At 74.6% G+C, this 53,218-nt stretch carries 62 protein-coding genes and 1 pseudogene (1 of these 63 cut by a window edge); 32 read left to right on the top strand and 31 right to left on the bottom strand.

Annotation, left to right across the window (positions count from 1 at the left end):
- The 3 genes from ACIA79_RS13875 to ACIA79_RS13865 form a co-directional block, all read right to left on the bottom strand.
- Positions 1-276, bottom strand: partial view of an MBL fold metallo-hydrolase gene (locus tag ACIA79_RS13875; protein WP_399428446.1) — the start only. 840 nt of this gene lie to the left of the window's left edge; 276 of the gene's 1,116 nt are visible here — the first part of the coding sequence; it begins with the start codon at positions 274-276; its stop codon lies beyond the left edge, outside the window.
- Between the two features lie 13 nt (positions 277-289).
- Entirely contained in the window at positions 290-1,504 is a 1,215-nt protein-coding gene (locus tag ACIA79_RS13870; protein ID WP_399428636.1) for an aminotransferase class I/II-fold pyridoxal phosphate-dependent enzyme, read from the bottom strand.
- A 513-nt stretch (positions 1,505-2,017) separates the two neighbouring features.
- The gene (locus tag ACIA79_RS13865; protein WP_399428445.1) at positions 2,018-2,758 is read right to left on the bottom strand and encodes an ANTAR domain-containing response regulator; all 741 of its coding nucleotides are present in this window, start codon (positions 2,756-2,758) and stop codon (positions 2,018-2,020) included.
- 90 nt (positions 2,759-2,848) lie between these two features.
- Here ACIA79_RS13865 and ACIA79_RS13860 point away from each other — a divergent pair, with 90 nt between their 5' ends.
- Positions 2,849-3,958, top strand: a complete 1,110-nt coding sequence (locus tag ACIA79_RS13860) for a PAS domain-containing protein (protein ID WP_399428443.1) — start codon at positions 2,849-2,851, stop codon at positions 3,956-3,958.
- Between the two features lie 84 nt (positions 3,959-4,042).
- Here the strand turns inward: ACIA79_RS13860 and ACIA79_RS13855 are convergent, their stop codons facing one another.
- The gene (locus ACIA79_RS13855) at positions 4,043-4,837 is read right to left on the bottom strand and encodes an RNA polymerase sigma factor SigF (protein ID WP_399428442.1); all 795 of its coding nucleotides are present in this window, start codon (positions 4,835-4,837) and stop codon (positions 4,043-4,045) included.
- 353 nt (positions 4,838-5,190) lie between these two features.
- On the bottom strand, positions 5,191-5,643 hold the full coding sequence (locus ACIA79_RS13850; protein ID WP_399428440.1) for a hypothetical protein: 453 nt from the start codon (positions 5,641-5,643) through the stop codon (positions 5,191-5,193).
- A 243-nt stretch (positions 5,644-5,886) separates the two neighbouring features.
- On the opposite strand from ACIA79_RS13850, the gene ACIA79_RS13845 reads away from it, so the two are divergent.
- The 5 genes from ACIA79_RS13845 to ACIA79_RS13825 all read left to right on the top strand — a co-directional run bounded on the left by ACIA79_RS13845 (position 5,887) and on the right by ACIA79_RS13825 (position 9,786).
- Positions 5,887-6,249: a DUF2795 domain-containing protein gene (locus tag ACIA79_RS13845; RefSeq protein WP_399428439.1), complete on the top strand. Its 363-nt coding sequence runs from the start codon at positions 5,887-5,889 to the stop codon at positions 6,247-6,249.
- Positions 6,250-6,344: 95 nt separating this feature from the next.
- On the top strand, positions 6,345-6,773 hold the full coding sequence (locus tag ACIA79_RS13840) for a CBS domain-containing protein (RefSeq protein WP_399428438.1): 429 nt from the start codon (positions 6,345-6,347) through the stop codon (positions 6,771-6,773).
- Between the two features lie 49 nt (positions 6,774-6,822).
- Complete coding sequence (locus ACIA79_RS13835; protein WP_399428437.1) at positions 6,823-7,368, top strand: type 1 glutamine amidotransferase domain-containing protein; 546 nt, start codon at positions 6,823-6,825, stop codon at positions 7,366-7,368.
- A gap of 136 nt (positions 7,369-7,504) precedes the next feature.
- Entirely contained in the window at positions 7,505-8,077 is a 573-nt protein-coding gene (locus tag ACIA79_RS13830) for a TIGR03086 family metal-binding protein (RefSeq protein ID WP_399428436.1), read from the top strand.
- A gap of 203 nt (positions 8,078-8,280) precedes the next feature.
- Positions 8,281-9,786 carry a bifunctional phosphatase PAP2/diacylglycerol kinase family protein gene (locus tag ACIA79_RS13825; RefSeq protein WP_399428435.1) on the top strand — a complete coding sequence of 502 codons (1,506 nt, stop codon included), beginning with the start codon at positions 8,281-8,283 and terminating at the stop codon, positions 9,784-9,786.
- 94 nt (positions 9,787-9,880) lie between these two features.
- On the opposite strand, the gene ACIA79_RS13820 is transcribed toward ACIA79_RS13825, so the two are convergent.
- The 11 genes and pseudogenes from ACIA79_RS13820 to ACIA79_RS13770 all read right to left on the bottom strand — a co-directional run.
- Positions 9,881-10,363, bottom strand: coding sequence for a DUF4232 domain-containing protein (locus tag ACIA79_RS13820; RefSeq protein WP_399428434.1), 483 nt, complete (start codon positions 10,361-10,363; stop codon positions 9,881-9,883).
- 191 nt (positions 10,364-10,554) lie between these two features.
- Positions 10,555-11,361: a hypothetical protein gene (locus tag ACIA79_RS13815; RefSeq protein ID WP_399428433.1), complete on the bottom strand. Its 807-nt coding sequence runs from the start codon at positions 11,359-11,361 to the stop codon at positions 10,555-10,557.
- Between the two features lie 220 nt (positions 11,362-11,581).
- Entirely contained in the window at positions 11,582-11,902 is a 321-nt protein-coding gene (locus ACIA79_RS13810) for a gas vesicle protein K (protein ID WP_399428635.1), read from the bottom strand.
- Between the two features lie 146 nt (positions 11,903-12,048).
- The gene (locus ACIA79_RS13805) at positions 12,049-12,246 is read right to left on the bottom strand and encodes a gas vesicle protein (RefSeq protein ID WP_399428432.1); all 198 of its coding nucleotides are present in this window, start codon (positions 12,244-12,246) and stop codon (positions 12,049-12,051) included.
- Positions 12,243-13,037, bottom strand: a complete 795-nt coding sequence (locus tag ACIA79_RS13800; protein WP_399428431.1) for a GvpL/GvpF family gas vesicle protein — start codon at positions 13,035-13,037, stop codon at positions 12,243-12,245. The genes ACIA79_RS13805 and ACIA79_RS13800 overlap by 4 nt, the downstream gene beginning before the upstream one ends.
- A complete protein-coding gene (locus ACIA79_RS13795; RefSeq protein WP_399428430.1) occupies positions 13,034-13,360 on the bottom strand; it encodes a gas vesicle protein in 327 nt (108 codons plus the stop codon). Before ACIA79_RS13795 ends, ACIA79_RS13800 begins: the two co-directional genes overlap by 4 nt.
- Positions 13,357-13,593, bottom strand: coding sequence for a gas vesicle protein GvpG (locus ACIA79_RS13790; protein WP_031074034.1), 237 nt, complete (start codon positions 13,591-13,593; stop codon positions 13,357-13,359). Before ACIA79_RS13790 ends, ACIA79_RS13795 begins: the two co-directional genes overlap by 4 nt.
- 18 nt (positions 13,594-13,611) lie before the next feature.
- Positions 13,612-14,328: a GvpL/GvpF family gas vesicle protein gene (locus tag ACIA79_RS13785; RefSeq protein ID WP_399428429.1), complete on the bottom strand. Its 717-nt coding sequence runs from the start codon at positions 14,326-14,328 to the stop codon at positions 13,612-13,614.
- On the bottom strand, positions 14,325-14,729 hold the full coding sequence (locus ACIA79_RS13780) for a gas vesicle structural protein GvpA (RefSeq protein WP_399428428.1): 405 nt from the start codon (positions 14,727-14,729) through the stop codon (positions 14,325-14,327). The genes ACIA79_RS13785 and ACIA79_RS13780 overlap by 4 nt, the downstream gene beginning before the upstream one ends.
- A gap of 80 nt (positions 14,730-14,809) precedes the next feature.
- The gene (locus tag ACIA79_RS13775) at positions 14,810-15,136 is read right to left on the bottom strand and encodes a gas vesicle protein (protein WP_399428427.1); all 327 of its coding nucleotides are present in this window, start codon (positions 15,134-15,136) and stop codon (positions 14,810-14,812) included.
- A 7-nt stretch (positions 15,137-15,143) separates the two neighbouring features.
- Positions 15,144-15,430, bottom strand: a pseudogene (locus ACIA79_RS13770) (ATP-dependent DNA ligase); the annotation flags it as partial.
- Between the two features lie 47 nt (positions 15,431-15,477).
- On the opposite strand from ACIA79_RS13770, the gene ACIA79_RS13765 reads away from it, so the two are divergent.
- Positions 15,478-16,008 carry a GNAT family N-acetyltransferase gene (locus tag ACIA79_RS13765; protein WP_399428426.1) on the top strand — a complete coding sequence of 177 codons (531 nt, stop codon included), beginning with the start codon at positions 15,478-15,480 and terminating at the stop codon, positions 16,006-16,008.
- A 30-nt stretch (positions 16,009-16,038) separates the two neighbouring features.
- Here ACIA79_RS13765 and ACIA79_RS13760 read toward each other — a convergent pair whose 3' ends face one another.
- Genes ACIA79_RS13760 through ACIA79_RS13750 form a run of 3 tightly spaced genes read right to left on the bottom strand, consistent with a single transcriptional unit; the run spans position 16,039 to position 20,531 of the window.
- Positions 16,039-17,889 carry a transketolase gene (locus tag ACIA79_RS13760; protein ID WP_399428425.1) on the bottom strand — a complete coding sequence of 617 codons (1,851 nt, stop codon included), beginning with the start codon at positions 17,887-17,889 and terminating at the stop codon, positions 16,039-16,041.
- Between the two features lies 1 nt (position 17,890).
- Positions 17,891-19,327: an NAD(P)/FAD-dependent oxidoreductase gene (locus ACIA79_RS13755; protein ID WP_399428424.1), complete on the bottom strand. Its 1,437-nt coding sequence runs from the start codon at positions 19,325-19,327 to the stop codon at positions 17,891-17,893.
- A gap of 13 nt (positions 19,328-19,340) precedes the next feature.
- A complete protein-coding gene (locus ACIA79_RS13750; protein WP_399428423.1) occupies positions 19,341-20,531 on the bottom strand; it encodes an SDR family oxidoreductase in 1,191 nt (396 codons plus the stop codon).
- Between the two features lie 287 nt (positions 20,532-20,818).
- Here ACIA79_RS13750 and ACIA79_RS13745 point away from each other — a divergent pair, with 287 nt between their 5' ends.
- The 14 genes from ACIA79_RS13745 (at position 20,819) to ACIA79_RS13680 (ending at position 28,851) form a co-directional block, all read left to right on the top strand.
- On the top strand, positions 20,819-21,079 hold the full coding sequence (locus ACIA79_RS13745) for a hypothetical protein (protein ID WP_399428422.1): 261 nt from the start codon (positions 20,819-20,821) through the stop codon (positions 21,077-21,079).
- Positions 21,076-21,882, top strand: coding sequence for a methyltransferase domain-containing protein (locus tag ACIA79_RS13740; RefSeq protein ID WP_399428421.1), 807 nt, complete (start codon positions 21,076-21,078; stop codon positions 21,880-21,882). The genes ACIA79_RS13745 and ACIA79_RS13740 overlap by 4 nt, the downstream gene beginning before the upstream one ends.
- A 58-nt stretch (positions 21,883-21,940) precedes the next feature.
- Positions 21,941-22,300 carry a VOC family protein gene (locus tag ACIA79_RS13735; protein ID WP_399428420.1) on the top strand — a complete coding sequence of 120 codons (360 nt, stop codon included), beginning with the start codon at positions 21,941-21,943 and terminating at the stop codon, positions 22,298-22,300.
- Positions 22,301-22,492: 192 nt separating this feature from the next.
- Positions 22,493-22,858: a gas vesicle protein gene (locus ACIA79_RS13730; RefSeq protein ID WP_399428419.1), complete on the top strand. Its 366-nt coding sequence runs from the start codon at positions 22,493-22,495 to the stop codon at positions 22,856-22,858.
- A 69-nt stretch (positions 22,859-22,927) separates the two neighbouring features.
- The gene (gene gvpJ / locus ACIA79_RS13725; RefSeq protein WP_399428418.1) at positions 22,928-23,383 is read left to right on the top strand and encodes a gas vesicle protein GvpJ; all 456 of its coding nucleotides are present in this window, start codon (positions 22,928-22,930) and stop codon (positions 23,381-23,383) included.
- Between the two features lie 6 nt (positions 23,384-23,389).
- Positions 23,390-24,109 carry a GvpL/GvpF family gas vesicle protein gene (locus ACIA79_RS13720; RefSeq protein WP_399428417.1) on the top strand — a complete coding sequence of 240 codons (720 nt, stop codon included), beginning with the start codon at positions 23,390-23,392 and terminating at the stop codon, positions 24,107-24,109.
- A 23-nt stretch (positions 24,110-24,132) separates the two neighbouring features.
- Positions 24,133-24,384 (top strand): gas vesicle protein GvpG, encoded by a 252-nt coding sequence (locus tag ACIA79_RS13715; protein WP_031073987.1) that lies wholly within the window; start codon positions 24,133-24,135, stop codon positions 24,382-24,384.
- A 22-nt stretch (positions 24,385-24,406) separates the two neighbouring features.
- Entirely contained in the window at positions 24,407-25,093 is a 687-nt protein-coding gene (locus ACIA79_RS13710) for a hypothetical protein (protein ID WP_399428416.1), read from the top strand.
- Entirely contained in the window at positions 25,090-26,304 is a 1,215-nt protein-coding gene (locus tag ACIA79_RS13705) for an SRPBCC family protein (RefSeq protein ID WP_399428415.1), read from the top strand. The genes ACIA79_RS13710 and ACIA79_RS13705 overlap by 4 nt, the downstream gene beginning before the upstream one ends.
- A 64-nt stretch (positions 26,305-26,368) precedes the next feature.
- Positions 26,369-26,992 (top strand): gas vesicle protein, encoded by a 624-nt coding sequence (locus tag ACIA79_RS13700; RefSeq protein ID WP_399428413.1) that lies wholly within the window; start codon positions 26,369-26,371, stop codon positions 26,990-26,992.
- Positions 26,989-27,891: a GvpL/GvpF family gas vesicle protein gene (locus tag ACIA79_RS13695; protein ID WP_399428412.1), complete on the top strand. Its 903-nt coding sequence runs from the start codon at positions 26,989-26,991 to the stop codon at positions 27,889-27,891. Before ACIA79_RS13700 ends, ACIA79_RS13695 begins: the two co-directional genes overlap by 4 nt.
- The gene (locus tag ACIA79_RS13690; RefSeq protein WP_399428411.1) at positions 27,888-28,175 is read left to right on the top strand and encodes a gas vesicle protein; all 288 of its coding nucleotides are present in this window, start codon (positions 27,888-27,890) and stop codon (positions 28,173-28,175) included. The genes ACIA79_RS13695 and ACIA79_RS13690 overlap by 4 nt, the downstream gene beginning before the upstream one ends.
- Positions 28,165-28,599, top strand: coding sequence for a gas vesicle protein K (locus tag ACIA79_RS13685; RefSeq protein WP_399428410.1), 435 nt, complete (start codon positions 28,165-28,167; stop codon positions 28,597-28,599). Before ACIA79_RS13690 ends, ACIA79_RS13685 begins: the two co-directional genes overlap by 11 nt.
- A gap of 78 nt (positions 28,600-28,677) precedes the next feature.
- Positions 28,678-28,851 (top strand): CsbD family protein, encoded by a 174-nt coding sequence (locus ACIA79_RS13680; RefSeq protein WP_399428409.1) that lies wholly within the window; start codon positions 28,678-28,680, stop codon positions 28,849-28,851.
- Between the two features lie 118 nt (positions 28,852-28,969).
- Here the strand turns inward: ACIA79_RS13680 and ACIA79_RS13675 are convergent, their stop codons facing one another.
- From ACIA79_RS13675 to ACIA79_RS13665, 3 genes are all read right to left on the bottom strand, one after another.
- Positions 28,970-29,554 (bottom strand): GNAT family N-acetyltransferase, encoded by a 585-nt coding sequence (locus tag ACIA79_RS13675; RefSeq protein ID WP_399428407.1) that lies wholly within the window; start codon positions 29,552-29,554, stop codon positions 28,970-28,972.
- A gap of 21 nt (positions 29,555-29,575) precedes the next feature.
- Entirely contained in the window at positions 29,576-29,911 is a 336-nt protein-coding gene (locus ACIA79_RS13670; RefSeq protein ID WP_399428405.1) for a hypothetical protein, read from the bottom strand.
- A gap of 138 nt (positions 29,912-30,049) precedes the next feature.
- On the bottom strand, positions 30,050-31,513 hold the full coding sequence (locus ACIA79_RS13665; protein ID WP_399428404.1) for an MFS transporter: 1,464 nt from the start codon (positions 31,511-31,513) through the stop codon (positions 30,050-30,052).
- A gap of 226 nt (positions 31,514-31,739) precedes the next feature.
- On the opposite strand from ACIA79_RS13665, the gene ACIA79_RS13660 reads away from it, so the two are divergent.
- Together ACIA79_RS13660 and ACIA79_RS13655 are read left to right on the top strand one after the other, a co-directional pair.
- Positions 31,740-32,537 (top strand): GntR family transcriptional regulator, encoded by a 798-nt coding sequence (locus ACIA79_RS13660; RefSeq protein ID WP_399428403.1) that lies wholly within the window; start codon positions 31,740-31,742, stop codon positions 32,535-32,537.
- Between the two features lie 55 nt (positions 32,538-32,592).
- Positions 32,593-33,687 (top strand): adenosine deaminase, encoded by a 1,095-nt coding sequence (locus ACIA79_RS13655; protein WP_399428402.1) that lies wholly within the window; start codon positions 32,593-32,595, stop codon positions 33,685-33,687.
- A 63-nt stretch (positions 33,688-33,750) separates the two neighbouring features.
- On the opposite strand, the gene ACIA79_RS13650 is transcribed toward ACIA79_RS13655, so the two are convergent.
- From ACIA79_RS13650 to ACIA79_RS13630, 5 genes are all read right to left on the bottom strand, one after another.
- The gene (locus ACIA79_RS13650; RefSeq protein WP_399428401.1) at positions 33,751-34,062 is read right to left on the bottom strand and encodes a hypothetical protein; all 312 of its coding nucleotides are present in this window, start codon (positions 34,060-34,062) and stop codon (positions 33,751-33,753) included.
- 74 nt (positions 34,063-34,136) lie between these two features.
- Entirely contained in the window at positions 34,137-35,066 is a 930-nt protein-coding gene (locus ACIA79_RS13645) for an LD-carboxypeptidase (protein ID WP_399428400.1), read from the bottom strand.
- Positions 35,063-37,045 (bottom strand): prolyl oligopeptidase family serine peptidase, encoded by a 1,983-nt coding sequence (locus tag ACIA79_RS13640; protein ID WP_399428399.1) that lies wholly within the window; start codon positions 37,043-37,045, stop codon positions 35,063-35,065. The genes ACIA79_RS13645 and ACIA79_RS13640 overlap by 4 nt, the downstream gene beginning before the upstream one ends.
- Positions 37,046-37,078: 33 nt before the next feature.
- A complete protein-coding gene (locus ACIA79_RS13635; RefSeq protein ID WP_399428398.1) occupies positions 37,079-38,440 on the bottom strand; it encodes a M20/M25/M40 family metallo-hydrolase in 1,362 nt (453 codons plus the stop codon).
- On the bottom strand, positions 38,433-39,266 hold the full coding sequence (locus tag ACIA79_RS13630) for a M55 family metallopeptidase (RefSeq protein WP_399428396.1): 834 nt from the start codon (positions 39,264-39,266) through the stop codon (positions 38,433-38,435). Before ACIA79_RS13630 ends, ACIA79_RS13635 begins: the two co-directional genes overlap by 8 nt.
- A 164-nt stretch (positions 39,267-39,430) precedes the next feature.
- Between ACIA79_RS13630 and ACIA79_RS13625 the strand changes: the two genes are divergently transcribed.
- Positions 39,431-40,093, top strand: a complete 663-nt coding sequence (locus ACIA79_RS13625; protein WP_399428395.1) for a dienelactone hydrolase family protein — start codon at positions 39,431-39,433, stop codon at positions 40,091-40,093.
- A gap of 6 nt (positions 40,094-40,099) precedes the next feature.
- On the top strand, positions 40,100-40,753 hold the full coding sequence (locus tag ACIA79_RS13620; RefSeq protein WP_399428394.1) for a phosphoribosyltransferase: 654 nt from the start codon (positions 40,100-40,102) through the stop codon (positions 40,751-40,753).
- A gap of 26 nt (positions 40,754-40,779) precedes the next feature.
- Here the strand turns inward: ACIA79_RS13620 and ACIA79_RS13615 are convergent, their stop codons facing one another.
- Positions 40,780-41,319: a hypothetical protein gene (locus ACIA79_RS13615; RefSeq protein WP_399428393.1), complete on the bottom strand. Its 540-nt coding sequence runs from the start codon at positions 41,317-41,319 to the stop codon at positions 40,780-40,782.
- A gap of 119 nt (positions 41,320-41,438) precedes the next feature.
- Here ACIA79_RS13615 and ACIA79_RS13610 point away from each other — a divergent pair, with 119 nt between their 5' ends.
- Positions 41,439-42,002, top strand: a complete 564-nt coding sequence (locus ACIA79_RS13610) for a hemerythrin domain-containing protein (RefSeq protein WP_399428392.1) — start codon at positions 41,439-41,441, stop codon at positions 42,000-42,002.
- Positions 42,003-42,069: 67 nt separating this feature from the next.
- Here ACIA79_RS13610 and ACIA79_RS13605 read toward each other — a convergent pair whose 3' ends face one another.
- Positions 42,070-44,436, bottom strand: a complete 2,367-nt coding sequence (locus tag ACIA79_RS13605; protein WP_399428391.1) for an MFS transporter — start codon at positions 44,434-44,436, stop codon at positions 42,070-42,072.
- Between the two features lie 220 nt (positions 44,437-44,656).
- Complete coding sequence (locus ACIA79_RS13600; protein ID WP_399428390.1) at positions 44,657-45,100, bottom strand: SRPBCC family protein; 444 nt, start codon at positions 45,098-45,100, stop codon at positions 44,657-44,659.
- Between the two features lie 133 nt (positions 45,101-45,233).
- Between ACIA79_RS13600 and ACIA79_RS13595 the strand changes: the two genes are divergently transcribed.
- From ACIA79_RS13595 to ACIA79_RS13585, 3 genes are all read left to right on the top strand, one after another.
- Positions 45,234-46,265 (top strand): Rv2578c family radical SAM protein, encoded by a 1,032-nt coding sequence (locus tag ACIA79_RS13595; RefSeq protein ID WP_399428389.1) that lies wholly within the window; start codon positions 45,234-45,236, stop codon positions 46,263-46,265.
- 111 nt (positions 46,266-46,376) lie between these two features.
- Positions 46,377-47,924 (top strand): alpha/beta hydrolase, encoded by a 1,548-nt coding sequence (locus tag ACIA79_RS13590; protein ID WP_399428388.1) that lies wholly within the window; start codon positions 46,377-46,379, stop codon positions 47,922-47,924.
- Positions 47,925-48,059: 135 nt separating this feature from the next.
- Positions 48,060-48,560 (top strand): GNAT family N-acetyltransferase, encoded by a 501-nt coding sequence (locus ACIA79_RS13585; RefSeq protein WP_399428634.1) that lies wholly within the window; start codon positions 48,060-48,062, stop codon positions 48,558-48,560.
- A gap of 7 nt (positions 48,561-48,567) precedes the next feature.
- On the opposite strand, the gene ACIA79_RS13580 is transcribed toward ACIA79_RS13585, so the two are convergent.
- A complete protein-coding gene (locus ACIA79_RS13580; protein WP_399428633.1) occupies positions 48,568-49,149 on the bottom strand; it encodes an adenylosuccinate lyase in 582 nt (193 codons plus the stop codon).
- A gap of 337 nt (positions 49,150-49,486) precedes the next feature.
- Between ACIA79_RS13580 and ACIA79_RS13575 the strand changes: the two genes are divergently transcribed.
- From ACIA79_RS13575 to ACIA79_RS13565, 3 genes are all read left to right on the top strand, one after another.
- Complete coding sequence (locus ACIA79_RS13575) at positions 49,487-51,268, top strand: 3-hydroxyacyl-CoA dehydrogenase family protein (RefSeq protein ID WP_399428387.1); 1,782 nt, start codon at positions 49,487-49,489, stop codon at positions 51,266-51,268.
- 103 nt (positions 51,269-51,371) lie between these two features.
- Positions 51,372-52,205, top strand: a complete 834-nt coding sequence (locus ACIA79_RS13570; RefSeq protein WP_399428386.1) for a TetR family transcriptional regulator — start codon at positions 51,372-51,374, stop codon at positions 52,203-52,205.
- A 408-nt stretch (positions 52,206-52,613) separates the two neighbouring features.
- Positions 52,614-53,218, top strand: a 605-nt coding sequence (locus tag ACIA79_RS13565; RefSeq protein WP_399428385.1) for an alcohol dehydrogenase catalytic domain-containing protein, incomplete at its 3' end; no start/stop codon positions are given.

Raw genomic sequence — 53,218 nt, 5'->3', positions numbered from 1 at the left:
GCGGACGGCTCCCTCGCGGGCGAAGCGGGCGAAGGCCCGGACGCCGGGCAGCGGCGCCGTCAGCCGGTCGGCGAAGGATCTGGGCCAGACGCGCTCCTCACCGAGGGGGCGCGGGGCGCCGCCGGCCGGGCCCGCGGAGCCGGGGGGCGCCGTGGTCGCGGTGGCGCCCGCGGGGGCGGTGGAGGTCCGCGGGCTCCCCGAGGGGGAGGTCCGCGCGGCGGCGGTCCGCCGGGAGGAGGGGGCCGTCCACCCGGCGGGTGACGTCTGTTCCGTCATCTGCGCACTCCGTTCACCGTGGTTCTTGGAGTTCCTGAAAAGCGGATCCGAACGCCTGCAACGCCCGCGCGACGTGCGGGAGTTCCAGAGGGTGCTCCGCGGTGAGCGACTCCGCGCGCTCGTCGGGGCCGGCGCCGAGCAGGGGTCCGGTCGCGAGCCGTACGCGCAGGGCGCCGAGTTCGTCGCCGAACCGGTGCCCGCCGGGCGCGGGCGCGCCGAGCCGGGTGGAGAGGTACTCCTCCAGTTCCATCGAGTCGGTGACGCCCCGCTCGGCGAGGGGACCGCGCAGGGGGCCGAGGTCGGCGTAGAGGTGGCGTCCGGCCGCGGGCGGCAGGGCGAGGGCGCCGGCGGCCAGGACGGCACGGTGCGCGGCGGCGGCCACGCGCGCGTGGAGGGCGGCAGCGGCGGCGGCGCGGGCGGTGACCGGCTCCGGCTCGCCGAGCGCGTGGGCGGCGGCCACCGCGACGGGCCCGGCCACGTGGGCCCCGAGCGCGGTGAGCAGGTCCAGGGCGCGGGCGCGGCGGGCGGCGCCGGCGGGGGTGGACGGGAAGCGGGCGACGGCGGCGGGCCAGGCCGGCGGGAGGAGGGAGCCGGCGAGGTCGCACAGGACGGTGACGTCGTCGGGGCACATCTCGGCGGGGCTGACGAGCACGGTGTCGTGCGGCTGGTGCAGCGTGTCGCGCCAGGTCTCGTCGCTGACGATGTGCAGGCCCTCGGCGACGGCCGCCTCGCACGTCTCGCGCACGAGTTCGGGCGGCGGGACCGTGGCCGTCGGGTCGTCGGCGACGGAGAGCAGCAGCAGGGCCGGGTGGCCGCCTTCGGCGCGGACCCGCCGTACGGTCTCCAGCAGGGCGAACGGATCGGGCAGGCCACCGCATTCGGCGGGGGTCGGCACGTGGTAGGCGGGCCGGCCCAGCAGTCGCGCCTGCGGGGCCCATCCGGCGGGGCAGGGCCGGGGCATCAGGACGTCGCCGCCGTGCGCGGCGATCACCGCGGCGAGGAGCGAGGGGGCGCCGGGGGCGGCGGCCAGGTCCTCGGGGTGGCAGCGCAGCCCGCGCCGCCACCAGTAGCCGCAGGCCGCGTCCCGCAGGACGGGGCCGCCCCCGGGCGGCTCGGGCCCGGCGCGGCGGGCGGCGTCCGCGAGGACGGCGGCGAGCTCGGGCAGCACCGGCAGCCCCGCCTCGGGCGCACCCGGCGCGTACCGCACGGGCCCGCGTCCTTCGGGCAGCTCGTGGTCCCGGTGGCCGGGGTGGCCTGCGAGGCCGGAGTGGTCGGCGTGAATTGCGTGGATTGCGTGGCCCGCGCGGCTTGCGTGGCCCGGGTGACCGGGGCGGTGCGGGTGGCCGCCATGGCCCGGGGGGTCGGGGCGGTCCGAGGGGCCAGGATGAACCGAGGGGCCAGGGCGGTCCGAAGGACCGGGGCGATCCGAGGAGCCAGGACGATCCGAAGGCGAGGGGCCAGGGCGGTCCGAAGGACCGGGGCGGTCCGAGGGCGAGGGGCCAGGACGGTCCGAGGGGCCGGGGCGGTCCGAAGGGCCGGGGCGGTCCGAAGGGCCGGGGCGGTCCGAGGGGCCGGGGCGGTCCGAAGGGCCGGGGCGGTCCGAAGGGCCGGGGCGGTCCGAAGGGCCGGGGCCGTCGGGGTGGTCCTGGCGGTGGGACGGAGTCGGTTCGTGCATGCCGTCACCTCCGCCGCTCGTGCGTCAGGGGACCCTGCCCGTCCCCACAGCCCTTTATACGGAGGTTCACGTCGTGTCGCCGCTTCGTGCCGGCGGCCGCGGGCCGGACGCCGCCAGCCGGGCCAGCTCCTGCTCCAGGCCCCGCCCCCGGGTGTGCACCACACCGCTCGCCACGTCCGCCAGCCTGCGGTTGGTGAGCTGCGAGATGCGGCGCAGCACCCCGTGCGCCTCGTCGGCGCCGCAGCCGAGGACGTGCATCACGATGCCGCCCGCCTGGTCGATGACCGGGCGGGAGCGCAGGGCGGTGGACAGCTGGCCTACCTCGGTGAGGGCCGCGCGGTAGCGGCGGTCGCGGGCGAGGCCCGCGGTGATCTCCTCGCCGAGGACGGCGGCCGGGCCGTGCGCGGCGTCCTCCAGCGAGCCGGGCCGGAAGCCGTACAGGTTGAGGGTGATGTCGATGCCCGCCCGGTGGAAAGGGAGGGTGACGCTGGCGCGCACGCCGGAGCCGAGGGCCATCGCGCGGTAGTCGGGCCAGCGCTCGTCGGTGAGGAGGTCCGCGGCGTCGACGGGCCGCCCGGTGTCGAGGGCCGTGGGGATCGGGCCGTCACCGGAGTCGAGCTGGACGGACACGAGGGCCGCCAGGTCCGGATGGGTGGCGCTGGCGCGGCGTTCGGCCTCGCCGCCGCTGAGGGTGGCGACCGCGCCGCAGCACGCGGGGAGGGAGCGTACGCACTGTTCGGTGAGCCTCTGCAACCTGCGGACGGTCGAAGCCGGTTCGGGCCCTTCGTACTCGTGCTCGGGAAGCATCGGCAACTCTCCTTCCGCCGTCCGATTGCCCCGCGGCCACGGCCCGAAACGACCGCACGTCCCGGCCCGCCGTGCGGTTACGGTGCTCCTATGACGGAGACCGACGCGTTCGGCGAGGACCTCGCGGACTTTGTGCGCCGGGTCGGTGAGCTCCGCACCGCGCGGGCTCTGCCGGCCGAGGAGCAGCAGGGCGTCCTGGACGCCGCCCTCTTCGAACTCCAGCATGCCGCGGAGTCGCTGTGGCCGCGCTACGAGCGGCTGGCGTCGCGCGCACCGGACGGCGCCCCGGCGGACCGGCAGGAGCGGCAGCTGCTGAAGACGCTGTTCCAGCGGCTGCCGCTGCCGGTGGTGCTGGTCGACCGGGACACGGTGGTGCGCCGGATGAACTTCGCCGCGACCGGCCTGACCGGTGTGCGGGCGGGGTACGCCACGGGGCGGCCGCTCGCCGGGCTGCTCGTCTCCGGCGACCGGGCGCCGTTCCGTTCCCAGGCCGCGGCCACCGCGCGCGGGGAGGGCGGCCGCTCTCTGAGCCTGCGGCTCCAGCAGCGGCCGCACGAGCCGGTGCGGGCGACGCTGGTCTCGCTGCCCCTGCCGGGTGAACCGCAGCCGACGGTCGTGGTGGTGCTCCAGCCGGGCGTGGCGGGGACGGCCTCCCCGTCCTCCGGGGTGCGCACGGGCGCCGTGGGGCGCCGGCTGGTGCCGCCGGACCTGGCGGAGACCTCGCAGCGCGCCGAGACGGTGGACCTGGTCGACGCCATGGCGAGCGCCCTGCTGGGCTGTCCCGCGGGGGACCGCGACGCGGTCGCCGAGGCGGCCGGGCGGGTCCTGCACGGCCGGTTCGCCGACTGGGTCGTCCTCGACACCGCCGACGCGGACGACGAGGTGCACACCGGGGTGCCGCCGCTGCGCCGCGCGGTCGTCCTGGGCCCCGAGGAGGAGGACGCCGACAGCGGCGCGAACGGCGGGGAGCCGCTGTCGAAGGCGGTGCGGGAGCAGGACCCGGCGGGCTGCCCGCTGGTGGTGGAGGTGGTCCGCGGAGGGTCGTCGTCGCTGCAGGTGCGCCCGGAGGCATCCTCGCCTTCGGCGAGGACTCGTCGGGTGCGGCCGTCCTGGCCCGCGCCGGGGTCAGTTCACTGCTGTGCCTGCCGCTGCCGCCGCTGCCGTCCGGTGGAGGCGGCAGCAGGGCGCTGGGCGTGCTGACGCTGTTCCGTACGGGGGCCAGGCGCGCCTTCTCCATGGCCGAGGCGCAGGCGGCGGACATGATGGCCCGCCATGTCGCGCTGGCTATGCGGCGACGTCCCGCATGATGTCCTCCCGCAGCCGGGTGCAGCACCGGCTGATCAGCCGGGACACGTGCATCTGGGAGATGCCGAGGTCCTCGGCGATCCGGCTCTGCGTCATGTCGCGGAAGAACCGCATGTAGAGGATCTTCTGCTCGCGCTCGGGGAGCGTGCGCAGCCGCGGCTTGACCGACTCGCGGTCGACGACGACGTCGAGCGCGGGGTCGGGGCCGCCGAGGGCGTCCACCAGCGTGTAGCCGTCCTCCGTACCGGGCAGCTCGGCGTCGAGGGAGAGGGCGGTGAAGCTGTCCAGGGCCTCCAGACCGGCCATCGCCTCCTCCTCCGTCATCCCGGCCTTCTCGGCGATCTCGGCGACGGTGGGGGCGCGGCCCCCCACCGAGTGCGAGAGCTCCTGGTAGGCGGCGCGGACGCGGCCCCGCAGGTCCTGCACGCGGCGTGGCACGTGAAGGGTCCACATGTGGTCCCGGAAGTGGCGCTTGATCTCGCCGGTGATGGTGGGCACCGCGAAACTCTCGAACGCGGCGCCGCGCGAGGGGTCGTACCGGTCGACGGCCTTGACCAGGCCGAGGGCGGCGACCTGCTTGAGGTCCTCCAGCGATTCTCCGCGGTTGCGGAAGCGGCCGGCGAGCCGGTCTGCCATGGGCAGCCAGGCGCGGACGATCTCCTGCCGGACGGCTTCCCTTTCCTCCCCGTCGGGGAGGGACGCCAAGCGGCGGAACGCCTCAGCGGTGTCCGGGGCGTCGTCGTGCGGATGCTTCGAGTGGGCGAGGGTAGGCATGATGCGTTTCAGCTCCCTGAACGGCGCTGACGGTTGGTGTCACCCCGAGGGAGAGCTCCCTGTCCCTTCTCCGGGCACGGGCACGCCCGGAGCGGGGGGCCGCTCCCACGGACGTGCCTCCGGTCCGAAGCACGAGGTGCGCATGCCCGGGGCCTGCCCCGGCAAACGCGTGGTTGCACTGATTCCACTGTCCTCGCGTCCGGGCGGATCGGCACCCGGGGGCGGGACCTTCCGCACCCCGCGCGAGTGGGGGCACGACCCGGGACCGCGGCGCCGGGCGCAGGGGGACGCGTTCGGCCGTACGGGTGATGGCGCCTGCCGGCGTGGAGGCGGGGGGTGTCACCCGCCGGACGTCACCGTGCGGCGGCGGGAGCGGTACGGCGGTGCGCGGGCCGGCCGGTGCGGCGGTGCCGGGCGCGGGCGTGCCGCGGCCCGGCCGCGTGCGCGGGCGCCGGAACCGGGGCAGCGACCGGGTGGGAAGGGGCGGCCTCAGGTACGGCAGCGGCCCCGGGTGCGGCAGCGGCCGGGTGAGCGACCGCGGCCTCGGGTACGGCGTGGACGGCGGGAGCCGGCGGAGCGGGGGCCGACGGGGCGGGCGCCGAGGCCGCGCGGCCCGCGGGGCCGGTTCCGGCAGGGCTGCCCGGGGCATGGGCCTCCGGTGCGGCGGCCGCGAGGGCGTCCGGGTCCCCGGCGGGACCGGTCCCGGGCGGCGGCAGGAGCACCTCCTCGTACCGGCCCAGGGCCAGCACGGCGCCGAGCAGCGCGGGAGGCGTCAGCAGGGGGACCAGTACGGCCAGCACTCCCATCGCCCCGCTCTCCCTTCCGCGCCGCGGAGCGGGACGGTCCTCGGGCGCGGACCGCCGCCCGCGCCCGAAGATCCCGTCCACCCCATGCACCCCGTGGCCGCTCGGCCGCCGCAGCGAGTCCCCCGCGCCCCCGTTCCCAAACCCCCCGCCCCGACGGACGGGGGATTCGCCGGGTTTGCGTCCGCCCCGTCGGGTACCCGCCGGGCGACCGACGTGCAGATCGTGCAGAGCGTGGAGGGTTCCATGGAGCGAGGGAGCGGCCGGCTCAGCCGTCGCAGGGACGACGAGATGAAGCACCAGCTGCAGGGGCTGCTCCGGTCCGGTCACCCCACCAGGACGGAGGAGTGGCACGACCCGGAGCCGCAGGCCGACGACGACCCCGAGGTGCCGTCGAGCCTGGTCACCTCCGACCGGTTCGAGGCGCTGCGTCTGGAACTCGGCAGGCATCTCGCCCGCACGCCCTTCCCGGCTCACCGCGGCGACCTGATCCGGGTGCTGCGCGAACGGCACGCCCCGGATCCGCTGACGGAGCTGGTGTCCGGGCTGCCGGGCGACCGTACGTACCACAGCGTCCAGGACGTGGCCGTGGCCGTGCACCGGCCGTGACCGGGGCGGCGCCGGAAGGCATGGCCCTCGGCCGCCCGGGTACTCCGGGCGGGTCACCCCACGAGGACCGAGGGCAGGGAAGGCGGACGGACACGATGGCACAGCTGGTGAGAGAAGTGATGACGCCGGGCGTCGCCGCGGTGCGGCCGGGCGCGTCCCTCGTCGAGGCCGCGCAGCTGATGCGGTCCCAGGACATCGGCGACGTGATCGTCGCGGACGGGGACCGGATCCTCGGCATGGTCACGGACCGCGACATCGCGGTCCGTGCGGTGGCCGACGGCGTCGACCCGCTGACCGTCGACGCCCAGTCCGTCTGTACGCCCGACCCGGTGTGCGTCACCCCGGACGACGAGGTGGCGGCCGCCGTGGAACTGATGCGCCGCCATGCGATCCGGCGGCTGCCGGTCGTGGAGGACGGGCGGCCGCTCGGCATGGTCAGCATCGGGGACGTGGCGGTGGCGCTGGACCCCGGCTCCGTCCTCGCCGACATCAGCGCGGCGGAGCCGAACACCGAACCGGCCTGACGGGCGGCGACCCCGCGCCGGGCCGGACTGGAGAAAGGAACGGAACATCGTGCAGATCGCATTTCTCGTGGCGCCGGAAGGCGTCGAGCAGGTGGAGCTGACCGATCCGTGGCAGGCGGTCGCGGACGCCGGTGACACCCCACGGCTGCTGTCGACCCGGTCCGGCAGGGTCCAGGCGTTCAACCACCTGGACAAGGCGGACACGTTCCCGGTCGACGACACCGTCGCCGACGCGTCGCTGGCCGACTACGGCGCGCTCGTTTTGCCGGGCGGGGTCGCCAATCCGGACTTCCTGCGGATGGACGAGCAGGCGGTCGCCTTCGTCCGCGCGTTCTTCGACGCGGGCAAGCCGGTCGCATCGATCTGCCACGGACCGTGGACGCTGGTGGAGGCCGACGTCGTGCGCGGCCGGACCCTCACCTCGTGGCCCAGCCTGCGGACCGACATCCGCAACGCCGGCGGCGAGTGGGTGGACGAGCAGGTCAAGGTGTGCGAGGCGGCACCCAGCACGCTGATCACCAGCCGCAAGCCGGACGACCTCAAGGCGTTCTGCGAGGCGTTCACCGAGGTGTTCGCCAAGGTCGCGCGGGGCTGACGCCCCCGCGCCGGCAGCCGGCTCCTCGTCCAGCGCGGCGGACGAGGAGCCTTTCCGGGGGCCGTCCCGCCGACGGGACGGCATCCGCAACCGCGACGCACGAGCTACGTCCCCGAGGAGGCGGAGGTGACGACGCATGGCCGGCACACTGCTCGCACGGCACGCCGAGGCGGTCGAGTTCTTCGGCCGCCGCGTGCACGCCGTCCGGGACGACCAGTGGGACGACCCGACACCGTGCACCGAGTGGTCCGTACGCGATCTCGTCAACCACCTCACCGGTGAACAGCTGTGGGTGGTGCCGCTGGTACGGGACGGCCTGCGGATCGAGGACGTCGGCGACCGCTTCGACGGGGACGTCCTCGGTGACGACCCGGTCGCCGTGTGGGACCGGGCGGCCGCGGGCGCCGTCGAGGCGTTCCGCGAGGACGGTGCGCTGGGGCGCACCGTGCACCTCTCCTACGGCGACACGCCCGCCGAGGACTACTGCCGCCAGATGGTGGACGACGCCGTCATCCACGCGTGGGACCTGTCGCGGGCCATCGGCGCAGACGAGCGGCTGCCCGCGGCCCTGGTCGACATCGCCACCCGCGACATCGCCCCGCAGGCGGCCGGCCTGTCGCGCAGCGGCCTGTTCGCGCCGCCGGTCGCACCGCCGGCCGACGCCGACCCGCAGACCAAGCTGCTGGCCCTGGTGGGCCGCGCGGCGTGAGGGGTCACCCCCCGAGTACCGGCCCGGCCGGGCGGGACTCGCCGACGCGTCGCGCCCGCGTTCCCCGTACGGCCTGGGGCCGGCCCGGCGGCGCCCCGAGGCCGCCCACGGGCCGGCCCGCCCCGCACCGCGCCCTCGTCCGGGCCGCCGCGGCCGGGGCGGGGCGCGCGCGTGCCGGGCGGCGGAGCGGGTAGGCGCCTGCCATGTCCGACGTCTACTGGGAGCAGCCCGCCGACACCGTCCGTGCCCGGGTCACGGCACTGCTCAGCGCCTGGGACCGCGATGTCTTCCACCGCGTGGCGACCCGGCACTGGCCGGGCGCCGAACCGCTGCTCCCCCGCCTGAGCCACAGCGCGAACCACGGGCTGCTCTGGTTCGGTACGGCCGCCGGGATCGCGGCGCTCGGGCGCGGGGCCCGCTCGCGCAGGGCCGCGGTCCGCGGGGTGGCCTCGCTGGCACTGGCGTCCGCCACGATCAACACCGTCGCCAAGCGGTCGGTGCGGCGCGCGCGCCCCGTGCTCGACGCGGTGCCGGTGGTGCGGCGGCTGAAGAAGCAGCCGTTCACCACGTCGTTCCCGTCCGGGCACTCCGCGTCGGCGGCGGCGTTCGCGACGGGCGTGCTGCTGGAGTCGCGCGGCTGGGGAGCGGCCGTGGCACCGGTCGCCGCCGCCGTCGCGCTCTCACGCGTGTACACGGGGGCGCACTACCCGAGCGACGTGCTGGTGGGCGCGGCGCTGGGGGTGGGCGCCGCCTTCGCCGTACGGGGCCTGGTGCCCACCCGCTCGCAACTGCCGGCGCCGGGACGGCCGCACGCCGACGCCCCGGCGCTGCCGGGCGGCACGGACGTCGTCGTGGTCGTCAACCTCGCATCGGGCTCCTCGACGGACATGGCCGCCCTCGTGCGGGACGCGCTGCCCGCGGCCGAGGTGGTGGAGTGCCCGCCGGAGGTGGTCGAGGAGGAGCTGGAGCGGGCGGCGGGGCGGTGCCGGGCGCTCGGTGTCGTGGGCGGCGACGGTACGGTCAACCGGGCGGCCGCCGCGGCGGCCCGGCACGGGGTGCCGCTGGCGGTCTTCCCGGGCGGCACCCTCAACCACTTCGCGTACGACCTGGGTGTCGAGTCGGTGCACGACACGTGCCGCGCGCTGGCGGAGGGCGACGCCGTACGGGTCGATCTCGGGCGGTTCACGCCCGGTCCCGACGGCGCGGACCACGGGTACTTCGTCAACACGTTCAGCCTGGGCGTGTACCCCGAGCTGGTGCGGTTGCGCGAGCGCTGGTCGCCGCGGATCGGCGGTGTGCCCGCCGGGGTGCTGGGCGCGCTGAAGGTGCTGCGCGGCGAGCACCCGCTGGAGGCGGAACTGCACGGCCGGCGGCGCCCGCTGTGGCTGCTCTTCGCCGGGAACTGCATGTACCGGCGGATGGGCCCGACCCCGGGCCGCCGCGCCGACCTGGCCGACGGCCTGCTGGACGTGCGGGTGGTGCACGGCGGGCGGCTGCCCGGGCTGCGCCTGCTGGCCGCGGTCCTGGCCGGGCCGCTCAGCCGTTCGCCGGTGCACGCGGCGGTGAAGCTGCGGCGGCTGCGGATCGAGGGGCTGTCCCCGGGCACGGTGCTGGCGTACGACGGCGAAGTGACGCAGGCGCCGTCGGAGCTGCTCGTCGACAAGCAGGACGAGGCGCTCACCGTGTACCGGCCGCAGGTCCGCGCCTGACGTACGGGAGGCGTGACGGCGCCGTCCCGCTTCCGCTCCCCCGCTGGTTCGCGCCCGAGGGACGGCGGGGCACCGGACACCGCCGTGGCTCTCTCTAAGGCACCACGGGGCTCACCTGGTTGCCGGGGTGGGTGCCGCCGGCCGGCCGGGCCACGGGGCCCCAGGGCCAGGGCAGCTCCTTGACCGCCGAAGTGCCGGGCAGGGTGATGGAGGCGCGCGCGGGATCGATCCCGCCCGGCCCGTCCTGCCGGGCCGCGACGAACGTGAGCACCAGCCGCGCGGTGGAGCCGCGCCCCAGGGACACCGTCACCGGCGCGACCGCGACCTGGTCGAAGAGCGTTTCCGCGGCGTCTCCCCGCCCGAGCCTCACCAGGGGATACCCGCGCAGCGTGCACTCCTCCGCGCCGTTGTTGCGCACCTCCACGACGGCGGTCCGCCGTGCGCCCGGCTCGCCTCCCCCGGGTGCCGCCGTGCCGCCGGGGGCCCAGGACAGGGCGAGCGCGGCGCCGCGGCAGGGGGCGGGCACCGCGGCGGCCGGGCCGGCGGCGGGGAGCAGCGCGGAGGCCGACGCCGTCATGAGGACAAGACAGGTACGCACGCGCGGGGCACGGGAGGGCCGGGTCATGGGCCACCTCCACGGCGTGGGAACGGGGGGCGTGTCCATTATCGGGCGCATTGCCGCCATGTTCATGTCGGCGGCGCCCGGGAGCCGGGTGCCGGGAACCACCGGCGCGGAGGCGCCGGCGGGCGACCACCGCCGGGGAGACGTCAGCGCTTCAGCGCTGCCGCGTCCCCCATGACGATGACCGGCTCCTTGGCCGGGTCGAGGGCGAGCAGCAGCTCCCGCATCCGCTCCAGCGGCAGGGAGATGCAGGCCCGGGTGGGGCCGCCGTGGTCGACGTGGATCCAGACGCCCCCGCCCATCTCGCTGCCGAGCGGCCGCGTCTTGTCGAGGGGCGAGACACCGCGGGTGCGGTTGTAGTCGATGGCCACGACGTGGTCGAAGGAGCCTTCGAGCGGTTCGCCGAGGAATCCGGTGCCGGACATGTTGAATTCCTCGTCCTGGTCGTAGGGGAGCCGTGTGCCCGGGTCCGGCAGACGTCCCCCGGCGTCACCCAGCCGGAATACGCCGACAGGGGTGCGCAGGTCGCCCGCGCGGTGGTCGTCGGTCCAGCCGCGCAGGGCGTTGTGGGCTTGCCACGGGCCGGTGACGGCGTGCCAGCCGAGCGCCGGGTGGTGCTCGTACAGGACGGCGGTGGAGCGCGGCACGTCGCGGCCCTCGCCGGTGACGACGAGCGCCTGGCGCGTGCGCGCCGGGATCCGCGACCGGGTGAGCGGGCCGAGGCCCGGCAGGTCACCGGCGCGGGCGCTGGGCGCCAGGGCGGGCGGGCCGGGGGCCGGTGACGACGCGTCCGGCGAGGGCGAGGAGGGCGGCGGCGCGGTCTTCGCCGCCGCGCCCCGGGCGGCGGGAGCGGAGGACGGCTGGGCGCATCCGGTGAGCAGGAGTCCGGCACACAGCGCGGTGAGCAGCACGGTGGCGCCGGAGACGAGGGGACTGTCCGATCGTGTGGCCATGAAACCAGATGATCTGCCGCTTGCTCGGGTCCCGCACGGCGAGGACAGCCTGACGGCACGAAGTTCGCCCGGTCCACCTAAGCCCCGCGGAGGCGGTTGTCCGCACACCGTGTCCGGCGTCCTCGTCCGCGCGTGCACCGTGCCGTACGGACGCGTCCGGCCGGTCCGGGGCGCCGGGCCGCCACGGCGGAGTTCCGGACCGGACGGGCCGGGGGCGGGCTCAGAGCAGGGATCCGAGCGGCCCCAGGTCGATGTTCAGGTCCTCCGGCTCCAATCCGAACCGCGTCCGGAGGATGTCCATGCGGTCCTCCAGCAGCATCAGGGTCGTCCCGATGCGCTCCTCCTGCTCCTCGGTCAGGTCGCCGCCCTCGACGCGGCGCAGCGCCTGCCGCTCCATGAGCTGGCGCAGCAGCTCGATGACGGTCAGCACCAGGCGGGCCAGGTCGCGCTCGACGGAGTCGGGATCGAGTTCCACCCGGCGCCGCGGACGGCAGTCGGTGTCCCCGCCGGGATCCGTCCCGCCGGTGACGGCGGCGCTCACGGACGCCGCGCCGGTCGGCGCGGCGTCCGGGCCGGCCGGGTCCGGGGCGGCGCCGCCCGGCAGCCTTCCGCCCAGGAACGTCCCGTCCGGAAGCGTCTCGTCCGGGTGCGACACGTCCGGGTGCGTCGCGCCGCGGTAGGGGGCGCTCATGCGCCTTCCACCTCCCCGAGGCCCCACGGCGAGGGCACGTTCGCGTTCACCGAGCTGATGAGCGCCTTCAGGTCGACCCGTACGAGGTCGACGTCGGCGATGCTGAGCGTGAGGTCCCCGCTGATGACGACGCCGCCCGCCAGCAGCCGGTCCAGCAGGTCGACCAGAGCGACCCGGCGGTGCTCGACGGTCATGCGCCTCCTTCCGCGCCCCCGGCGAAGGAGTACGGTGCCCACGGCCCGGTGAGTTCGACGCGGACGCCCTCCTGCTCCCCGGAGAGGCTGCCGACGAGTTCGACGAAGCCCTCGCTGCGCTCCCGGTCCACCAGGTAGGCGGCGTTGAGGACGTTGACGCCGGCGGCCCCGGAGAGCCGGGCGTCCTGCGGCGGGTGCACCGTGCCGGCCTCGGCGTACCCGGCGAGCGCGCCGTGGAGCCTGCGGCAGACGTCCTCCGCGCGCCGGAGCCCGTCCTCGCGGCCGCGGCGCTCCTGGAGCCGGCGGCGCAGGTAGTCGCGGCCGCCGCCTGGGGCGGAGGCCCCGGCGGTGGCGCCCGCGGGCTCCCGGGCCCGCTGCGGCTCGGGCTCGGCGTACACCTTCACCCCCCACTCCACCCGGCCGCCCAGCCGCTCCAGCGCCTGGACGAACCGGTCGTGGCCCTCCTCCAGCAGCCGTCGCACCCCGCTGTCGTCCCGGCAGACGGTGGCCAGCCGCAGCGGCAGCGGGCAGGTGACCGTGGTGAGCGCCGCGATCACGGCGTCATGGGCGCGGGCGGTGCCGGCCAGCCAGTCGAGGTCCTCCAGACGGGCCCGCAGCGGGGCCTCGTCGAACTCCCCGGCGGGGACGGCGCCGACGACGGCGACGAGGTCGCCGTGGCGCAGCATCCGCGGCGGTTCGCCACCGATGCCGTGCACGCCCTCCGGCAGGAGCCCGTCGAAGGGCCGGCACACGGCGTACACGTACCGCAGCTGCGGTGTACGGATGGTCATGTCGTCCGCTCCTCCAGTTCGGCGATACGGCGCTGCAGTTCCTCGTTCTCACGGGCCAGCTGGCCCTGGCGGGCGCGCGAGGAGAGGGCCGGGTCGCTCTCCCACCAGTCGATGCCCATCTCCTTGGCGCGGTCCACGGACGCGACGACGAGCCGCAGCTTGATGGTCAGCAGCTCGATGTCGAGCAGGTTGATCTTGATGTCGCCGGCGATGACGACACCCTTGTCCAGGACGCGCTCCAGGATGTCCGCGAGGTTGGCGCTGCTCCCCTCGGACGCGTACGGGGAGGGCATACGGCCGGAGCCGGGGGCGGGGATGGTCATGTCTGTCTCGTGCCCTTCTCCAGGCGGGCGAGGAGCTCGTCCTCCTGGCGGTCGAATTCCGCCTCGTCGATCTCGCCCGCCTCGAGACGTTCGGCGAGGCGGGCGAGTTCGCGCTGTACGGCGGCCGGGTCGTAGTACTGCCGCTCGGCCTCCTGCACCACCTGGCGCAGCACCCATGCGGTGCCGCGCAGGGGGGCGGCGGGAAGCAGGAGCAGTTCTCCCAGCAGGCCCATGGGCTACTCCACCGTTCCTTACTCCACGAAGCTGTAGGGCGGCAGCGGGCCGTTGACCTGGAGGACGAGGTGGCGGTGCTCCTTGCCGAGCCTGTCGACGGCGGCGACGAAGGCGTCGGCGTCGTCCCGGTCGACCAGGAAGGAGATGTTCGCCAGCCAGCCGCTGTTCTCCGGGCCGGGGCGGACGTCCGCGGCCGCGCCCTCCAGCGCCTGCTGCACCGTCACGGCGTCGCGGGCCTCGCGCTGCTTGACCGCCGCGACGACGCGTTCGCCGAGCGCCAGCTTCTGCTCGTACGAGCCGCCGCCGGCGGCCCGGTTGGCCTCGCTGAGCGCCCGCAGGTCGGGGTCGTCGGCGAGCACCTGGTGCAGGACGGCCTCTTCGTCGTGGGTGGCCTTGACGTTGTACTCGACCTTGTTGTCGAGGGCCTTGAGCCGCTCCAGGTAGTGGTCCTCGCGTTCGCGCAGCACCGCGACGACCGTGTCGTCGTCGGGTGAGACGCCGCCGAACCGCATGGGCAGGACCGGGCCGCCGGCGCCCGCCTCGGCGAGCACGCTCTGGTGCGCGAGCAGGTCGCGCCGCTTGGGCTTGAGGTCCTCCGGCGCCTCGCTCACCAGCGCGGCGAGTTCACCGTGGGTGAGGACGCGGACCGCGCGGGCGGGGTCGCCGATGCCGCCCATCTTCTCCGGCAGACCGGGGTGTGAGCTGCGGACGATCCCGTAGACGTACGTGCTCACTTCTCTTCCTCCTGCTCCTGCTTCTTGCGTGACGACGAGCGGCTGCCACCGAGGCTGTCGGATATCGACTGGGCTGCGCCGCTGATGGCGCCCTTGGTCTTGCCGCGTGCGCCGGACTCGGTCATCTCACCGACCAGGTCGGGCAGTCCGGGGTCCTTGCGCGGTCCGGCCTCCAGGTCGAGGCGGTTGCACGCCTCGGCGAAGCGCAGGTACGTGTCGACGCTGGCGACGACGACGCGGACGTCGATCTTGAGGATCTCGATGCCGACGAGGGACACACGGACGAACGCGTCGATGACGAGCCCGCGGTCCAGGACGAGTTCGAGGACGTCGTACAGGCCGCTGGTGCCGCCGCTGCCGCCGGAGCCGACGGCGCCGCCTTGCTGTGCCGCAACAGTCATTGTCTGGTGCCTCCCTGAGGGGGTCTGTCGTGGTCCCGGCCGGACCGTGTGCGATCCGCTCCGGGACGGGGTCCCGGTCCCTACCGGGACCGGTCGGCCCTGCCGCGCTCGTAACGGCGTACACGCCGGTAGCCGACGAGTTCGCCCTCCTGGTCCACCTGGACCTCGTACGAGGCGAGCAGGCTCATCGTGTCGGGGACACGAGCCAGTTCGAGGACTTCGACGGTCAACGTCCAGCCGTCCTCGGTGCGTTGGAATGACGACACGGATTCGGCTTCCATGCCGGTGAGTTCGGTCAGTTGCTCGCTTGCGCGGCGCAGGGTCTCGGATGTATTGGCCATGACTGCATGCGGGTTGCCGCCCCTGGAGCCCGCAAACCCGGGCGCCCGGAACCGTTCCCCGCCCACCCGTTCAGCGCAGGGCGTCCAGGCGCCGGACCCAGGCGGGAGTGCTGTCGGGGGTGTCCTTCTGCAGGAAGCGCGGTCCGTCGATGCCGTCGGGGCGCCGCCCCGGCATCAGCGGCCGGCCGCGCAGGTGCGGCAGCATGAACGGCGCGACCGACCGGTAGTACGTGACGAGGTCGGCCCTGGTCAGGCCGTCGCCGGGGAAGCGGACCTTGCCGGGGCGGTGGATCTCCACGCTCCCCTGCGCCCGGCGCGGACGGTGCGGGTGGCGGTACCCGGCGTGCTGCTCCTGGTCAGCGAAAACGACTACCCGCCGTCGCCCGGCGCGGACGACCATGGCAGCCATGGACGACATCCTGGAGACGCGGCGTCTGAGGCTGCGGCCGTTCACGGTGGAGGACCTCGACGAGGTGGTGGCGCTCGACAACGACCCCGCCGTGATGCGGTACATCAACGGCGGCCGGCCGGCCTCGCGCGAGGAGATCCGCGCCCGGTCCCTGCCCCGCCTGCTGGGCCCCGGCTTCCGGGCGGCGGAGTGCCGTGCGACGGGCGAGTGGCTCGGCTGGTTCTGCCTCGCTCCGCGGGCGGGCGGCGGGGACACCGCGGAGCTGGGGTACCGGCTGCACCGCCGCGCCTGGGGCCGGGGGTACGCGACGGAGGGCGCGCGGGCCCTGATCGCCGAGGGCTTCACCGCACGGGGCGTGCGGCGGGTGACGGCGCAGACGATGACGGTCAACACGGCGTCGCGCCGCGTGCTGGAGAAGTGCGGTCTCACCTTCGTCCGCACCTTCTCCGGCGAGTGGCCGGAGGTGATCGAGGGCTCGGAGGAGGGCGACGTGGAGTACGCGCTCACCCGGGAGGAGTGGACTCCCTGACCCCTCCCCCGGCCCGTCCCGCGGGGTGCGTCAGGGGGTCGTCACACCCTGTTCGACCATCAGTTTCACCGCGGCGGCGATCGACTCCGCGTCGATGCCCGCGGCGTGCAGCTGCTCCTCGGGGCCGGCCGAACCCGGCATGTTCCGCACACCGAGGCGGACCAGCCGCGGGGTGGGCCGGCCGTCGCCGAAGGCCTCCGCGACCGCGTCGCCGAGGCCGCCCTCCGGGTGGTGGTCCTCGACCGTGACCAGGCAGCCGGTCGCGGCCGCCGCGGCTTCCAGGGCGGCGGTGTCGACCGGCTTGACCGAGTACAGGTCGACGACCCGTACCGGGATGCCGTGTTCGGCGAGCAGGTCCGCCGCCTTGACCGCCTCGTGCACGGTGACGCCGGCCGCGACGAGGGTGGCCCGGTCGTCGTCGCCGCCCCCGCGCACGAGCTTGCTGCCACCGACCGGGAACTCCTCGTCGGGCCCGTAGATGACGGGCATGTCACCGCGCGAGGTGCGCAGGTAGCGGATGCCCGGCAGGTCGGCCATGGCCGCCACGAGCTTCGCCGTCTGGTTGGCGTCGCACGGGTACAGCACGGTACTGCCGTGGACCGCGCGCAGCATGGCCAGGTCCTCCAGCGCCATCTGCGACGGGCCGTCCTGGCCGATGGCGACGCCGGCGTGCGACCCGATGAGGTTGATCCCGGCGCGGCTGACGGCGGCCATGCGGATGAAGTCGTGCGCGCGGGTGAGGAACGCCGCGAACGTCGAGGCGTACGGCACGTAGCCGCGGGTCTGCATGCCGACGGCCGCCGCGACGAGCTGCTGCTCGGCGATGTAGCACTCGAAGTACCGGTCGGGGTGGGCCTTGGCGAAGAACTCGGTGCGGGTCGAGTCGCTGACCTCGGCGTCCAGGGCGACGACGTCGCCGCGTGCCGAGCCGAGCGCTTCCAGGGCGTGCCCGTAGGCGGTACGGGTGGCGACCGTGTCGCCGACGTCGTAGCGCGGCAGCTCGACGGCGGCGGCCCGGGCGTGCCGGGGTGGCGTCACATCCGGCGGGCGCTGCACCGACACGTGGCCGGAGCGGGCGCCGCCCAGCTCGGCGACGGCGGCCTCCGGGTCCTTCAGGGGCTTGCCGTGGAAGCCTTCGAGGTCCTCGACGGCGGCGACACCGCGCCCCTTGCGGGTGGTGGCGAGGATCGCGGTGGGCTGCCGGACGGTCGACCGGGCCTCGGCGTAGGCGCGGTCGACGGCCTCGATGTCGTGCCCGTCGGCCTCGACGACGTGCCACCCGAAGGCGTGCAGACGCCGCGCGTAGGCGCCCAGGTCGTGCCCGTGGCGCGTCGGCCCGCGCTGTCCGAGCCGGTTGACGTCCACGATCAGGGTGAGGTTGTCGAGGTGGTGGTACGCGGCGTGCTCGACGGCCTCCCACACCGATCCCTCCGCCATCTCGCTGTCACCGGACAGGACGTAGACGCGGTACGGGAGCCGGTCGAGCCGTTTGCCCGCGAGCGCCATGCCGACGCCGACGGGCAGCCCCTGCCCGAGCGAGCCGGTGGCGACGTCGACCCAGGGCAGCCGGGGCGTGGGGTGCCCTTCGAGGCGGCTGCCGAGGGTGCGGTACTGCGCGAGCTCGTCGTCGTCGATGGCGCCGGCGGCCCGGTACATGGCGTACAGCAGCGGGGTCGCGTGTCCCTTGGACAGCACGAACCGGTCGTTGCCGGGGTGCTCGGGCCGGTCGAAGTCGTACCGGAGGTGGTGGGCGAGGAGGACGGCTCCCAGCTCCGCGGCGGACATCGAGGAGGTGGGGTGGCCGGAGCCCGCGGCCGCGGAGGCGCGGATCGCGTCGACCCTCAACTGCTGGGCGAGTGCTGTGAGTTCTTCGTGGTGCATGTCACTCCTCGCCGCTCGTGCCGCCGGTGCCGATCGGGCCGCCGTTGCCGCCGGTGCCGCTCGGGCCGCCGCCGGCGCGGGCTCCGCTCTTGGCGAGTTCGGGCGAGGCCGTGTCGAGCGGCACCTGCCAGGAGCGGACCAGGCCCAGCTGTACGGCCTGCCGGGGCAGCGCCGCGTCGAGCAGCCAGTCCGCGGCGACCCGTACGCGGTTGCCGGGCATGGCGGCCAGGTGGTAGCCGCGGGTGACGGCCCCGGCGACGGGCCCGGACAGCGGGACGCCCATCGGGTTGGCGGCCGCCTTCACCCCTCCGAGGTCCACGGCGAAGCCCATGTCGCTGTGCCGGTACGGGGCGGCCTCGCCGACGCCGAGGGACGCGGCGACGTTCCGCGCGGCGGTCTTGCCCTGCCTCGACGCGTGCTGCGCCGTCATCGGGGTGTACTCGCCGGGCCGGGTCAGGTCCGGTACGGCGGCGGCGTCGCCGCAGGCGAAGACGTCGGGGTGGCCGGGGACGCCGAGCTCCGGCGTGACGACCAGCCGGCCGCGTTCCACGGGCAGGCCGAGCTGGGAGACGAGCGGGTCGGGCCGTACGCCGACGCACCAGATGAGGGAGCGCGTCTCGACGAACTCGCCGTCGTCGAGGAGGACGCCGTCCCGCGTGGACTCCTTCACGGAGGTGCCCATGCGCACCTCGACCCCGCGGCCGCGCAGCACCTGGTCGGCGGTGCCGGAGAGCCGCTCGTCCAGCCCGGGCAGGACCCGGTCGGCGACGTCCAGGAGCATCCAGCGGGGGCGCGCGCCCTTGGGCCAGGCGGGGTGCTTGCGGACGAGCGCGTCGGTGAACATCTTGCCGTGGGCGGCGACCTCCGTCCCGGTGTAGCCGGCGCCGACGACCACGAACGTGCAGCGCGAGGTGCATTCCGCCGGGTTCTTGGCGCCGGCGGCGAGCTCGATCTGCCGGGTGATGTGGTCGCGCAGGTAGAGCGCCTCGGGCAGACCGCGGAAGCCGGTGGCGTTCTCGGCGACACCGGGGATCGGCAGGAGCTTGCTGACGCTGCCGACGGCGAGGACGAGCCGGTCGTACCCGAGCTCCCCGGTGGTGCCCTCGGGGTCGGTGTAGTGGACCTTGCGCCCGTCGAGGTCGACGTGGTCGGCCTCGCCCAGCACGAGCCGTACGTGGCGCAGGGTGCCGGGCAGCGAGACGGTGACCCTGCGGGGCTCCAGGATGCCGGCGGCGACCTGGGGCAGCAGCGGCAGGTACAGGAAGTAGTCGGTGGGATTGAGCAGCACGATCTCGGCGCGGCCGCGCAGGCTCCGGCTCAGGCCGCGGGCCGTCTGGTAGCCGGCGAATCCGGCGCCGACGATCACGATGCGCGGCCGGCGGCGAGGGGCCGCTCCGGCGGGCGGGCCGGTGGGCGTCGGGTTGACGGGCGGGGTCACAGGGCCTCCAGCGTCATATCCGGGTGCAACGGGCAGAACGGATGGATCGCACGAACCTTCCCGGTGCCCTGGGGCCCGCCCGCCAAACGCGGCGGACCCCGCCGCGCTCCCCCGCTCCCCCGCTCGCGGCGTCCGCAACCGCGCGGGTGACCGGCCGGGCGCGCCGGGCCGCGGCGACGGCGGCGGCCACGGCGGCGGCCGCGCCGGCCAGCACGGCCGGGTGGCGCAGCAGCACGGTGTCCGCGTACAGGGCGCGGGACTCGCCGTCGAACCGGCCGTGGGCGCCGAAGTCCCGGCCGAGGGCGCCGTCCACCGGTGCCCAGAGGTTGTTGGGGGCGGGCTCGTCGGCGTGCGGCGCGGCTCCGTCGTCGCCGGGGGCGACCTGCGCGGGCTCCTGCTGCGAGCGGACTCCAGTGCGGGCCAGGTAGCGGTCGAACAGGCCGGGCGCGAGCGCGTTGGCGACCAGCGCGGCGGCCGTGGCGGCGCCGACCCGGTACTCGCGGCGGCCGGGGTGGTCGGCGGCGTGCACGACGGCACGGGCGGCGACCTCCGGCTGGTACACCGGCCCGAGGGGCCGGACCCGGCCCGGCAGCCGGGAGAGCGCCCAGTCGAACCGCGGGGTGTTGACGGCCGGCAGCTGCACCATGGTGGTGCGCACCTTGCTGCCGGCGTGCAGCAACTCGCAGCGCAGGGACTCGTTCCAGCCCTGGACGGCGTGCTCCGCGCCGCTGTACGCGGACTGCAGCGGCACGCCCCGGTAGGCGAGGACGGAGCCGACCTGGACGACGGTGCCGTGGTCGCGCGGCACCATGCGGCGCAGGGCGGCGCGGGTGCCGTTGACACACCCGAGGTAGGTGACGTCGGTGACGCGGCGGAACTCGTCGTCGCGGATCTCGCCGAAGGGCGCGAAGAGGCCGACGGCCGCGTTGTTCACCCAGACGTCGATCGGTCCGAGCTCGCTCTCGATCCGTTCGGCGGCCTCGTCGACCGCCCTCGGGTCGGAGACGTCGACGGGTATGGCCAGCGGCGCACCGCCGGCCGCCCGGACGTCGTCGGCCGCGCCCGCCAGGCCCCGTTCGCCGCGCGCGAGCAGGGCCACGCGGTCACCGCGGGCGGCGAAGGCGCGGGCGGTCGCGCGCCCGACCCCGCTGCCGGCGCCGGTGATCACGATCGTGCGCGCCGCCTCCGGGAGGTTCGCGTTCATGGGCCGCGGGTACCCGGGCCGCCCGCCGGATAACGCCGGGGCCGCCGGTGCGCCCGAGGGAGGAACCGGGCATGCCCGCAGACGGAGACCCGCAGGAGGTGGTCGCGCTCCTGACGGAACAACACGGCAGGATCCGTCGGCTCTTCGACGACGTGCCGGGAGCGACGGGCCGGAGCGCGCGGAGCGCTTCGGCGCACTCGTCCGGCTCCTGGCCGCGCACGAGGCGGCGGAGGAGGAGATCGTGCACCCCTTCGCCCGCGGCCGCATCGACGGCGGGGGAGCCGGTCGTGCAGCAGCGGCTGGAGGAGGAGCAGGCCACCCGGCGCGCGGTCCGGGCCCTGCAGGACCTGGGCACCGACGCCCCCTCGTTCCCGGAGCGGCTCGCACGGCTGCGGCAGGAGGTGCTGGCGCACGGCGAGGCCGAGGAGCGGTACGCGTTCGCCCATCTGCGGGTGACCGCCGGGCGTGACCCCGTCGTCCGCGGTCTCGTCCGTATGACGAGACGAGGGTCTCATTACTCGATACACCGGCGTACGGTGGCGGCATGACGGACGCTGTGTACACACATGGGCACCATGAGTCGGTCCTGCGCTCGCACCGCTGGCGCACGGCCGCGAACTCGGCGGCGTACCTGCTGGGTGAACTGCGGGCGGGCCTCCACGTGCTGGACGTGGGGTGCGGCCCCGGCACCATCACCGCGGACCTGGCCGCGCTCGTCGCCCCCGGCGGCCGCGTGACGGCGGTGGACAGCGCGGGCGGCGTCCTGGAGCAGGCCCGCGCGCTGGCCGCCGGACGCGGACTGGACAACGTGGAGTTCGCGGTCGCGGACGTGCACGCGCTGGACTTCCCCGACGACTCCTTCGACGTCGTGCACGCCCACCAGGTGCTCCAGCACGTGGGCGACCCGGTGCGGGCGCTGCGGGAGATGCGGCGGGTGTGCCGCCCCGGCGGTGTGGTCGCTGCCCGCGACAGCGACTACGGGGCGTTCGCCTGGTTCCCCGAGGTCCCGGCCCTCGACGCGTGGCAGGACTTCTACCGCCGCGTGGCGCGCGGCAACGGCGGCGAACCCGACGCCGGCCGCAGGCTGGTGTCGTGGGTCCGGCAGGCGGGCTTCACCGCCGTCACCGCCACCGCCGCGGCCTGGTGTTTCACCACGCCCGAGGAGCGGGCGTGGTGGAGCGGCCTCTGGGCGGAGCGTACGACCGCCTCCGTGTACGCGCGGCTCGCGACCGAGGGCGGCCACGCCTCCGAGGAGCGGCTGGCCGCCGTCGCCGAGGGGTGGCGCGCGTGGGGCCGCGAGGAGGACGGGTGGTTCCTGGTGCCGCACGGCGAGGTGCTGTGCCGGGTGTGACCGGCCGGACCCGCCGAACGGATCTCACGGCCGGGCGCCGCCAACTACCCTCACCCGTATGGAGATCCTCGGGACCACGCTGCGCATCTGCCTCGACGACCTGGAGACCCTGGACCGGACCGTGGTCTTCTACGAACGGCTCACCGGCAGCCCCGCGCTCCGCTTCGAGCGGGGCGGCGTGTCGGTGGCGGCCGTCGGCTGCTTCCTGCTGATGAGCGGCCCCGAGTCGGAGCTGGCGGTGCTGCGCAAGGTGTCGGCCACGATCGCGGTGGAGGACGTGGACACCGCGCACGCCACGCTCACCGAGGTCGGCGCGCAGGTCCTCGCGGGACCGGTGCCGACCCCGGTGGGGCGCAACCTGATCGCCGTCCACCCGGACGGGTCGGTCTTCGAGTACGTCGACCGACGGCGCCCGTAGGAAGGTCACCGGGGCGCCCGGAGCCGGGGCGCCCCGGCGGCACGCGACCGGTGGCCCGCCGACGGGGTGCGGGCGCGGGGCGGAAGGACGAGCGCGGGGAGCGCGGACACAGCGCCGTCTGCTCCGCAGCCACGAGTCCTATATGCTGCATTTGATGCTTTTGTGCAGCTTTGACAGTGGGTGACGAGTGCGATGCCTTCCGAACAGCAGGCCCGCGGACCCCACCCCGACGACCCGCGCGACGAGCCCCGGCACCACGGTCCGCGCGACGGGCACGACGGGGGGCGCGTACCCCGGCGGCTGTCCGCTCCGAAGGCGATGCGTTTCGCCGCCGAGCAACTGACGGAGCTGCTGGGAAGAACCCCGGAGTCCATCTCGGCGCTCCGGCCCACCGAGGACGGGTGGGAGGCCGAGGTGGAGGTCCTGGAGGTCGAGCGGATTCCCGAGACCACCAGCGTGCTGGCCAGCTATCGAGTGACGCTCGACGCTGAGGGCGAGCTGATGGCGTACGAGCGGATCCGTCGCTACACGCGGGGGCAGATCGACCCGCGGACGTGACGCGCCCCGCACCGAGCGGGCAGACCGGGACCGCACCGCCGAGGGCGGGGTCCCGCGAGAGGAGGCACCATGACGGTGGTGCCACAGGGCGGCGGAGGGGCCGTCGCACGGGGCGGCGGCGGAAGCTCCTCGTCGCTGTACGACGTACTGGAACTGATCCTGGACCGCGGCCTCGTCATCGATGTGTTCGCCCGTGTCTCCCTGGTGGGCATCGAGATCCTCAAGGTCGACGTCCGGGTCGTGGTGGCCAGTGTGGACACGTACCTGCGCTTCGCCGAGGCGTGCAACCGCCTCGACCTGGAGTCCGGACGCAAGCAGCCGACGCAGCTGACCGAACTGGTCGGCGAGGTCACCGAGGGCGGCGCCCGGGGGAAGAGCAAGGGAGCGCTGACCGGAGCGGTGGAGGCCTTCTCCGAGTCCTTCCGCAAGGGCCGCGACGAACGCGCCGACGAAGAGCCCGAACCGGTCGAGGAACGGGACAGGCCCCGGCCCGCCCGCCGGCCCTCCAGGCACCGGGAAGAGTGAGTCCCCATGTCGGTCTACGTCTACGCGATCATGGCGGGGACCCATCCCCTCCGGCTCGACGGGGTGGCCGGGGTCGGGGATCCCCCGCGGACCCTGCGGGTGGTGGAGGCGCCGGCGTCCGAACTGGCCGCGGTGGTCAGCGACGCACCGGACGGGCTGCGTGCCAAGCGCCGTGACGTTCTTGCCCACGAGGCGGTCCTGGAGGACCTGATGGGCCAGTCCACCGTGCTGCCGCTGCGCTTCGGCGCCGTCGCGCCGGACGACGACACCGTCCGCGGCACCCTGGAGGAGCGCGCGGACGCGTACCAGGAGCGCCTGCGCGCCTTGGAGGGCTGCGCCGAATTCCACCTGAAGGTCTCGTGCGACGAGGACGCCCTGCTCCGTGAGGTGCTGAGGCAGTCGGCGGACGCACGGCGCCTGAACGACGACATCCGGGCCGGGCGCGGGGGCCAGGAGCTGAAACTGGCGCTCGGCGAACTGGTCGCCCAGGAGGTCAGGGTGCGCCACGAGTCGTTCGCCTCCGGGATCACCGAGGCGCTGCGGCCGCTGGCACGGGAGACCAAGCCGTCGGAGGCGGTCGGGGACGACTTCCTGAACGTCTCCTTCCTCGTCGAGAAGCCGCGGCAGGAGGAGTTCGTGGCGCGAGAGACCACGCTCTCCGAGGAGTACGGCGAGGAATTCGCCTTCCGGATCCACGGCCCGCTCCCCCCGTACAGCTTCGTCTAGGACACCGACGAGAGGGCCCGGTCATGGGCGTACTGACTCAGCTCCTCACCCTCCCGCTCGCCCCGGTGCGCGGGGTCGGCTGGGTGGTGCGGCGCGTCACGGAAGCGGCCGAGGAGGAGTACTACGACGAGGGCCCGGTGCTCCGTGAACTCGCCGCGCTGGAACAGGAGCTGCTCGCGGGCCGGATCGATCAGGAGGCCTTCGACCGGCGCGAGGACGAACTGCTCGACCGGCTCGACGAGATCCGCCGGTTCCGGGAGGGCCGACAGCCATGAGGAGTCAGGAGGACTTCCGACGATGTCGAACACGATGACCGGCGCCGCGCTGCTCAGCGGCTACGTGCTCGGGCGGACCAAGAAGGCCAAGGTCGCCATCGCGGTCGCGAGCTGGGTGCTCCGCAAGAAGATCGATCCGAAGAAGGTCACGTCCCAGATCACCGGGTCGCCCGCCCTGGGCGCCCTGCGCGACCAGATGCGCGAGGAACTGCTCACGGCCGGCAAGGAAGCGGCGGCGTCGGCCGTCGCCGCCCGCGCCGACCGGCTGGCCGACACCCTGCATCAGCGCACCCTCAGCCTCCGCCAGGAGGCGCCCGGTGCCGCCGGTGACCAGGAGGAGGAACCGCGCGACGAGCGCGAGGAGAACGGCGACGAGGAGCCGGAGCCCCGGGGCGGACGCGAGGAGGACGGCGGTCGCGAGGAGGACGGCGGACGCGAGGAGGACGGCGGACGCGAGAAGGACGGCGGTCGCGAGGAGAACCGCGACGAGCGTGCCGAGCGCCGCCCCGCCCGGCCGGCCGCCAAGCGGCAGCGCACCCAGGCCCGTACCGAGAAGGCCGTCATCGCCGCCGCTCACCCGGTGGCGCGCGGCGCGGGCGCCGGTCCGGACGGGCCGCGGCGCTCCTCGGCGGACCGGGGCCGCGAGAAGGAGCGGGAAGGCGACCGGGAGACGGGCCGGACACGGATGAGGAGGAGGTCCGAGGGATGACCGGCAGCGGAGGTACGGGCCTGGCCGGCGATGCCGGCAGCCGGCTCAAGGAAGAACTGCAGCACTACCTGGAGGCCCGGGCCGAACGTGCCGTCACCGGCATGGGCGAGCGCCTCGGCGACGCGACCCGGCGGCTGGGCGACCCGGAGAGCTCGCTGGGCACCACCCTGGGCTCGCTGGCCAAGGGAGGCCGGGCGCTCGGGGAAGGCGCCTCACCGGGCCGCGCCCTCGCCACGACGGCCATGTCGCAGGTCAAGGGCAGCGTGAAGGACAAGGTGTCCGGCCTGCTGGGAAAGATCGGCAAGGGCGGCGGCAAGGGCGAGACCAGGGGCAAGAGCGTCGTCGTCATCGAGGACGTGGACGTGGGCGTCCCGGTGCGCGAAGCGTACGACCAGTGGACGCAGTTCCAGGAGTTCGGCCGCTTCACCAAGGGCGTCGTCAATGTGGAGAAGTCCGACGAGACCACCTCCCAGTGGCAGGTGAAGGTCGCCAAGTCCAATCGGAGCTGGAAGGCGAGCGTCGTCGAACAGATCCCGGACGAGCGGATCGTGTGGACGTCGGAGGGCGCCAAGGGCACCACGAAGGGAGCCGTCACGTTCCACCCGCTGGGAGACAACCTGACCAAGGTGCTCCTGGTCCTGGAGTACTTCCCGAAGGGGCTGTTCGAGAAGACCGGGAACATCTGGCGCGCCCAGGGCCGGCGGGCCCGCCTGGACCTGAAGCTGTACCGCAAGTACGTGACCCTCCGGGACGAGCCCGCCGAGGGCTGGCGCGGGGAGATCCGCGACGGCGAGGTGACGCGCGACCACGAGGAGGACGACGAGGAGCGGGCGCGAGCGGGTGACGAGCGTCCGGAGGACGAGGACGAGGACAAGGAGGGAGACGAGGAGCGCCGAGGGGCGCGCGGCCGGCACGCGGAGGAGGACGAGGAGGACGCCGAGGCGGACTGGGCCGGCGAGGACGACACGGACGACGAGAGCGAGGACGAGCCCCGCGACGACCGCGGCGGACGCCGGCGCGAACCGTACGGGGGCGACGCCTACGCGGAGGACGAGGAGCCGTACGAGGACGAGGAGCCGTACGAGGACGAGGTCGAGGACGCGGACGAGGACGAGAACGCGGACGAGGGCCGGTACGAGGACGAGGAGGACGACGCCGACGCCGACGCCGACGCCGAGCGGTCGCGCCGCCGCGCCGCGGCCCGCCGCTGAGCCCGCCGGGCACGCCTGAGCCCGCCGAGTACCCCTGAGTTGGCTGAAGCGAGGAACCACCGTCGTGAACGAACCCATCTCCCCCAACCTCGGTTCCTTCCCGTCCCGAGCCGGATCCCCGTACGGGCAGGGAACGTCGTCCAACCTGGCGGACATCCTGGAGCGCGTCCTGGACAAGGGCATCGTCATCGCCGGGGACATCAGGATCGACCTGCTGGACATCGAGCTGCTGACCATCAAGCTCCGTCTGCTGGTGGCGTCGGTGGACAAGGCCAAGGAGATGGGCATCGACTGGTGGGAGCACGATCCGGCGCTGTCGTCCCGCGCGACCGAGCGGCCCGGACTCGCCGACGAGAACCGGCGACTGCGCGAGGAGATCGCCGCGCTCCGCGGGGCGCAGGCGATTCCGGCGGCCGATGACCGGGACGAGGAACCGCCGCCCGTGCGCCGGCGCCGCGAACACGACGATCGGGCTGAACGGGCCGAACGCACTGTTCACCGCGAATACGGTGAACGCGACGAGCCGGAGGGCCCGGGCGGCCGCCTCGCCGGCCCGGACCGCCGGGGCCCCGATCGTCCGGACCCGGCCCGCGGGGACCCGCCGGACCGCCCGCGCCGCCGGCCGGACGGCCCTGAGCGCCGCCGCCCCGACGACCCCGAGCGCCGCCGCCCCGGAGGCGGGCGATGAGCGGCACGGTCCGCTACCTCTACGGGGTCGCTCCCGCGCTGCCCGCACTGGCCGACGGCGTGGCGGCCCTGCGCGGCGTCGGTGACGCGCCGGTCCGCGTGGTGACCGGCGGCGAGGTGGCGGCGGTGGTCAGCGACGTGCCCGCGGACGACTTCGACGAGACGGCCCTCGCCGCGCACCTGGAGCACCTGGACTGGCTGGAGGCCGTCGCCCGGGCCCACCACGGGGTCGTCGACGCGGTGGCGGCACGCACCGCCGTGCTGCCGCTGCGGCTGGCCACGATCTACCGGGACGACGCGGGAGTCCGCGCCATGCTGGAGGCGGGCCGGGAGGAGTTCGCGCCCCGCCTCTCCCGGCTCGCCGGTCACGTGGAGTGGGGGGTGAAGGTGTTCTTCGTCCCGCCGGGCGCCGCGGAACCGCCGGCCGGCGCCGGGCCCGCCCGTGCGAACGGCCCGGCGGAGGGTTCGGCCGAGGGCAGCCCGGCCGAGGGCGGCGCGCCGCCCGGTCCGGAGCTCGGTCCGGGCCGCGCCTACCTGCGCACGCGCAGGCACGAACGGCACGCCCGGGACAGCGCGTACAGCACGGCCCTGGCGGCGGCAGGGCGTATCCACGCGGCCGCCCTCTCCTGCGCGGTCGAGCACACCCGGCACCGGGTGCAGCAGGGTCCACTGGCCCGGGGGCCGTTCGAGAACATCGCCAACGACGCCTATCTGGTGCCCGCCGACGGCTCAGACGCCTTCCGCGCCGCCGTCGAGGAGGCGGCCGCGGCCACCGGCGTGGTCCACGTCGAGGTCACCGGCCCCTGGGCCCCGTACTCCTTCGCGGCGGCCGAGCCCGCCGGCACCGCCGACGCGCCCGACGCGGCCGGAGAGTCCGGGCGGGAGGCGGCGGCGGGATGACGGGGACCGGTGCGTGGCACCCGGCTGCCGAGCGTCCGCCGGCGGTCACGGCGCAGGTGCCGGCCGCACCGACCGGCCGGCAGATCGCCCTGATCGACCTGCTGGACCGGCTGCTCACCAGCGGCGTCGTGGTCACCGGTGACATCACCCTCTCCATCGCCGACATCGATCTGGTCCGCGTCTCCCTGCGCGCACTGATCGTGTCCATCAGCGAGGAGAACCCCTCCCCGTGGGACGACCGGCGCGGCGGCCCCCTCCCCCCTGCGACGCGCCATGCCGACTGATCCCCGCCCGCCCGTCGACCGGTACCAGGAGCTGGCCGACGCGGCGGCCCGCGCCTTCCGGCTGCTGCCGGCCGCACCGCGCGAGTTCCCGCCGCCCGGCGGCGGCCGGCCGTCCGTGCCCGCCCACCGGATCAACTCCGATCCCGACACGGTGGAGCGGGACCTGATGAAACTGGTCCTCACCCTGGTGGAACTGCTGCGGCAGCTCATGGAGCGGCAGGCCCTGCACCGCGTGGACGCGGGCGACCTCACCGAGGACGAGGAGGAGCGGCTCGGGACGACCCTGATGATCCTCCACGACCGGATGGCGGACCTCTGCTCCCGTTACGGGCTGACCATGGCGGACCTGAACCTGGATCTCGGCCCCCTCGGCACCCTGCTCCCGCCCCCGGATGATCCGTACACGCGTGATGACACCCGGTGAGGCGAATATTCCGTTTTGTACGTCTTTGTCGGCATGGCTCGCGGTCCACGGGGCAGAAACGGACTGGAGGTGACGGACATGTCCAGCGGCAAGAAGGCGAAGAACGTCGGCCGAACCGCCAAGGGAAAGGCGAAGGAGGTCGCCGGGAAGAGCGTGGGGAACGAGAGCCTGGAGGCCAAGGGCCGGGCGGAGCAGATGAAGGGTGACGCCAAGCAGGCGGTGGAGAAGGGCAAGGACACGTTCAGGCACTGACTCCGGAGCAGCGGCTCGGGGCGCGCACTCCGGTCCACGGCCGGCGGTGGGACGACGGGACACCCCCACCGCCGGCCGACGCGTCCGCCTCACCCCTCCCGCCGGCCGGCGGACCGGATCAGCCGGTGGTTCCGGTGGCCGTGTCCGGGGTGACCATGTCCGCGGTGATGGCCCAGCGCTCGTGGTCGCGCCACGCCCCGTCGATGTGGATCATCGCGGGCGAGAAGCCCTCCAGCCGGAACCCGGCACGCCGCACCAGGGCGAGGGAAGCGGCGTTCCCCGGCTGGATGTTGGCCTCCAGCCGGTGCAGGCCCAGCGGCCCGAAGGCGTACCGCAGGACCAGGCCGAGGCCCTCGCTCATCAGGCCGCGCCCGGCCGCGTGCGCGAAGGCCCCGTACCCCAGCGCGCCGTTGAGGAAGCCGCCGCGGACGATGTTGTTGATGTTGATGAACCCGGCGACGGCCCCGCCCGCCGCGTGCTCGCACACCAGGAACGCCTCCCGGTCGTGCCCCTCGATGAGGGCACGGGCGTAGACGGCGTACGCCTCGTGCGTGTCGGGCGGGAACAGCCAGGGCCGGTGCAGCTCCCTGCTCTCCCGGGCCCGCGCGGTGAATTCCTCGGCGTCCTCGTACGTGAAGTGCCGGAGGGCGACGCGCGGGCCCCTCGCCAGGTAGGAGCGCGGGGACGTACGGGTGTCGGGCATCCCGTCAGGGTAATCGGGCCGTCAGCGCGCGGTCCCGGACGGGCACTTCTCCGTCTTCTTCATGACCTCGACGGTGAGGGTCCGGTCGCCGATCTCCGTGCCGGGCGCGGGATGCTGCGAGCACACCTTCCAGTTGGACGGCCACAGCACCGTGCGGCCGTAGCCGCTGGCGTCGTGGACGTCGATCCGCGTGCGGTAGTCCATCGTGGAGAAGACGCTCATCAGGCCCTTGCCGCTGAAGTCGGGGACCGGCTTCGCCGGTGCGGCGGCCGATGCCGTCCCGCTCGCGGCGGCCATCGCCAGGGTCAGGCCCGCCGTCACCGTGGCCGCACGTACCGCACCTATCGCACGCTTCACTGTCGCCTCCTGCGGAAGAAGTTCCGGTGTCCCGGGGCGGTGCGGTCCCGGGATACGACCGCCGCCCCCGGGACCAGGATGGGGGGATCCTGGGCGCGCGGGGGCGGTGGGACGGGCCGTCCGGGTGAGGCGGCCGGGTCAGTGGTGGCTGACGACCAGCTGCGGCTGCTCCTCGGCGTCCGCCGTCCCGTCCGGGTCGGGGCGCTGGATGAGCAGCGCGGTGACGACGCCGACGGCCAGCAGCGCGAGCGCCGCGTACATGGCGTGCTGGTAGCCGGCCTCGGTGACGCCCCGGGCGTCGCTGCCCGCCGTGATCATGGCGGAGGCCAGGGCGATGCCGAGCGAGGCCCCGATGCCGAAGCAGGCGCCATTGAGGCCGGAGAGCGAGCCGGGCTTGTCCTTGGGGGCGGTGGTGACGGCGAGCCCGTTGAGGCCGGTGAGCATGAAGCCGCCGTACGTGATGCCGAGCGCGGCGAGCGAGGCGACCAGGATCCACTCGTTGTGCAGGAACAGCGTGGCGAAGACGAAGATCACGAGGTTGGCGACGGCGCCGGTGACCACGATGGTGCGCCAGCCGATCCGGGGACCGAGGCGACCGGTCAGCGGGGCGGAGATCACGCCGATCAGCTGGATGGGGGTGAGGAAGAGGACCGCGGCGGTGACGGCGGACAGGCCGAGGCCGACCCGGGCGTCCTGCGAGAACAGCGGGATGGTGAGCGCGATCGCGCCGAAGGCGCCGCCGAGGGTGCAGATGGTGGTGATCAGCAGCGGCCAGGCGCGGCGCGAGGCCAGCACGTCGAGGTCGATGACCGGGTTGGCCGCGGACTTCTGGGAGACGACGAAGAAGACCAGGGAGGCGACGCCGCCGAGGAGGAAGCCGAGGGTCAGCGCGGAGGTCCAGCCCCATGCGGCGCCCTGGGCGAGGCCGACGAGGACACCGGTGAGGCCGAGGGCGAGGGCGGCGATGCCGCGCGAGTCGAAGCGGGCGCCGGCGTCGATGGTGGGCGGCACGTCGGGGACGTACCGGCGCACGCCCATCAGGCCGGCGACCGCGATCAGGGTGGAGCAAACGAAGATGCCGCGGAAGCCGATGGTGTCGGCGATCTGGCCGCCCGCGATGGCGTCCACGCCCGCGAGGCCGCCGTTGACGGCGGTGATGATGCCGGCGGCCTTGCCGAAGCCGGCGGGGGTGAGCAGCTGGTTCAGCGTGAGGAACGCGAGGGTGAACATCGCCGCGGAGACGCCCTGCAGGATGCGGCCGGCGATGAAGACCTCGATGGTGGGCGCGACGACGCAGAGCAGGTTGCCGACGATCAGGACGACCGCGCAGATGATCATCATCGGCTTGCGCCCGCGCTGGTCGCTCAGGCGGGCCAGGGTGACCTGGCCGATCGCCGCCATCAGGAAGAAGAGCGTCTGGGACAGGCCGGCCGCCGCCGTGGTGGTGCCGAGGCGCTCGATGACGTCGGGCAGCGCGGGACTGAGCATGGTCGCGTTGATCTGGTAGCCGAGCACGGCGAGCACCATCGCCAGCAGCATGGGGCCGCGCCCCGCCAGATCGGATTCGGCTCCGGAACGCGTCCGGCCGAGCGTGGTGGACATGTCGGCCCCTTTGCCTCGGATGTCATGTCGAGCGGAAGAACGAAAACGCACAGCACGGGCTGCCTTGTCAGACAAGTGCCGGACCACAGCCTGAGATCTACGCGCGTCGACGTCAAGACCCTCCTGGGAACTTTTGTGATTTCCGCAGCTCAAAAGAGACCTGGGAGCATTGCCCGCCCCGCCGTGACCGGCATAACTTGCTGACAACCTGAGGCCGAGGAGGGCAGTGGTGGTCAGCGCACAGCAGCGGAGACCGGTCGTGGTGCTGTACGAGCGGATCGTGGACGCGATCCACGCGGGCACCTACCCGCCCGGCTCGACCCTGCCGTCCGAGCCCAGGCTCGCCGCCGAGCTGGGCGTCAGCCGGCCCGCCCTGCGCGAGGCCCTGCTGCTGCTCCAGGAGGACGGCCTGCTCTCGGTGCGCCGCGGGGTCGGCCGCACGGTGAACGACCGCCCGCCGCGGCGCGGCTTCGAGCACATCCAGCCGCTGGAGGAGCTCATCGGCGCGGGCGCACCCGTCCGCGTCCGGGCGCTGCTGCGCACGGTCGAGGAGCCGACCGACTTCACCACCCAGCACCTGCTCGCGCCGGCCCGTGCGGAGCTGCGGTTCTGGGAGTCGCTGCTGGCGGCGGACGGGACGGCGGCCGCGCTCAGCCAGGAGTGGGCCGCCGCCGAGGACGTCCTGGAGCGCGCGCACCCCGGCTTCGCCGCCGCGCTGCGGCAGCTCGCGCCGGACGCGGCGGGCGGCGCTCCCGCACCCCGCGGCGCCGGCGGGCCGGACGCCGGCCGGACCTCCATGCTCGCCGTGCTGACCGGCGCCTCGCGCGGCGTGTCCCTGTCCGCGCACAGCACCGTGACGGCCACCCTGGTCGGGCTGCGGCGCGGTGAGCAGCTGGGCCGGCCCGCCGACACCCCCGCCGTGCTGGTCACCCAGGTCGTACGGGTCGGTGAGACGCCGGTCATGGCGGCCAAGCACATGCTCCCGACCGGCGCCGCCGCCCTGCCGGTCCTCCAGTCGAACTGAGCCCTGTCGTGCGGGTCACGGCGCCGGGCCGGTCCGTGGCGTACACTCCCGCCCCATGCACTTGTCTGACAACGTCTCCGCCGACGCTCCCGCCGCTGCCGAGTGGATCCGCCGCGCCCCCAAGGCCGTCCTCCACGACCACCTGGACGGCGGCCTGCGCCCCGCCACGATCATCGAGCTGGCCCGCGCCTGCGGCTACACCGGCCTGCCGACCGAGGACCCGGCCGAGCTCGCCGTCTGGTTCCGGGACGCCGCCGACTCCGGATCACTGGAGCGGTACCTGGAGACGTTCGCGCACACCTGTGCGGTGATGCAGACCCGCGAGGCGCTGTTCCGCGTCGCGGCCGAGTGCGCCGAGGACCTGGCGGCCGACGGCGTCGTCTACGCGGAGGTGCGCTACGCCCCGGAGCAGCACCTGGAGGGCGGGCTGACCCTGGACGAGGTCGTCGAGGCGGTGAACGAGGGCTTCCGCGAGGGCGAGCGCCGCGCCGGCGGGCGGATCACGGTCGGCACGCTGCTGACCGGTATGCGCCACACCGACCGCTCGCTGGAGATAGCCGAGCTGACCGTCGCACACCGTGAGCGCGGCGTGGCGGGCTTCGACATCGCGGGCGGCGAGATCGGCAACCCGCCGGCCCGCCACCTGCCGGCCTTCCAGCACCTCAAGCGGCACAACTGCCACTTCACCATCCACGCGGGCGAGGCCGTCGGCGCGGAGTCCATCCACGAGGCGGTGCAGGTCTGCGGCGCCGAGCGGATCGGGCACGGCGTGCGGATCACCGACGACATCGCCGAGGACGGGACGCTCGGCCACCTCGCCGCGTACGTCCGCGACAACCGGATCGCGCTGGAGGTCTGCCCCACCTCCAACCTGCAGACGGGCGCCGCCAAGGACTACGCGTCGCACCCCATCGACCAGCTGCGCCGCCTCGGCTTCCGCGTCACGCTGAACACCGACAACCGCCTGGTCTCCGGCACCACCATGAGCCAGGAGTTCCAGCACATGGCGGACGCCTTCGGGTACGGCCCCGAGGTCTTCGAGGAGTTCACGGTCGCCGCCGTCGAGGCCGCGTTCCTGCCGCTGCCGGAGCGCCGCCGCCTGATCGACGAGGTCATCCGCCCCGGGTACGCGGCGCTGGCCGCACGCTGACCGGCCGGCGGGCCGGCACCTCCCGTCCGGCGCCCGGCGGCCGCGGTCCTCGCGCGCCGGGCGTCAGACGTCGTACCCCTGGGCGGCCAGCCACCGGTGCACGGCCGTCTTGTCGGCGACGCTGACGCGGACGCGGCCCTCGGGGGCGGGGCCCTCGTCCGCGTTGAACGCCGTGTCGGTCACGCGCGCGGTGACCCAGTCGGCCAGCTCCCGGGCGGCGTCCGGCGACAGGCGGCCCTCCTCCCAGCCACGGCGGGCTTCCCCGGCCGCCCGCTCGTCGTAGCGGGCCGCTTCCTCCAGCCATACCGGTACGAGCCGGTCGGCGACCTGCTGGTCCTGCGACGGCGTGGCGGAGTGGTGTGCGGATTCGCTCATGGGGACAGGGTGTCCGGCCGGTGCGCCGGTCATGCCGGGACGCGCCCGAACGCCACACGGACGGCGTGACGGCCTCAGGCCAGTGCGGGCACGTCGAGTGCGAGCGTGCCGGCGTCCGCGTCCAGCACGGCGGGCACGCCGAGCGGCACGGTGAGGTTCGTGGGGCCGTGGCCGAAGCCCAGCTCCTCGACCACCGGCACACCCAGGCCGCCCAGCCGGTCCAGCAGCGTCGCCCGCGCCTCCTCGTACGGGCCGCACTCCGCCCACGAGCCGAGCGCGACCCCGGCCACGCCGTCCAGCCGGCCGGCGCGCAGCAGCTGGGTGAGCGCGCGGTCCAGCCGGTACGGCTCCTCGCCCACGTCCTCCAGCAGCAGCAGCCCGCCCCGGGCGGAGGGGCGCGCGTGCGGCGTACCGAGCTCCGCGGCGAGGAGGCTGAGGCAGCCGCCGAAGGTGACGCCCCGGGCCCGGCCGGGCACCAGCGGCCGGGCGGTCGCCTCCCCGAGCGTGCGGACCGACTCGGGCGCGAACAGCGTGGCCCGCAGGGACTCCCGGGTGCGGGCGTCGTCCAGGAACGTCACGGCGGCGGCCATCGGACCGTGCAGCGTGGCCAGCCCCATCCGTACGGCGAACGCCTCGTGCAGCGCCGTCACGTCGCTGTAGCCGACGAACACCTTGGGGCCGGCCGCGCGCATCGCCGCCCAGTCGGCGAGGTCCGCCATGCGCTGGGCGCCGAAACCGCCACGCGCGCAGATCACCCCCGCGACCGACGGGTCGCACCACGCCTCCGTCAGGTCGCGGGCACGGGCCGCGTCGTCCCCGGCGAGGTACCCCAGGTGCCGGTCGAGGACGTGCGGCGCGACCACGGGGTCGAGGTCCCAGCCGCGCAGGATGTCGAGCCCGGCCCGCAGGCGCTCCTCGGGCACGGGGCCGCTGGGCGCCACGACCGCGACCCGGTCGCCGGGCCTGAGCCGCCGGGGCCGCAGCAGCGGTGCGAGGGCGGTCACGTCCTCAGCTCCAGCGGCGGGACGTCCCGGCGGTCGACACCGAACACCTGCGCGTACAGGGCGAGTTCGGCCTCCAGGGCCCGGACCATGCTCTCGGCCCGCCGGAAGCCGTGGCCCTCGCCGTCGAACGCGATAGAGGCGTGGGGGACGCCGCGACCCGCCATCCGGGCCAGGAAGCGCTCGGTCTGCGCGGGCGGGCACACCACGTCGTCCAGCCCCTGCAGCAGCAGGAACGGCGCGGTGATGTGCTCGGCGAGGGCGAGCGGCGAGCGCTCGCGGTACCGCGCCGGCACCTCCCCCGGCGGCCCGATCAGCGACTCCAGGTAGCGCGACTCGAAGTCGTGGGTCTCCTCGCTCCAGCCGTCCAGGTCGAGCACCGGGTAGACGATCGTGCCGCAGCGGTAGAGCTCCGTCGTGGCCAGCGACAGGGCGGCGGTCCAGCCTCCCGCGCTGGCGCCGCGGATCGCGAGCCGGGCCGGGTCGGCGGTGCCCTCGGCGGCGAGCGCCTCGGCGACGGCGGCGCAGTCCTCGACGTCCACCACGCCCCACTGCTCGCGCAGCCGCTCCCGGTACGCGCGCCCGTAGCCGGTGGAGCCGCCGTAGTTGACCTCGGCGACGCCGATGCCGCGTGAGGTGAAGTAGGCGATCTCCAGGTCGAGGACGAGCGGGTCGTGGCCGGTGGGGCCGCCGTGCGCCCACACCACGTAGGGCGGCAGCTCGGCGTCGGGGGGCGTGCGGTCGGGGTTGTGCGGCGGGTAGATGTGGGCGTGGATCTCGCGGTTGTCGGGGCCGGTGAAGGTGCGGATCTGCGGCTCGGGGTAGTACGCCGGGTCCACCGGGTCGTCGTGCGCCGAGCCGATGACCCGGGCGCGGCCCGTTCCGGTGTCGAGCTCGACGACCTCGTAGGCGCTGCGCGGGCTGGCGGCGACGCCGACGACACGGCTGCCCTGCGCGGCGAGGGTGGGCGCCCATTCGGTCCAGGGGCCGGCGGCGTCGACGAGTTCCCCGGTCTCGGGGTCGAGTATGCCGAGGGCGGTGGCGCCCCTGCCGTGGATGACGGCGATCAGGCCGTTGCCGAGGGGGTGGAACCACCGCTGCCCGATCTTCCACAGCGGGCCGCCGAACTCCTCCGCTCTGCCCGTGCACAGGCAGGCGGCGGTCGCGGAGCCGGGCCGGATGCGGTACGGCTCCCACCAGCCGCTCGTGTCGGAGACGTACAGCAGTGAGCCGTCCGCCGCCCAGTCGACCTGGCAGACCGCCTCGCCGGAGCCGCCGGCCACGGCCCGCACCCCGGTGAACGGGCCGTCCTGCGCCACCTCGCCGGTCATCACGACCGTGCCGTCCCACGGCATGTGGGGGTGGTCCCAGGCGAGCCACGCGGCGTGCCGTCCGTCCGGCGAGAGCCGCGGCCCGGTGACGAACCGGTGGCGGTCGTCGGTCAGTTCGCGCAACGAGGCCCGGTCCCCGGCGGCCGACCCGTCGAGCGGCACGGCGGCGACGACGCGCCGCACGTCACCGGGGCGCTCGCCGGTGAACTCCTCCAGGACGCACCAGACCTCGCCGCGCTCGAGGTGCACGACCGGGTCCGCCCAGCGCAGTCCGCCGCCCACCCCGGACACCGGCGTCAGCGGTACGGGTTCCGCGTCGCCGTCGGGCTCGTAGGCGTACAGGCGCTGGTCGGGGAAGTGGCTGAAGACCACGACCGGCCCGGTGTCCTCCCGCACGGCGCCGTCCCAGGGCCGGCCGCCGTACTCCTGGACCCTGCTGCGCACGTCCCACGGGGCGGGGAGCACCGGTTCCTCGCTGCCGTCCGTGCGCCGGCGCACCAGGGTGCGCCGGCCGTCCTCGGCCGGGCGCGGCTCGGTCCACCACACCTCGTCGCCGACGAACCCGACGTGTTCGGGACGGCCGTCGTGCGCGGCGGCGAGCGAGGCGTCGATGGGCGACGGCCAGGTTCCGTAAGCCCCCGTGGGTACCATGCCGGGTGCTCCCCCTCATGTGGTCCTGTTGGTCTACGCGGTCTGCAGATAGTGGTCGAGGACGCGGATGCCGAAGTGCAGGGCTTCGACCGGGACGCGCTCGTCGACGCCGTGGAAGAGCGCCTGGTAGTCGAAGCCGAGGGGCAGCCGCAGCGGTGCGAAGCCGTAGCCGGTGATGCCGAGCCGGGCGAAGTGCTTGGCGTCGGTGCCGCCGGACATGCAGAACGGCACCACGTGCGCGTCCGGCTCGAAGTGCTTCAGCGCGGCGCGCAGCTTCGCGTAGGTGGGCGAGTCCACGGGCGCCTGGAGAGCGATCTCCTGGTGCTGGAACTCCCAGTCGACGTCCGGCCCGGTGAGCCGGTCCATGGTCTCGGCGAACTCCAGGTCCGAGCCGGGCAGCACGCGCCCGTCGACGTGGGCGGTGGCGATCCCCGGGATCACGTTGACCTTGTACCCGGCGTGCAGCATGGTCGGGTTGCTGCTGTTGCGGATGGTCGGCTCGACGAGGGCGGCGGCGTGGCCGAGCTTGCCCAGCAGCGCGTCCGCGTCGAAGTCGTCGGCGTCGAGGTCCGCCTCGACGCCGTACAGCGCGGCGAGCTCGGTGAGGGCGGCGCGTACGGTCGGGGTCAGCCGCACCGGCCAGGTGTGGTCGCCGATGCGGGCGACGGCCGCGGCGATCCGGCTGACCGCGTTCTGCCGGTTGACCTTCGAGCCGTGGCCGGCCCGGCCCTCGGCGGTGAGCTTGAGCCACGCGGTGCCGCGCTCCCCCGCCCCGATCGGGTACAGCGCGAGGTCCGGTCCGGCGTGGAAGGTGTAGGCGCCGGACTCCCCGATGCCCTCCGTGCAGCCCTCGAAGAGGTCCCGGTGGTGGCGTACGAGGTAGGCGGCGCCGTCGGCGGCGCTGGCCTCCTCGTCGGCGGTGTAGGCGATGACGATGTCGCGGCGCGGGCGGATGCCGTGCCGGGCCCATTCGCGCACGACCGCCAGGATCATCGCGTCCGTGTTCTTCATGTCGACGGCGCCCCGGCCCCACACCAGCCCGTCGCGCACCTCGCCGGAGAAGGGGTGCACGTCCCAGTCGTCGGCGTCGGCCGGGACGACGTCGAGGTGGCCGTGGACGAGGAGCGCCTCGGCGGACGGGTCGGTGCCCTCGATCCGCGCCACGACGTTGGTGCGGCCGGGCGTGCGCTCCAGCATGACCGGTTCCAGCCCGGCCTCGGCGAGTTTCCCGGCCACGTACTCGGCGGCGGGCCGTTCGCGGCAGTCGCCGCTGCCGCGGTTGGTCGTGTCGATCCGGATGAGCTCGGAGGTGAAGGTGACCACCTCGTCGAGGGCCTGCGAGTCCGTGTCGAAGGGCCCGTTGTCCGGGGTGTCCGTGGGTGTCACGTCAGCCATACTGCTCCTCCACCGCGGCCGAGACGATCGTGGTGACCGCCTTGAAGGTGCGGATGCCCTCGTACATCGTCTCGCTGGTGTACGCGACGCGCCGTTCCCCGCTCACCGCCACGCCCGGTACGACGGTGGCGGCCGCGGCCAGGTGCGCGGCGTCGAACTCCAGCTCCACGGTGAACGGCCCGCCGCGCACCGGTTCGTACCGTACGGCGAGAGTGGCCGCGTCCTTGGCCGCGGCGCGGATCTCGGCGGCCGTACGGGTGGGGGGCCGGCACACGGCGGCGTACCGTGACACGTGGTCCTTGACGGCGACCTTGCGTGCCCCGGGGGCGTATCCGAGGGCGTCGTCGCAGGTCAGGTCGTCGCCGGTGACGAGGACGACGGGGACGCCGTACTCGGCGACGACATGGGCGTTGAGCAGGCCCTCGCTCGCCCGTACGCCGTTGAGCCAGACGCCGGTGACGGTGTTGGCGAGGTAGGTGTGGGCGAGGACGCCCTCGGTGCCGGCGCCCGTGTGGTAGCCGACGAAGGCGATGCCGTCGATGTCCCCGTGCTGGACGCCCTCCACCATGGACAGCGACTTGTGGCGGCCCGTGAGCATCTCGGCGCGGTCGTCGAGGCGCTCCAGCAGCAGGTTGCGCATGGTCCAGTGGGCCTCGTTGACGAGCACCTCGTCGGCGCCGCCGTCGAAGAACCCGAGGACGGCGGCGTTCACGTCGGAGGTGAACAGCGCTCGGCACCGCTCCCACTGGGGCGTGCCGGGCAGCACGTCGGCGGGCCAGGTGACGCCGGTGGCGCCCTCCATGTCGGCGCTGATGAGGATCTTCAAGGCCGCTCCGTTCCGCTCCGTCGTCACCGGGGAGGAACCCGACCCTACCGACCGCGTCGGGCCGGGAAACAGACCCCGCGCACCGCATGTCACGGGCGTCGGTGGGTACCCCGGCGGGCGGGAGCGCCGCCCGGGACGGACACAGCTGCGCGGAGGTGTGCGCCATGACGACCGCATCGCGGACCGCCCGTATCGACGCCGGTGACGCGACCCTGGTGGGTGATCTGGTGCTGCCGGAGAACGCCCAGGGCGTGGTGGGCTTCGCCCACGGCAGCGGCAGCTCGCGGCACAGCCCCCGCAACCGGGCGGTGGCCGGGGACCTCCAGGAGTCGGGCCTGGGCACGCTGCTCCTGGACCTCCTCACCCCGCAGGAGGACCGCGTGGACAGGGGGACGGCCGGGCTGCGCTTCGACATCCCGCTGCTGGGGCGGCGCATGACGGCGGCCGTGGACTGGCTCGGTGAGCACCCGTCGGCCGCCCGCCTGCCGGTCGGGCTGTTCGGTGCCAGCACCGGGGCCGCGGCGGCGCTGGTGGCGGCGGCCGAGCGGCCCGGCCTGGTGCGGGCCGTGGTGTCGCGGGGCGGCCGCCCGGACCTCGCGGGCGACGAGGTGCTGGCCGCCGTGCGCGCGCCGGTGCTGCTGGTCGTCGGCGGCGAGGACCACCAGGTGCTGCGGCTGAACGAGGAGGCCGCCGCACGGCTGACCGCCCCGTACCGCATCCACGTCGTCCCGGGCGCCACGCACCTCTTCGAGGAGCCGGGGGCCCTGGAGGAGGTCGCGGCGGTGGCGCGGGACTGGTTCCGCCACATGAGCTTCCGATGGGAGTGAGCAGCCGTGCTTCTCCGCAACCGCACGGAGGCCGGGCGTGAGCTCGCCGCCCGGCTCCTCGACCTGGAGCACGAGGGGAGGCTGAAGGATCCGGTGGTGCTGGCGCTGCCGCGCGGCGGGGTGCCGGTGGCCGTCGAGATCGCCGCGGCGCTGGGCGCGCCGCTGGACGTGCTCGTCGTCCGCAAGATCGGCGCGCCGTTCAATCCGGAGCTGGGCGTCGGCGCGGTGGCCGGCGAGGCACCTCCGCTGTACGACCGGCGGACGCTGGCGATGCTGGACCTGACGGAGGAGCGCCTGGGGCCGGCGGTGGCGCGTGAGCGCAGCGAGCTGCACCGCCGGGAGGCGCTGTACCGCGGTGACCGTCCGATGCCGGACGTGCGGGGCCGTACGGTCGTGCTGGTGGACGACGGGCTGGCGACCGGGGTGACGGCCCGCGCGGCGCTGCGGGCCGTACGGGGTATGGAGCCGGCCGACGTGGTCATGGCCGTGCCCGTGTGCTCGCGGGAGGCGGCGGAGCTGGTCGCGGCGGAGTCGGACGACCTGGTGTACCTGCACCAGCCGCGGCCGTTCTCGTCGGTGGGCCAGTGGTACCTCGACTTCGACCAGGTGGGCGACGACGAGGTGATCAGGACCCTGACGGCCGCACGCGGCCACGGCTGACCCGCTCGCGCGAGCCCGCGAGGGTGTCAGGCCGCCGCGGGCGCCAGGCGGTCCAGCAGCTCGGCGCGGTGCAGGTCGGCTATCGGCGCGAGCAGGTCGGGGTGGCGCAGGAGCGCGGCGGCCCGGCGGTCGTGCTCGTCGGGGGTGACCAGCCGGCGGAAGTCGACCGGCGCGGTGGCGTCCAGCCGGCCGGCCGCGGCGAGCGCCGCCATGGCGGTCGCGGCCAGGCCCGGGGTGCACAGCAGGGCGGCGGCCCAGCTGGCGACGACCTCGTCGACCCAGGTGCGCCACGGTTCGGGGCCACTGGTGCCGTCCCCGTCGTGCGCGGGTGCCGCGTGGCCGTCGGCGCCGGTGATCCAGTCCAGCCGGGCGGAGCCGCCGGGGCCCGCCACCGCGACGAGCCCGGCGTCCATGTCGGTGGGGTAGCGCAGCCATGCCGCGACCGTGACGGCCTGCCGCGCCTGCACACCGGCGAGAGCGGATTCCAGCGCGCCGCCGGCGGACGGGTAGGCGCGGGTCAGCCACTGCGCGGTCGCCGCGATGAGCGGGGAGAGGTCTGCGAACACGCCCGCAAGCTATCGCCGCGATGCAGCACGGCAAATGGCGTGGCTCACCGGGGGACAGTGGTTTTCCCCACATCATGGGCGCTACCGGATCCCCCGCACCCGTACAGAGGAGTGGCGCCATGGGACATGGCGGAGACGTCATCGCCGAGCTGACCAACGACCACGAGGAAGTGGAGGAGATCTTCACGAACATCGAGGAGCTCCCGCCCGGTGACGAGCGGCGCAAGCACTACGCGGACCAGGCCACCATCGAACTCGTCCGGCACGCGGTGGCGGAGGAGGAGTACCTGTACCCGGCGGTGCGGCGGCACGTCGACGGGGGTGACGCGCTCGCCGACAAGGAGCTGAACGACCATGCGGCGGCCGAGCGGACGATGAAGGACCTGGAGAGCTGCGAGGCGGGTGACCCGCGCTTCGACATGCTGATGAGCAAGCTGATGACGGAGATCCGGGCGCACGTCGTCGACGAGGAGAACAACCTCTTCCCGCGGCTGCGGGAGGCGTGCTCGGAGGAGGTCCTCATGGAGCTGGGCGACAAGGTCCGCCGGGCCAAGAAGACGGCTCCGACCCGCCCGCACCCGGCGGCTCCGGACAAGCCGCCGGCCAACAAGCTGCTCGCCCCGGGCGCGGGTCTGGTCGACCGCCTCCGCGACGCGATGTCGGGGCGCGGCAAGGACATGTGACCTCCGCGCCCCAGGTGCACGGCGCCGGGCCCCCGCGCGGGGGCCCGGCGCCGCCGTGCGGGGCCCCTCAGTCGCCGTGGCCCAGCTGGAGGTCCCGCTCGGTGCGGCCCCCGCCCGCGACCTGGAGCACGGTGGCCACCGGCGGATAGCCGGACGCGACGACCGTGTACGCGCCGGAGGAGAGGTCGGCGAAGCGGAAGAGGCCGTCGGGGCCGGTGGTGAGGGTGTCGACCACATGGCCCGCCGCGTCGAGGAGGGTCACGCGCGCGTCCTCCACGGGCCTGCCGCCGGTGGCCCGTACGGTCCCGCGCAGCATCGCGCCGCCGGCCAGCTCGATGATCCGCCGGGTCTCGCGGGAGGCCTGGACGCTCACCGGCAGCGCGGCGGGCCGGAAGGAGGGGGCGCCGGCGGCCAGCGTGTACTCCCCCGCCACCAGCTCGGTCATCACGTAGTCCCCGTCGCGCCCGGTACGGGTGGCGGCGACGACCTCGCCGCGTACGTCGGTGAGGGTGACGGCGGCGTCGCGCACGGGCGTGCCGTCGGCGGTGACGACGGTCCCCGCGAGCCGTCCGGCACCGCCGAGGACCACGTCCGCCTCGACCGGCCGGTCCCCGGCGGTGACGGTGACGGCCTGCGGCTGATGGCCCGCGGCCGACGCGATGAGGACGTACGCGCCGGGCCCCGGCACACCGAGCGCGTAGCGTCCGTCGTCGCCGCTCGCGCCGCGCCCGATCTGCTGCCCGTGCCCGTCCACGAGGGTGAGCACGGCGTGCGGCACACCGGAGCCGTCGTGGTGCCGTACGGCACCGAGGACGGGGACCGCGGAGCCGTACGCCGGGGGTGCGGCGGCCCGGCCGGGTCCGGCCGCCGCCACGGCGCTGTCGGGGGTGCGGGCCGGGGGTACGGAGGCGGTGGAGGCGGCGGGTGCGGGGTGGGGCGCGGGCGCCTTCTCCTTGAGGAAGCAGGCGAGGAACAGGCCGAGCACGAGCACGGGCACCAGGAGGAGGAAGGTGCGCGGCATCGTGCCGGCGTCGGCCAGCCGGTCGGTGACCGGGCCGGTGAACGGGACCGTGAACGGACCGGCGAGCCGGCCGGCACCGGACGCGGCCAGGGCGGCCGCGCCGAGCCAGCCGAGGGCCAGCCGCAGGTGCAGGTGCGCGGCGGTGGCGGCGCCGAGGTCGCCGGGCGGGGCCCCGTGCTGGACGGCGAGCACCAGGACCGGCAGCACGAGGCCGATGCCGACGCCGAGGACCGCCTGCCACATGCTGTGGTCCAGGCGGGGGGTGCCGCTCTCCACATGGGAGAGCAGCCACAGGCCGACGGCCGCGACGGCGCTGCCGAGGACGGGGAAGGCCCGGTGGTGCCCGGTGCGGCCGATGAGCCGGCCGGCCGCGGCGCAGGCGACGACGAGGCCGGCGGGCAGCGGCAGCATCAGCAGCGCGGTCGCGGTCGGACCGGTCCCCTCGACCGCGCGGAAGTGGGCGGGCAGGCAGGTCGCGGCGGCGGCGAGCGCGACGCCGGTCACGGCGCCGGCGGCAGCGGTGACGAGGAGCGTCCGGTCGGCGAGGAGCCGCAGCGGGACGAGCGGTTCGGCCACGCAGCTCTCGACGACGAAGAGCAGGAGGAGGGTGCCGGCCGCGCCGCAGGCCAGGCCGAGGACGACGCGCGAGTCCCAGGCGTACCGCGTACCGCCCCAGGAGGCGAGCAGGAGCAGGCAGGTGGAGGCGGCGGCGAGGAGCAGGGCGCCGAGGACGTCGAACCGGCCGCGCGCCTCGCGGCCGGGCGGCTCGGGGAGCCGGAGCGCCGCGCCGACGGCGAGGAGGACGAGCAGCCCCGGCGGCACGTTGGCGTAGAAGGCCCAGCGCCAGGAGGTGTGTTCGGTCAGGACGGCGCCGAGGAGCGGGCCGGTCGCGGCGGCGAGTCCGAGCACGGCGGCGAGTGCGCCGAGGGACCGGGCGCGGGCGCGGGCGGGGACGATGTCGGCGGTGAGGGCGTGCGCGCCGGCGAGGAGGCCCCCGGCGCCGATGCCCTGGAGGACGCGGCAGGCGATGAGCTGGTCGACGGTGTGCGTCCAGCCGGCGAGTGCCGAGCCCGCGAGGAAGGCGACGAGCGCGGTCTGGAAGACGCCCTTGCGGCCGTGCAGGTCGCCGAGTTTGCCGAACACCGGCAGGCCGACGGCGACGGCCAGGAGATGGGCGGTGATCACCCAGGAGGTCCGGTCGCGGCCGCCGAGCTCGGCGGTGACGGCGGGGAGGACGCCGGCGACGGCGGTCTGCTGGAGCGCGGCGAGGAGCAGCGCGAGGACGAGCGCGGCGAGGAGGACGCCGACGCGGCGGGGTCCGGACCTGACGGCGTCCGCGGGGTACGGCCCGGGCGGCGGTGCGTCCTCGGGAGCGGCCGCCTGCTCGTCATCCGTCAGCGTGATCCCACCCACGAACCTGCTCCCCTCGTCGCGTCCGCCGCGATGACGCCGGCGCGGCGCCATTCATCGCATTGCGCGCCGAGGGGGAGCAAGTCGGTCGTTTGGGATGGGGAGCGGGTGGGCGGGGCCGGGTGCCGCCCGGTCATCAGGCGGTTTCCCGCGCCGCCCGGTGCGGCGTGCGCCCCGTTGTCCGGATGAAGATCACCCGAACCGGTGATGCCGCCCCTGCCTGCTACTTCTCGACCTCGGCGGCGAGCTTGGCGAGCACCTGGTCGTAGATGCGGCCGAGCCCCTTGGGGGCGAAGGTCCTCTCGAAGAAGCCGCCGATGCCGCCGGCGCCGTTCCAGACGGTCGTGACGACGACCCTGGAGCGGCCCTCGCCGGACGGGGTCACGGTCCAGGTGGTGACCATCGAGGAGTTGCGGTCCTTCTCCACCAGCTGCCCGTCGCCCGGCTCCGTGACCTCGAGCAGGCAGTCGCGGATGCGCTTGCTGGTGGCCTGGAGCTTCCAGTGGACGAGGGTGCCCTCGCCGTCGCCGCCCTCGCGCACCTGGTACTCGCTGAAGTGCTCGGGCAGCAGCTTCGCGCGGGTGTCCTTGTAGTCGGCCAGCGCGTCGAACACCGTCTCCGCGTCCGCCGCGATGACCCGTTCCGTCGTGGCCTCGACTTGCGCCATGCCTGTCCTCCAGCACTCGTTCCTCAGGGGGCACCAGCCAACCACCTGGGCCGGGCGCGCCCAAATCCGGGGGCAAGCGATCATGGGAACAGGTGTTCTATTGTCTGGTGGAGTGCCGACCGAGGAGGCGTCCATGCGCTGGGACCATCTGAGCGACCACCCCGCCGGGGGCGGGGAGACCGTGCTGTTCGGCACGGACGCCGTCGTCACCCGCACCTTCGACACGCCCGAGTTCCGCGGCCTGACGTTCCACGAGGTGCGGGCCCGTTCGATCGTCAACCGGGTGCCCGGCGCCTCGCGCATGCCGTTCGAATGGACCGTCAATCCGTACCGCGGCTGCTCGCACGCGTGCGTGTACTGCTTCGCCCGCAAGACCCACGGCTACCTCGACCTCGACACGGGCATCGGCTTCGACTCCCAGATCGTGGTGAAGACCAACGCACCGGAGCTGCTGCGCCGCCAGCTCGCCTCGCCGCGCTGGCAGGGCGCCCACATCGCGATGGGCACGAACGTGGACTGCTACCAGCGCGCCGAGGGCCGCTACCGGCTGATGCCGGGCATCATCGCCGCGCTGCGCGACCACGCGAACCCGTTCTCGATCCTCACCAAGGGGACGCTCATCCTGCGCGACCTCGACCTGCTCCGCCAGGCGGCCGAGGTGACCGACGTCGGCATCTCCGTCTCGGTCGGCTTCACCGACCGGGAACTGTGGCGGACCGTCGAGCCCGGCACCCCCGCCCCGGAGCGCCGCCTCGACGTCGTGCGGACGCTGACCGGCCACGGGATCGGCTGCGGGGTGCTGATGGCGCCGGTCATCCCGTTCCTGGGCGACCACCCCGACCAGCTGCGCGCCACCGTGCGCGCGATCGCCGCCTCCGGGGCCACGTCGGTGACCCCGCTCGTGCTGCACCTGCGCCCGGGCGCCCGTGAGTGGTTCATGACATGGCTGGACCGGCACCATCCGCACCTGGTGCGGCGCTACGAGCGGCTGTACGCGGAGGGCGCCTACGCCCCGAAGTGGTACCAGCGCCGGATCACCCGTCAGGTGCACGAGCTCGCGGACGAGTTCGGGATAGGACCCGCCCGCCGGGGAGCGGCGCGCCGCATCCGCGCCGAGCCGCCCGAAGGGAGCACCACGGGCCCCACCCAGCTCACGCTGCTCTGAGCCTCCTGATCACATCCTCTGTTCGGGTCAAGTCTCGCCCGAACCCACCCTTCCGGGCCGGAATGCGGGGACGATCCGCCGAGGGACGTTCCGCCCAGCTCGGGAGGCCACATGCAGAAACGCGCAGGAGTGCTGATCGCCGCCGGGGCGCTGATGGCGAGCGCCGTCACCGCCGCCCCGTCCACGGCCGAACCGCGAGCCGCCGGCCTCAGCTGGAAGGCGTGTGCCACCAAGGAGTACCCGAAGCTCCAGTGCGCGACGGTCCGGGTCCCGCTGGACCACGACGAGCCGGGCGGTGAGCGGATCACGCTGGCGCTCTCCCGCATCGCGCACACCGCGAAGACCTCGCAGGGCCCGCTGCTCGTCAACCCGGGCGGCCCCGGCGCGAGCGGGCTCACGATGGCCGGGTTCGTCGCGGCCTCCCTCCCGGCGAAGGTGGCGGCGCAGTACGACATCATCGGCTTCGACCCCCGGGGCGTGGGCGCGAGCACCCCGGCGCTCGACTGCAAGCCCGGGTACTTCGCGCCCGTGCGGCCCGACTCCGTACCGCGCACGATCGCCGAGGAGCGGACCAACCTGACGCGGGCCGCGTCGTTCGCGAGGGCGTGCGGCGACAAGTACGGCGGCCTGCTGCGGCACATGGGCACGGTGAGCGCGGCCAGGGACCTGGACGTGATCCGGCAGGCCCTGGGCGCCGAACGGATCAACTACTTCGGGTACTCGTACGGGACCTACCTCGGCACCGTGTACGCCAAGCTGTTCCCGCAGCGCGTGCGGCGGGTGGTCCTCGACTCCGTCGTCGACCCGCAGGGCGTCTGGTACGACGCCAACCTCGCGCAGGACCTGGCCTTCGACGCCCGCCACAAGGCGTTCCTGGCGTGGGTGGCCAAGCACGACGGCACCTACCGGCTGGGCACCGACCCGGCCGGGGTCGAGGCGCGCTGGTACGCGATGCGGGAGGCGCTGAAGAAGACGCCGGCGGGGAAGAAGGTCGGCGCGGCCGAGCTGGAGGACACCTTCCTGCCCGGCGGCTACTACAACGGCTTCTGGCCCCTGCTGGCGGAGGCGTTCTCGGCGTACGCCAACGAGAAGGACACCGAACCGCTGGTCGCGGCGTACACCTCGCTGGCGGAGCCCGAACCGTCGGACGACAACGGGTACTCGGTCTACACCGCAGTGCAGTGCCGGGACGCCGCCTGGCCCGGCGACTGGGGCGTGTGGCACCGCGACAACTGGGACGTGTACGCCAAGGCGCCGTTCTCCACCTGGAACAACGCCTGGTACAACGCGCCGTGCGCCTTCTGGCCGGTCGAGTCCCTCACCCCGCCGGACGTGGCGAACGACGCGCTGCCGCCGGTACTGCTCTTCCAGGCCACCGAGGACGCGGCCACCCCGTACGGCGGCGGTGTCTCCGTCCACCACAAGCTGCGCGGCTCCAGCCTGGTCGTCGAGCAGGGCGGCGGCAACCACGCGGTCACGCTCGCCGGCAACGCCTGCCTGGACCGGCACCTGGTGCGGTACCTGGAGACGGGGGAGGTGCCGCGCGGCGACGGCACCGCCGCGCCGGACGCGGTCTGCGCGACGGCGGCGGATCCGCTCCCGGCCAGGTCGGCCCGGGCGGCGGAGACACCGCAGCGGAAATACACCCGCCGCTTCTGAGGGCCCTGCGCCAGGATGGGGCGCATGAACACCGCACACCCCGGTCACGCGCCCGCCCCGAACTGCCCGGCCCCCGCCCGGAACCCCCCGTCGCAGCCGAGGAGTTCCGGGCGGCACGCGGTGATCGTCCGGGAGATGACGGCGGCCGACTGCGCGGCGGTCGCCGCTGTCCGCGTACGGGGCTGGCAGGTTGCCTACCGGGGCCTGGTCCCCCCGGCGTACCTGGACGCGATGGACGTCGCGGCGGAGACCGCCCTGCGCCGGGAGCACCTCGCCGCGGCCGGACCGGACGTGGTGAACCTGGTGGCGGAGCGCTCCGGGGCCGTGGTGGGCTGGGCGTGCCACGGGCCGTACCGCGACGGCGGAGCGCCGGCCGCCGACGCCGAGCTGTACGCCCTGTACGCCGACCCCGCGCACCTGTCCACGGGGGTGGGCCGCGCGCTGCTCACCGAGGCGCTCGCCCGCTGCGCCGCCGCGGGGCGCGCCGTGATGCGCCTGTGGGTCCTGGAGGCCAACACCCGGGCCCGGCGTTTCTACGAAGCGGCCGGCTTCGCTCCCGACGGCGCGGAGGAACCGTGGCACGTGGCCGGCGCCGTGCTGCCCGAGCTGCGCTACGCGCGCACGCTCGCCCGCTGAGAGGCGCTCAGCCCGGGCCGGCGGGCAGCCGGGACAGGGCGGCCGCGGCGGCCGCGGCCAGCCGGGCGCGGTGGCGGGCCGCCTCCAGGACCGGGCGGGCCCGGGGGTCGGCCAGGGCGCCGAGGCCCTCCACGCAGGCGAGGGCGACGCGCCAGTGGGGGTCGGCCGGGTCGGCCAGCCGGCGCTCCAGCACGGTGACCAGCGCCGGGACGGCTTCCGGCGCCCGCAGCGCGGTCAGCAGGCGCACCGGGGTCAGCGCGTAGGCGACGCGCAGTTCATTGGTGGCGAGCGCGGCCGCCGCCCGCGGTGTGCGCGGGTCGCCGAGCCGCGAGAGCGCGTACGCGGCGGAGACGCAGCGCTCGGGGTCGCGGTGGTTCAGCAGCAGCACCAGCGCTTCGAAGGCGCGCCGGTCCCCCGCCAGTCCGAGCCGGAACGCGGCGATCTCGCGGGCCCACAGCGGCTGCCCGGGCCGCGTCAGGACGGCGGCGAGCTCCTCCGGGTCCTCGACGGCGATCAGCCGCTCGCAGCGTGCGGATCCGTCCGCCTCGTCGCGCAACCGGTCCGCGAGCGACCGGAGCTCCTCGTCCATGGCCGTCATGCCCGCCAGCGTAGCGAGCGTCACACCGCGCGGGGAGTTCGCAGGACTGGCGCGCTCGTTACTCGCCGGTTAACCTCAGGTGAGCGGGACACACCCGCGACACGCACTCATGGCGGCCTGGTGACGCAGCCGCCTGTGTGGACCCCCGCGGCCGCGAGGCCGGGGGGAGCCGGTCGGTTCGGCATTTTCGTACGGCGTGACCCCGGGACAGGGTCCGTCGGTTCTCCACCGCGACTTCGCGCGCGGCATCCCCGCGACGGGATGCGCTGCCCAGCGACGCATCCCCGCGCGCCCCTCATCAGTCGTCACTCATCCCTGGAGTCCCGTGATGGACACCCCTCTCTCCACCATCGCCGTCGTCGGCCTCGGCACGATGGGCGCCGGTATCGCCGAGGTCCTGCTCCGCGCCGGCCGCGAGGTCGTCGGTATCGACATCAGCGAGGCCGCGGCCCGCCGCGCGGTCGCCTCCCTGGAGGCGGCCACCGCCCGTTCCGTGGCGCGTGAGCGGATCACCGAGGAGCAGCGCCGCGACATCCTGGCCCGGTTCCGCACCTTCTCCGACCTCCAGGCCGCGGCCGACGCCGATCTCGTGATCGAGGTCGTGCCGGAGTCGTACGAGCTCAAGCAGCAGGTCTTCCGGGCCCTGGACGGCATCGTCCGCCCGGACGCGATCCTCGCCACCGGTACCAACGCGCTGTCCGTGACGCGGCTCGCGGCCGACTCCGCGCGGCCCGAGCGGGTGCTGGGTCTGCACTTCTTCAACCCCGCCCCGGCGATGAAGCTGGTCGAGGTGGTCTCCTCGGTGCTGACGTCCCCTCAGGCCGTCGCCGCCGTCACCGACCTCACCCACGCGCTGGGCAAGGAGCCCGTCGCGGTCGGCGACCGGCCCGGCTTCGTCGCCGACGGGCTGCTCTTCGGCTACCTCAACCAGGCCGCCGCGATGTACGAGTCGAAGTACGCCTCCCGCGAGGACATCGACGCGGCGATGCGGCTGGGCTGCGGCCTGCCGATGGGCCCGCTCGCGCTGCTGGACCTGATCGGCATCGACACGGCCCGTACCGTCCTGGAGGCCATGTACGCCGAGTCGGGCGACCGGCTGCACGCCCCCGCGCCGGTGCTGAAGCACCTGGCCGAGGCGGGCCTGACCGGCCGCAAGTCGGGCCGCGGGTTCTACACGTACGAGGCGCCGGACAGCGGTGTCGTGGTGCGGGACGCGCTGACCCCGCTGGAGGCGGCCGCGGCCGGCGAGTCCCGCGAGGTCCGCTCGGTCGGTGTCGCGGGTTCCGGCACCATGGCGAGCGGCATCGCGGAGGTCTTCGCGAAGGCCGGGTACGACGTGGTCCTGGCCGCCCGCTCCCTGGAGAAGGCGGAGACGGCCAAGGCCCGGATAGCCAAGTCGCTGGCCCGCTCCGTCGACAAGGGGCGCATGACCCCGGAGGCCCGGGACGAGACGCTGGGCCGCATCGCCCCGGCCGGGTCCCTCGACGCCTTCGCCGACGTCGACCTGGCGGTGGAGGCGGTCGCCGAGGACCTGGAGGTCAAGCGGCAGCTCTTCGGGACGCTCGACAAGATCTGCAAGCCGGGCGCGGTGCTCGCCACCACGACGTCCTCCCTGCCCGTCGTCGCCTGCGCCCGCGCCACCTCGCGCCCGCAGGACGTGATCGGCATGCACTTCTTCAACCCGGCGCCGGCGATGAAGCTGGTGGAGATCGTCCGGACGGTCCTGACCGCCGACGACGTCCACGCCACCGTCCGCGAGGTCACCGCGAAGATCCGCAAGCACCCGGTGGACTGCGGCGACCGCGCCGGCTTCATCGTGAACGCGCTGCTGTTCCCGTACCTGAACAACGCGATCAAGATGGTCGAGCAGCACTACGCCTCCCTCGACGACATCGACGCCGCCATGAAGCTGGGCGGCGGCTACCCGATGGGGCCGTTCGAGCTGCTCGACGTGGTGGGCCTGGACGTCTCGCTCGCCATCGAGCAGGTGCTGCACCGCGAGTTCCGCGACCCGGGCCTGGCGCCCGCCCCGCTCCTGGAGCACCTGGTGGCGGCGGGCTGCCTCGGCCGGAAGACGGGGCGTGGCTTCCGCGAACATGCCCGGCGCTGAGCCGTACGGGGAGTGGGGCGGGCTGCTCGACAGGGCGGGCGGCCCGGCCCGCTCCGCGGCCCCACAGGCGCGGTCTCCTGCGCCGATGCAGTACGTTCAGGTCATGTCCCAGCCCGCTGACTCCGCCCGCCGGCCCTCCCGTTCCACCGCGACGCCCGACGCCCCCGAGAGCGCCGCGGGCAGCCGAGCCGCCGCCCAGCGGCTCAAGATGCGCCGTGAGCTCGCGGCCGCGGCGATGGAGCTGTTCGCGACCAAGGGGTACGAAGCGACGACGGTCGACGAGATCGCCGCCGCGGCGGGAGTCGCCCGCCGGACCTTCTTCCGCCACTTCCGCTCCAAGGAAGAGGCGATCTTCCCGGACCACGACGACACCCTGGTGCGGGCGGAGGCGGTGCTGAACGCCGCCCCGCCGCACGAGCACCCGCTGGACACGGTCTGCCGGGGCATCAAGGAAGTCATGAAGATGTACGCGGCGTCCCCCGCGGTCTCGGTCGAGCGCTATCGCCTCACCCGCGAGGTGCCCACCCTGCGGGAGCGCGAGATCGCCTCGGTGGCCCGTTACGAGCGGCTGTTCACGCGCTATCTGCTGGGCCACTTCGACGAGCGGGACCACCACGACGGCAATGACGACCCGCTGCTGGCCGAGGTGGCCGCGTCGGCCGTCGTCACGGCGCACAACCACGTGCTGCGCCGCTGGCTGCGGGCGGGCGGCCAGGGCGACGTCGAGGCGCAGCTGGACCACGCCTTCGCGATCGTCCGGGACACCTTCGGGACGGGCATAGGCGCCGGCCGCGCCGCCGGTGGGACCTCCGCGGCCTCGTCGCCGGCCGCGACGGCGTCCGCCACCGGCGACGTACTGGTGGCGGTGGCCCGCACGGACGCCCCGCTGGAGGAGATCATGCGCAGCATCGAGCGGACGCTGAAGGAACACCGCTGACGCGCGGCGCGCGCCGCACGCCCGCCCGCCCGGCTTGACGGCTTTTCGTCGAGCCCGGCGGGCTTTTTCCTGCCCTCCGGGCCGCCGTTCGATCGATCATCGCTCATCTGTGACGGGCAGATGGCAGGTGAGTGAAATTGTTGGCACTCAGTGTCTTGCGGCCTGGCACGCGGTGTCATACGTTGATGTTGTCCGGGCGGCCGGCGTGCAGAGACCTCTCGTACGCCGGCTGTCCCCGCAAGCCCGTCCCGGCTCGCGCGCCCGGACGCCTGCGTCACAGGCCCTTTCGCGCTCACCCAGCGCTGCCAGCACCACCCGCCGAACCGACGGCACACCTCCACAGCAGCACTTCCCCGACGTTCAACCCAGCGTCTCCCCTCAAGACGCTTCTTCGCCGGAGGCAACACCGTGAAGGAAATCCTGGACGCGATCCAGTCCCCGGACACCACGTCCGCCGACTTCGCCGCCCTGCCGCTCCCCGAGTCGTACCGGGCGGTGACCGTGCACAAGGACGAGACCGAGATGTTCTCCGGTCTCACCACGCGCGAGAAGGACCCGCGCAAGTCCCTGCACCTCGACGACGTGCCCCTGCCGGAGCTCGGCCCGGGCGAGGCCCTCGTGGCCGTCATGGCGTCCTCGGTCAACTACAACTCCGTCTGGACGTCGATCTTCGAGCCGGTGTCGACGTTCAGCTTCCTGGAGCGGTACGGGCGGCTGTCGCCGCTGGCCAAGCGCCATGACCTGCCGTACCACATCATCGGCTCCGACCTCGCGGGCGTGGTGCTGCGCACCGGGCCGGGCGTCAACTCCTGGAAGCCCGGTGACGAGGTCGTCGCGCACTGCCTGTCGGTGGAGCTGGAATCCCCCGACGGCCACGACGACACGATGATGGACCCCGAGCAGCGCATCTGGGGCTTCGAGACCAACTTCGGCGGCCTGGCCGAGGTCGCGCTGGTGAAGTCCAACCAGCTCATGCCCAAGCCCGGCCACCTCAGCTGGGAGGAGGCGGCCGC

It is taken from the genome of Streptomyces sp. NPDC051310 (assembly GCF_044455245.1).
Lineage (GTDB): Bacteria > Actinomycetota > Actinomycetes > Streptomycetales > Streptomycetaceae > Streptomyces.
The sequence above is the reverse complement of the archived record's forward strand: the minus strand, read 5'-3'. Positions and strand labels throughout refer to the sequence as shown.

Excerpts from the sequence above, each read along its gene's own strand:
- ACIA79_RS13865 (WP_399428445.1), bottom strand. The coding sequence starts at position 2,758 with ATGCTTCCCGAGCACGAGTACGAAGGGCCCGAACCGGCTTCGACCGTC.
- ACIA79_RS13860 (WP_399428443.1), top strand. The coding sequence starts at position 2,849 with ATGACGGAGACCGACGCGTTCGGCGAGGACCTCGCGGACTTTGTGCGC.
- ACIA79_RS13855 (WP_399428442.1), bottom strand. The coding sequence starts at position 4,837 with ATGCCTACCCTCGCCCACTCGAAGCATCCGCACGACGACGCCCCGGAC.
- ACIA79_RS13850 (WP_399428440.1), bottom strand. The coding sequence starts at position 5,643 with ATGGGAGTGCTGGCCGTACTGGTCCCCCTGCTGACGCCTCCCGCGCTG.
- ACIA79_RS13845 (WP_399428439.1), top strand. The coding sequence starts at position 5,887 with ATGGAGCGAGGGAGCGGCCGGCTCAGCCGTCGCAGGGACGACGAGATG.
- ACIA79_RS13840 (WP_399428438.1), top strand. The coding sequence starts at position 6,345 with ATGGCACAGCTGGTGAGAGAAGTGATGACGCCGGGCGTCGCCGCGGTG.
- ACIA79_RS13830 (WP_399428436.1), top strand. The coding sequence starts at position 7,505 with ATGGCCGGCACACTGCTCGCACGGCACGCCGAGGCGGTCGAGTTCTTC.
- ACIA79_RS13825 (WP_399428435.1), top strand. The coding sequence starts at position 8,281 with ATGTCCGACGTCTACTGGGAGCAGCCCGCCGACACCGTCCGTGCCCGG.
- ACIA79_RS13820 (WP_399428434.1), bottom strand. The coding sequence starts at position 10,363 with ATGACGGCGTCGGCCTCCGCGCTGCTCCCCGCCGCCGGCCCGGCCGCC.
- ACIA79_RS13815 (WP_399428433.1), bottom strand. The coding sequence starts at position 11,361 with ATGGCCACACGATCGGACAGTCCCCTCGTCTCCGGCGCCACCGTGCTG.
- ACIA79_RS13805 (WP_399428432.1), bottom strand. The coding sequence starts at position 12,246 with ATGACCGTCGAGCACCGCCGGGTCGCTCTGGTCGACCTGCTGGACCGG.
- ACIA79_RS13800 (WP_399428431.1), bottom strand. The coding sequence starts at position 13,037 with ATGACCATCCGTACACCGCAGCTGCGGTACGTGTACGCCGTGTGCCGG.
- ACIA79_RS13795 (WP_399428430.1), bottom strand. The coding sequence starts at position 13,360 with ATGACCATCCCCGCCCCCGGCTCCGGCCGTATGCCCTCCCCGTACGCG.
- ACIA79_RS13790 (WP_031074034.1), bottom strand. The coding sequence starts at position 13,593 with ATGGGCCTGCTGGGAGAACTGCTCCTGCTTCCCGCCGCCCCCCTGCGC.
- ACIA79_RS13780 (WP_399428428.1), bottom strand. The coding sequence starts at position 14,729 with ATGACTGTTGCGGCACAGCAAGGCGGCGCCGTCGGCTCCGGCGGCAGC.
- ACIA79_RS13765 (WP_399428426.1), top strand. The coding sequence starts at position 15,478 with ATGGACGACATCCTGGAGACGCGGCGTCTGAGGCTGCGGCCGTTCACG.
- ACIA79_RS13760 (WP_399428425.1), bottom strand. The coding sequence starts at position 17,889 with ATGCACCACGAAGAACTCACAGCACTCGCCCAGCAGTTGAGGGTCGAC.
- ACIA79_RS13750 (WP_399428423.1), bottom strand. The coding sequence starts at position 20,531 with ATGAACGCGAACCTCCCGGAGGCGGCGCGCACGATCGTGATCACCGGC.
- ACIA79_RS13740 (WP_399428421.1), top strand. The coding sequence starts at position 21,076 with ATGACGGACGCTGTGTACACACATGGGCACCATGAGTCGGTCCTGCGC.
- ACIA79_RS13735 (WP_399428420.1), top strand. The coding sequence starts at position 21,941 with ATGGAGATCCTCGGGACCACGCTGCGCATCTGCCTCGACGACCTGGAG.
- ACIA79_RS13730 (WP_399428419.1), top strand. The coding sequence starts at position 22,493 with ATGCCTTCCGAACAGCAGGCCCGCGGACCCCACCCCGACGACCCGCGC.
- gvpJ (WP_399428418.1), top strand. The coding sequence starts at position 22,928 with ATGACGGTGGTGCCACAGGGCGGCGGAGGGGCCGTCGCACGGGGCGGC.
- ACIA79_RS13720 (WP_399428417.1), top strand. The coding sequence starts at position 23,390 with ATGTCGGTCTACGTCTACGCGATCATGGCGGGGACCCATCCCCTCCGG.
- ACIA79_RS13715 (WP_031073987.1), top strand. The coding sequence starts at position 24,133 with ATGGGCGTACTGACTCAGCTCCTCACCCTCCCGCTCGCCCCGGTGCGC.
- ACIA79_RS13710 (WP_399428416.1), top strand. The coding sequence starts at position 24,407 with ATGTCGAACACGATGACCGGCGCCGCGCTGCTCAGCGGCTACGTGCTC.
- ACIA79_RS13705 (WP_399428415.1), top strand. The coding sequence starts at position 25,090 with ATGACCGGCAGCGGAGGTACGGGCCTGGCCGGCGATGCCGGCAGCCGG.
- ACIA79_RS13695 (WP_399428412.1), top strand. The coding sequence starts at position 26,989 with ATGAGCGGCACGGTCCGCTACCTCTACGGGGTCGCTCCCGCGCTGCCC.
- ACIA79_RS13690 (WP_399428411.1), top strand. The coding sequence starts at position 27,888 with ATGACGGGGACCGGTGCGTGGCACCCGGCTGCCGAGCGTCCGCCGGCG.
- ACIA79_RS13685 (WP_399428410.1), top strand. The coding sequence starts at position 28,165 with ATGCCGACTGATCCCCGCCCGCCCGTCGACCGGTACCAGGAGCTGGCC.
- ACIA79_RS13680 (WP_399428409.1), top strand. The coding sequence starts at position 28,678 with ATGTCCAGCGGCAAGAAGGCGAAGAACGTCGGCCGAACCGCCAAGGGA.
- ACIA79_RS13675 (WP_399428407.1), bottom strand. The coding sequence starts at position 29,554 with ATGCCCGACACCCGTACGTCCCCGCGCTCCTACCTGGCGAGGGGCCCG.
- ACIA79_RS13665 (WP_399428404.1), bottom strand. The coding sequence starts at position 31,513 with ATGTCCACCACGCTCGGCCGGACGCGTTCCGGAGCCGAATCCGATCTG.
- ACIA79_RS13655 (WP_399428402.1), top strand. The coding sequence starts at position 32,593 with ATGCACTTGTCTGACAACGTCTCCGCCGACGCTCCCGCCGCTGCCGAG.
- ACIA79_RS13650 (WP_399428401.1), bottom strand. The coding sequence starts at position 34,062 with ATGAGCGAATCCGCACACCACTCCGCCACGCCGTCGCAGGACCAGCAG.
- ACIA79_RS13640 (WP_399428399.1), bottom strand. The coding sequence starts at position 37,045 with ATGGTACCCACGGGGGCTTACGGAACCTGGCCGTCGCCCATCGACGCC.
- ACIA79_RS13635 (WP_399428398.1), bottom strand. The coding sequence starts at position 38,440 with ATGGCTGACGTGACACCCACGGACACCCCGGACAACGGGCCCTTCGAC.
- ACIA79_RS13625 (WP_399428395.1), top strand. The coding sequence starts at position 39,431 with ATGACGACCGCATCGCGGACCGCCCGTATCGACGCCGGTGACGCGACC.
- ACIA79_RS13610 (WP_399428392.1), top strand. The coding sequence starts at position 41,439 with ATGGGACATGGCGGAGACGTCATCGCCGAGCTGACCAACGACCACGAG.
- ACIA79_RS13600 (WP_399428390.1), bottom strand. The coding sequence starts at position 45,100 with ATGGCGCAAGTCGAGGCCACGACGGAACGGGTCATCGCGGCGGACGCG.
- ACIA79_RS13595 (WP_399428389.1), top strand. The coding sequence starts at position 45,234 with ATGCGCTGGGACCATCTGAGCGACCACCCCGCCGGGGGCGGGGAGACC.
- ACIA79_RS13590 (WP_399428388.1), top strand. The coding sequence starts at position 46,377 with ATGCAGAAACGCGCAGGAGTGCTGATCGCCGCCGGGGCGCTGATGGCG.
- ACIA79_RS13585 (WP_399428634.1), top strand. The coding sequence starts at position 48,060 with ATGACGGCGGCCGACTGCGCGGCGGTCGCCGCTGTCCGCGTACGGGGC.
- ACIA79_RS13580 (WP_399428633.1), bottom strand. The coding sequence starts at position 49,149 with ATGGACGAGGAGCTCCGGTCGCTCGCGGACCGGTTGCGCGACGAGGCG.
- ACIA79_RS13575 (WP_399428387.1), top strand. The coding sequence starts at position 49,487 with ATGGACACCCCTCTCTCCACCATCGCCGTCGTCGGCCTCGGCACGATG.
- ACIA79_RS13570 (WP_399428386.1), top strand. The coding sequence starts at position 51,372 with ATGTCCCAGCCCGCTGACTCCGCCCGCCGGCCCTCCCGTTCCACCGCG.